This window comes from Streptosporangium sp. NPDC049248 (assembly GCF_040678965.1).
Classification (GTDB): domain Bacteria; phylum Actinomycetota; class Actinomycetes; order Streptosporangiales; family Streptosporangiaceae; genus Streptosporangium; species Streptosporangium fukuiense.
The window spans coordinates 115,344-163,806 of the sequence record NZ_JBFAQY010000022.1; the positions used below are offsets into that span (position 1 = coordinate 115,344).

Below are 48,463 nucleotides of genomic sequence, written 5' to 3' on the forward strand. Positions count from 1 at the left end.
GCGATGGCCGAGGCCCGTCTCATCGAGCTCGGCCCGATCAGCCAGCGGCTCGGTGGCCTGGAGCTGGTGCTGATCAGCCCCAACGACCCCGAGGCGATGCTCAGGCACACCGCCGAGGCGCGCCAGCGCGCGATCCCGTTCGCCGCCGACCCCTCCCAGCAGCTCGCGCGCATGCCCGGCGAGGATATCCGCGAACTGGTCGACGGCGCCGCCTACCTGTTCGGCAACGACTACGAGAAGGGCATGATCGAGCAGAAGACCGGCTGGACCGACGAGGAGATCCTCGGCCGGGTCGGCGTCCGCGTCACCACGCTCGGCCCCAAGGGCGTCGTCATCGACCGCAAGGACGAGCCGCCGCTGCACGTCCCCCCGGCGCCCGAGCTGGGCAAGGCGGACCCCACAGGCGTGGGAGACGCCTTCAGGTCCGGTTTCCTGGCGGCGCTGGCCTGGGGCCTGTCCCTGGAGCGCTGCGGCCAGGTCGGCAACCTCACCGCCACCCACGTTCTGGAGCGCGTCGGCGGCCAGGAGTACGAACTCGGTCAGAAGGTCTTCCTGGAGCGTTTCGCCGACGCCTACGGCACCGACGCCGCGGCCGAGGTGGCCGGCTTCGTGAACTGCCACCACGCCTGAGCCGCCGCTCGAACACCGGCCGGCCGGCACCGGGCGCCGCCCGGGTCACCGGTGGCCGGACCCGCCGCCGGACCGGCGGCTGAGCCACGCCCGGCTGAGATCACCCGACATCGGGCACTCAGCCGGGCGGGATGCCGTCCACGCAGGTGTCAGGTGCTCGCGTAGATACGGTGCACGAACTCGGCGAGCTTGTCGTCGGGCAGGTGCCTGGCCAGGTCGGCCTCGCTGATCATGCCGATGATGCGGCCGTTCTCGATCACCGGCAGCCGCCGTATCTGGTTCTGCTCCATCTTGGCCAGCGTCTCGTCGACGCTGGCGTCCGACGACACCCAGACCAGCCCGGTCGCCAGCTCACCGGCGGTGACCTTGGACGGGTCCATGCCGTGGGCCACGCACTTGACCACGATGTCGCGGTCGGTGATGATCCCCTTCAGCCGGTCGTCGCTGCCGCAGATGGGTAGCGCGCCCACGTTCATGTCGCGCATCATCTGTGCGGCCCGGTCGAGCGTCTCGTGCGCCTCCACGCAACGGACCCCGGCATGCATCAGACTCCTGGCGGTCTCGCCGCTCATAACTGTCCCCCCGAACCGTTTGATGGATTTTCGGGGAGAGTCATACCCAGTTTCAGGACAAGTCAGTAGTTGCGGCGCACGTGGATGGACCAGCCGCGCTCGGGAAGCTCGTAGCTGGCCACGTGGTGGTGCGACTTCAGCCGGCACCAGGCCGGGATGTCGGTGAAGGCGGCGGGATCGTCGGCCAGGACCGCGACGATCGCGTTGAGCGGCACGTGGTTGATCTGCTCGGCCAGCATGATGATGGGAATCGGGCACTTCTTGCCCAGCGCGTCGATGGTCAGTGCCGGGCTCTGGGCCGATCCCGCCGGGTTGGCCTGGCTGGACGTCATGGAGTCTTCACTTCCCAAATGTTGATCACAGTTTAACCCCCGCCTCCTCGCGGATCCTGCGTACCGTGCCGGGCAGGACGGTGAGGAAACGGTCGACATCCGCCGCCGAGGTGCCTCTGGGCAGCGACACCCGCACGTTCCCGTGGGTGAGCACGCCCATGGCCTCCAGAACATGCGATGGACGAAGCGTACTCGCCGTGCAGGAACTGCCGGACGATACCGAGAATCCGGCCTTGTCGAGTTCGGTGAGCAGTGCCTCACCTTCCACGTAAAGACACGAAAAGGTGACGATGTGCGGCGCCCGCACGACCGGATCACCGATGACCTCGACGTCGGGGACCAGCCGGGGCACCTCGGTCCTGACCCGGTCCACGAGCGTGGAGAGCCTGGCCGACTCCACGGCCGACTCGGCCACCGTGGCACGCAGCGCGGCGGCCGCCGCGACGATCGCCGGCACGTTCTCGAAACCGGGGACCCGGCGGCGCTCGCGGTCGTCCTCGGGCAGCGGGCTGCGCCACCGGGTGCCCTTGCGGACCACCAGCACGCCGACCCCCGCGGGGCCGCCCCACTTGTGCGCGCTCGCGGCCAGCACCGACCAGCCGCCGGGCAGCGGCATCCGGCCCGCGGTCTGGGCGGCGTCCACCAGCAGCGGCACCCCCGCCTCGGCGCACGCCGCCGCCGCCTCGGCGACCGGCTGGACGGTCCCGACCTCGTGGTTGGCGCTCTGCAGGCAGGCCAGGGCGGTGCCCTCGGCGAGGACCGCCTCGCGGAAGGCACCGGCCTCGACGGCGCCGGTGATCCCGACGCCGACCGTCTCGACCGAGCCGCCGTCGCGCTCGTGGATGCCGGCCGCGTGCAGCACGCTGGAGTGCTCCACGGCCGAGGTGACCAGGCGGCGGCCGCTCCTGCGGCGTCCGTGCAGGGTGCCGAGCACGCCCAGGTGCACCGCCTGGGTGCCCGAGGAGGTGAACGAGACCTCGTCGGGCCTGGCGCCCAGGGCCTCGGCGACCTCGGTCCTCGCCTGTTCCAGTAACATCCTTGCCCGGCGAGCGGAACCGTACAGCCTCGCGGGGTCGGCCCAGCCGACGTCGAGGGCCGCGATGAGAGCCTCCCGAGCCTGGGGGTGCAGCGGCTCCGTGGAGGCCGCGTCGAAGTACGCCACGCTCCAATCGTCGCACCACGCGCGGTGCGGGCGGGGGCTGCGCGGGGGGGCGACGGTTGTCCGCGCTAATGTGTCCCCCAGCGTGAAGCTGTGAACTACAAATCTTGAACGTGAACAAACGACCGCCCAGGAGCGACTCCTGGGCTTCATCTGTGGGGTAGGCGATCCGTGAGTCCGACCCGCCGTTCCGCACGGCGTCCGTTGGCCCGCCGCCGGGTGCCACGCGCTGCCGCTCTGGCGCTGCTGCTGGTTTCCCTGACGGCGTGCAGTGCCGAAGAATGGTCCCGAGGCGGCCTGCCCGAGGGCGTCACCAAGCAGTCCGAATCCGTCCAGAGCCTGTGGAACGGATCGTGGATCGCCGCCCTCGCCACCGGTGTGGTCGTGTGGGGTCTGATCCTCTGGTCCGTCGCCTTCCACCGTAAGAAGAAGAACTCCTCCGAGGAGTTGCCGCCTCAGGTGCGGTACAACCTGCCGATCGAGATCCTCTACACGGTGGTGCCGATCATCATGGTCGGCGTGTTCTTCTTCTTCACCGCGCGGGACCAGAACTACATCAACACCCTGTCCGGCAAGCCCGACGTGAAGGTCAAGGTCGAGGGCTTCCAGTGGAGCTGGCGCTTCACGACGGAGTACAACGGCAAGACCGTCCAGGTCGTGGGCCTGCCCGCGGCCGACTACACCAAGGGTCCCGAGCTGATGCTGCCGGTGGGGAAGAACGTCGAGTTCGACCTCCACTCGCCGGACGTCATCCACTCCTTCTGGGTACCGGCGTTCCACTTCAAGCGCGACGTGATCCCGGGCGTGAACAACAAGTTCGAGGTCCAGACGCTGAACAAGACAGGTGTCTACGCCGGTCGCTGCGCCGAGCTCTGCGGTGTGGACCACAGCCGGATGCTCTTCTCGGTGAAGCTCGTGCCCCAGGCCGAGTTCGACCAGTACATCGCTAGCCAGGCGGGTGCCCAGTGACCGCGCATAACCCAGCACTTCCCCTTCCCCCGACCCGCAAGGGCTCGGTCGTCGTCAAGTGGATGACGTCCACCGATCACAAGATCATCGGACACCTCTACCTGATCACCTCGTTCGTCTTCTTCCTGATCGGCGGCGTCATGGCGCTGATCATGCGGGCGGAGCTGGCCCAGCCGGGCCTCCAGCTGACCACGAACGAGCAGTTCAACCAGCTGTTCACCATGCACGGCACCGTCATGCTGCTGATGTTCGCGACCCCGCTGTTCGCCGGGTTCGCCAACGAGCTCATGCCGCTGCAGATCGGCGCCCCCGACGTCGCCTTCCCGCGGCTGAACATGGTCAGCTACTGGCTCTTCACCTTCGGCAGCACCATCGCCCTGTCGGGCTTCCTCACCCCGGGCGGCGCGGCCAGCTTCGGCTGGTTCGCCTACACCCCGCTGTCGAACGCGATCAGCTCCCCGGGCATCGGCGGCGACCTGTGGATCGTCGGCCTGACCATCAGCGGTCTGGGCACGATCCTCGGCTCTGTGAACTTCATCACCACGATCGTGTGCATGCGCGCGCCCGGCATGACGATGTTCCGCCTGCCGATGTTCACCTGGAACATCCTGCTCACCTCGATCCTGGTGCTGATGGCCTTCCCGGTGCTGGCCGCCGCGCTGCTGGCGCTGGAGTCCGACCGCAAGCTCGGCACGCACATCTTCGACTCCAGCACCGGCGGGGCGTTGCTCTGGCAGCACCTGTTCTGGTTCTTCGGCCATCCCGAGGTCTACATCATCGCGCTGCCGTTCTTCGGCATCGTGACCGAGATCCTGCCCGTCTTCAGCCGCAAGCCGCTGTTCGGCTACATCGGCCTGGTGGCCGCGACCATCGCCATCGCGGGTCTGTCGATCACGGTGTGGGCGCACCACATGTTCGCCACCGGGCAGGTGTTGCTGCCGTTCTTCTCCTTCATGACGTTCCTCATCGCGGTGCCCACCGGGGTGAAGTTCTTCAACTGGATCGGCACCATGTGGCGCGGCCACCTGTCGTTCGAGTCGCCGATGCTGTTCTCGATCGGCTTCCTGGTGACGTTCCTGTTCGGCGGTCTGACCGGTGTCATCCTGGCCTCCCCGCCGCTGGACTTCCAGGTGTCCGACTCCTACTTCGTGGTGGCGCACTTCCACTACGTGGTGTTCGGCACCGTGGTGTTCGCGATGTTCGCCGGCTTCTACTTCTGGTGGCCCAAGTTCACCGGCAAGATGCTGAACGACAGGCTGGGCAAGATCCACTTCTGGACGCTGTTCGTCGGCTTCCACGCGACCTTCCTGGTCCAGCACTGGCTGGGCGCGCAGGGCTTCCCGCGCCGCTACGCCGACTACAGCCCGATCGACGGGTTCACCGACCTCAACATGGTCTCCTCGGTGGGCGCGTTCCTGCTGGGTGCCTCCACGCTGCCGTTCCTCTACAACGTGTGGAAGACCCACAAGACCGCGCCGCAGGTCACCGTGGACGACCCGTGGGGCTACGGCAACTCCCTCGAATGGGCGACGTCCTGCCCGCCGCCGAGGCACAACTTCATCTCGCTGCCCCGCATCCGGTCCGAGCGCCCGGCGTTCGACCTCAAGTACCCGCACACCCCGGCCCCCCGTGAGCTGGAGGAGGTCCGATGAAGGTCCAGGGCTGGTTGTTCATCCTCTGCGGCATTTTCTTCGCCGCCGTGGACGTCGTCTACTGGTACTGGTCGAAGGAGCCGGTCGGCACGACGGCGATGGCCATCTCGGTGGGCTTCGCGCTCATGATCGGCTACTACCTGATGTACACGGCCCGCCGGATCGGCGACCAGCCGGAGGACGACAAGCAGGGCGAGATCAGCGACGGCGCCGGGGAACTGGGCTTCTTCAGCCCGCACAGCTGGTGGCCGCTCTTCGTCTGCCTGGCCGTCTCGCTCGCCGCCGTCGGCCTGGTCATCGGCTGGTGGCTGTTCCTGATCGGCGTTTTCGCGATCATCATGAGCATGATCGGTTTCGTTTTCGAGTACTACCGGGGCAACTTCTCGCACTGACCCCGCGTCCCACCGCGAAAGCGGGTCACGGAAAAACTTCCGTGGCCCGCTTTTTGGCGTTTATTTGGGGCTCAGGGTGGATGTCTTATGTGGTGAACCGCTTACTCCGGGTAATAACTGAATCAGTGGTTCAGTCCGGGACAGGGGAGTTCATGTGGGGCACGCGATCCGTGGTTCGAGCCAGGGAGCGGGACTGCTGGCCCTCGTGCTGGTGACGACCTCCTGCTCGACAAGCACCGCCGTACGCCAGGAGCAGACGCCGCAGGCGTCCCAACAGGCGGAGTCCGCCGCCGCCGTGGTCACCGTGGCACCGCTCAAGGGGGCCAGGGGAGTGCCCACGGACACCCCCGTCCTGGTCGCGGCGCAGGGCGGCACCCTGAAGTCGGTCACCGTCAGGGCCGTGAAGGGCGCCAAAGGCTCTCTGCAGGGCGTTCTCAGCGCCGACGGTACACAGTGGCGCAGCCGCGGTACGGCGGCTCCAGGGGCCTCCTACGAGGTCTCGGTGACGGCGGTCAATCCGGAGGGCGCCCTCACCCGGACGACCTCGTCCTTCTCCACGGTGAAGGGCCGCGAGACCTTCGCGATCGAGAGCTTCATGCCGGACCGGGACATGACCGGTCTGACCGTCGGCGTCGGCATGCCGGTGATGATCACCTTTGACCACCCCGTCACCGACCGCGTCTCCGTCGAGCGCAACCTGTTCGTCCGCACCTCCAGGCCGGTGGTGGGGGCGTGGCACTGGTTCGACGACCGCAACGTGCACTTCCGCCCGAAGAACTTCTGGCCCTCGGGCACCAAGGTCAGGGTCGAGGCCCGGCTGGCCGGGGTGCGCGGCGGCGCCGGCCTGTACGGCGCGGCGAACCGGACGGTCAACTTCAAGGTCGGCCGCGCGCAGATCACCCGGGGCAGCGTGCTCTCCCACCACCTCACGGTGCGGCGCAACGGCAGGGTCGTCAGGGAGATCCCGATGAGCGCGGGCCAGGGCGGCGACTGGAAGTACCACACGACCAGCGGCGTGCACCTGGCCATGTCCAGGGAGAACGTCACGGTGATGACCTCTCCGGGCATCGGGCCCGGCTCGCCCGGCTACTACCAGCTGACCGTCTACGACACGGTCCGCATCTCCAACAGCGGCGAGTACATCCACAGCGCCCCGTGGTCGGTCGGCTCCCAGGGCTACTCCAACGTCAGCCACGGCTGCGTCAACGTCAGCCCGAGCAACGCCAAGTGGTTCCTCGACAACACCCTGATCGGGGATCCGATCATCATCACCGGCTCGCCCCGCGTCCTGGAGCCCACCAACGGCTGGGGTCACTGGCAGGAGAGCTGGCGGGAATGGCTCAAGTGGAGCAGCCTCAAGCACTTCACCACCGACGACGTCTGAAACCGACGACGTCTGAAACCGACGACGTCTGAGACCGGTGGTGTCTGAGACCGGGCCCCGCCGGCCGTGGGTGCCCGCGGAGCCCTCTGAGGGGGCGTCAGCCGTCGCGGAGAGGCTTCGGGGTCCCATGGGACCGGGCTCGGGGATTCGGGGGCTCAGGGGCGGCCCTCCGGCGGGGCGTCGGGAAAAGGGTGTGGAAAGACGTCGAGGCCCGGACACCGTGCGGTGTCCGGGCCTCTCGTGTGGCGTCAACCCCGGGGGTCAGTGGGTCAGGGACCTGTCCTCTCCACCCTGACCGACCGCCGTGTGCTCCTCGTGCCCCTCGCCGTGGCCGTGGCCGTCGTCGAGCGGGATCTTCTCGCCGCCGTAGGCCGCGCTCATCTTGTTGCGGAGCTTGCCGAGCGGGCCGCGCATCGCCTTGGACGGGATGCCGTCGTCGTCTCCGCCGCCGCCCCCGGTGAGGACCGGGACCGGCTCCTTGCCCCGCATGTGGGCCTCGATGGCCTCGTTGGGCGGGACGTGGACCTCGATGTACTCGCCGTGCGGCAGTCGCTTGATCACGCCGGACTCCACGCCGTGGCCGATGATGGCCGCGTCGGCGCGCTGCAGACCCAGGCAGATCCGGTAGGTGACGTAGTAGGCGATCGCCGGACCGGCGAAGATCAGGACCCGGCCGACGTAGGTCGTCCAGTTCAGCGACACCTGGAAGAACGCGGCGATCTCGTCGTTGGCGCCGAGCAGCCACAGGACCCCGTAGAAGGTCATCGCCGAGATGCCGATCGAGGTGCGGTGCGGGTTGTTGCGGGGACGGTCCACGACGTGGTGCTCGCGGCGGTCTCCGGTGACCCACTGCTCGATGAACGGGTACAGCGCCAGACCCGTCATGACGATGCCCATCGGCACCAGCGCCGGGATCAGCACGCTCATCGGCAGCGTGAAGCCCAGGACGTTGATCTCCCAGGCGGGCATCAGCCGGAGCGAACCCTCCAGGAAGCCCATGTAGAAGTCGGGCTGAGAGCCCGCCGAGATGTCGGCCGGGGTGTAGGGACCGTACAGCCAGATCGGGTTGATCTGGGCGAAGGTGCCCAGCAGCGCGATGACGCCGAAGGTGAACATGAAGTAGGCGCCGGCCTTGACCATGAAGGCCGGGTAGAACGGCGCGCCCACCACGTTCTCGTTGGTGCGGCCCTTGCCCGGCATCTGCGTGTGCTTCTGGACCCACATCAGGATCATGTGAGCCGAGATGAGCGCCAGCAGGATGCCCGGGATGAGCAGGATGTGCAGCGAGTAGAACCGGGAGACGACGTCCACGCCCGGGTACTCGCCGCCGAAGAGGAAGAACGTGATCCAGGTGCCGACCAGCGGCAGCGAGATCGCCACACCCTCGGTGATCCGCAGACCGGCGCCCGACAGCAGGTCGTCGGGGAGGGAGTAGCCGGTGAGTCCCGCGGCCAGCGCCAGGGTCAGCAGCAGCACGCCGATCAGCCAGTTCAGCTCGCGCGGCTTGCGGTAGGCGCCGGTGAAGAACACCCGCAGCGCGTGCACCATCATGCCGCCGATGAACAGCAGGGCGGCCCAGTGGTGCATCTGGCGCATCAGCAGGCCGCCGCGCACGTCGAAGCTGATCTCCAGCGACGACGCGTACGCCTCGGACATCCCGACGCCGTACAGCGGGCCGTAGGAGCCGGTGTACTCCACGTGGGCCATGCTGGGCTTGAAGAAGAACGTCAGGAACGTGCCGGTCAGCAGCAGGACGATGAACGAGTAGAGCGCGATCTCACCGAGCAGGAACGACCAGTGGTCGGGGAAGATCTTCCGCAGGTTCCGCCGCAGGAAGTTCCCCGCCCCGATGCGGTCGTCGACGAAGCCGCTCGCGCCCGCGATGGGCTTGGGAACGGTCTGGGTGCTCATGATTGGCCTCCCTTCTTGGCCTCGGCCTCACGGGCCTCGGCCTCGGCGTCGCCGCGCTCCCAGAAGCTGGGCCCGACGGGGACGGGGAAGTCCGCCGTCGCCACGAGGTATCCCTCTTCGTCCACGGCGATCGGCAGCTGCGGAAGAGGCCGGGCCGCCGGGCCGAAGACGACCTTGGCGCCGTCGGCGGCGTCGAAGGTCGACTGGTGACACGGGCACAGGATGTGGTGCGTGCTCTGCTCGTACAGGGCCGCGGGGCAGCCGACGTGCGTGCAGATCTTGGAGTACGCCACGATCCCGTCGTGGGTCCAGTTCAGGTTCGTCCCGGACTTGAGCTCCTCCGGGCGGAACTTGATCAGGATCAGGGTGGCCTTGGCCAGTGCGTTCAGGTCGTGCTCGTATCCCTCGGGCACCACGGAGAGGATGCCGCCGGGGGAGTTGAAGTCGGCCGCCCGGATGGGTGATCCGCTTCCCTCGACGAGGAGCTTGCGGTTCTTGCCGTCCTTGGTCTTCTCTCCCCAGACGGTGTGCCGCAGTTTGGCGGGGAAGTCCTTGTAGCTCGGGCCGAGGTCGCGCAGCAGGACCAGCGGGGCCAGGCCGAGCGGGGCGGCGGCGAGCAGCAGGGTGCGGCGCAGCAGCGGGCGCTTGGTGATGCCGCTCTCGGCCGCGCCCTGCAGGAAGGTCTCGCCGACGTAGGACCGGGTCTCGGTGTCGGAGGCCATCGGGTGGCGCTCCTGGACCAGGTTGTACTTGGGCATGACCAGGCGGACCCAGGTCACCATGCCCGCGGCCAGCCCGAGCAGGGCCAGCGTGAGCGTGCCGCCCAGCGCGAGGTTGGAGACCTGCGTCTTCTCGATGTCGCCGACCTGGAAGACGACGTACGACACCACGAAGCCGATGCCGGCCAGGAAGGCGACGAGGAAGCAGAGGGCGGCGTACTTCTCGCCCTTCTTCGCGGTCGCCTCGTCCTGCGGGGTCACTCCGGGAACCTGGGCGACCTCGGTCGACGGGCGCTCCTCGGTGCCGAGCAGGGAGGTGCTCGCCGCGGGTGGGGGGGTGCCGATGACGCGCCTTGGCGCGCGTTCCTCCGGCTGTTCGATGCCGTGATTGTTCTCAGTCATTTGGCCTGTCGCCTCTTCGCGGTGATCCAGATGGCGGCCAGGGAGAGGAGGCTGAGTCCGACGACCCAGGCCACCAGGCCCTCGGTGACCGGGCCGATGCGGCCCAGACCGGCGCCGCCCGGGTTGGGCTCGTTCCGCACGCCCACGATGTAGGCGATCATGTCCTTCTTCTGCTGAGGGGTGATGATGCTGTCGTTGAACACCGGCATCGCCTGGGGGCCGGTGACCATGGCCTCATAGATCTGCGTCGGGGTGGCCTCGTGGAGCGGCGGAGCGTACTTGCCCTGGGTCAGGGCGCCGCCCGAGCCGACGAAGTTGTGGCACTGGATGCAGTTGGCGCGGAAAAGCTCGCCGCCCTTGGCCTTGTCTCCCATGGCGGGGTCGACCTGATCCTTGTCCGGGATGGCCGGGCCGCCGCCGAGCGACTGGATGTAGGCGGCGAGCTGGTCGACGGCCTCGTAGGTGCCGTCGGGGCGCTTGGTCTTGGCGACCCACGGCGGCGGGGGCTTGCGCGGTGCCTGCGCGCCGGGGTTGGCCAGGGGCATGCGGCCGCTGCTGACCTGGAAGTCCACCGAGGCGGCGCCGACGCCGATCAGGGTCGGACCCTGGGCGGTGCCCTCGGCGTTGAGCCCGTGGCAGCTGGAGCAGCTCTGCTCGAAGAGTTTCTTGCCCTCGGCCACGTCGTCGGCCCTGCCGGACGCGATGGCGGCGTCGGCCTGACTGCTGGAGGAGACCGTCAGGGCAACGGTGTAGACCCCGCCGATCAGGGCCAGGGCCAGGAGCAGGACGGCGTATCTCGCGAGGGGATGCCGCCGCCCAGCGGTGATCCTATTCACAGAGATCCCCGATTCCTTATTGAATTCCATAGATGGTCACGAAAAGGCCGATCCAGACCACGTCGACGAAGTGCCAGTAGTAGGACACGACGATCGCGCTGGTCGCCTGCTCACGGGTGAAGCGCTTCGCGGCGTACGTGCGTCCCAGCATGAAGAGGAACGCGATCAGTCCACCGGTCACGTGGAGGCCGTGAAAGCCCGTGGTCAGGTAGAACACCGAGTCGTACGCGGTGTGCGACAGGGTGTGTCCTTCGTGGACCAGCTCGTTGTACTCGTACAGCTGGCCGGCCACGAACACGGAGCCCATCAGGAAGCTGACGATGTACCAGAAACGCAGCTTGGCGACCTGGCCCTTCTCAGCCGCCCACACGCCCAGCTGGCAGGTCACACTCGACAGGACCAGGATGATCGTGTTGCCCAGGGCGAAGGGGACGTTCAGGTGGGCCTCCGGCCAGGGCAGTCCCTGGCTGAGGCTCACAGACCGGATGGTGAAGTACATCGCGAACAGCGCCGCGAAGAACATGAGCTCGGAGGACAGCCAGACAATCGTCCCGACGCTGACCAGATCGGGTCTGCGGGACGAGTGTGCTGTCGTCGTCGTTGAAATTGCGGATGCTGTCGCCACGGGCAGCATTATTGCGGCTCTCCTGCTCGGGTCGCCGCACGACCCCCCGATAGGGGGGGCATACGCCCATAAAAAGGGGACGTATGGGGCATTTTGTTCAGCTGTGGCTCCGGCCTGGGTCTCCAGGCCGGCTGACCGGTAGCATCCCAGGTGACCATACATCGACGAGGGATAGTGAGCGCGACCGTGAGCACCGACGACAAGATGAGGGTCCTCGTCTACAGCGACGACGCGAGCACCCGCGAGAAGGTGCGGCAGGCACTCGGCCGCCGCCCCGCCGCCGACGTGCCCCTCGTGGAGATCGTGGAGTGCGCCACCCACGCCAAGGTCGTCCAGCACTTCGACTCCGGTGAGATCGACGTCGCCGTGCTCGACGCCGAGGCCCAGCCCGCGGGCGGCATGGGGGTGGCCCGTCAGGCCAAGGACGAGGTCCACGACTGCCCGCCGATCTGCCTGCTGATCGCCCGCCGTGACGACCGCTGGCTGGCCGAGTGGTCGCGCGCCGAGGCCGTGGTGCCACAGCCGATCGACCCGGTCGGCCTCGCGGAGACCGTCGCCGACCTGATGCGCCGCCGCCTGTCCACTCGTCTGACCGCCCGGTAAAACCCCCCTGGAGAACCGCATGGACGCGCGCACCACCTGGCCGGCGCTGTTGTCCGCCCTGCTCGCGGGCGAGCACCTGACGGCGGACGAGACCGCCTGGGCGATGAACCAGATCATGTCCGGCTCCGCCACGCCCGCCCAGATCGCGGGCTTCGCGGTGGCGCTGCGGGCGAAGGGCGAGACCGTCGCGGAGGTGACCGGCCTGGCGCGCACGATGCTGGAGCTGGCCACTCCGCTGACGGTCGAGGGCCCCGTGGTCGACGTCGTCGGCACCGGTGGTGACCGGGCGCACACCGTCAACGTCTCCACCATGGCCGCGATCGTGGCCGCCGCGGCGGGAGCCAGGGTCGTCAAGCACGGCAACCGGGCCGCCTCGTCCTCGTGCGGCGCCGCCGACGTCCTGGAGCACCTGGGGATCGTGCTCGACCTGTCCCCGGCGGACACCGCCAGGGTCGCGGTGGAGGCCGGCATCGCCTTCTGCTTCGCGCCGGCCTACCACCCGGCGCTACGCTTCGCGGGCCCGCCGCGCAAGGAGATCGGCATCCCCACGGTCTTCAACTTCCTGGGACCGCTGACCAACCCGGCCAGGCCCGCCGCCCAGGCGATCGGCATCTTCGACGCGGGCATGCTCCCCGTCGTCGCCGGCGTCTTCGCCGAGCGCGGGGTCTCCGCCCTGGTCTTCCGGGGCGACGACGGGCTGGACGAGCTCACCATCGCCACCACCTCCACGGTCTGGGTGGTGCGCGAGGGCGGCGCCGAGCAGACCGTCTTCGACCCGGCGGTCCTCGACATCCCCAGGGCGGCGCCCGACGCGCTGCGCGGCGGGGACGTGGCCTTCAACGCCAGGGCCGTGCACGACCTGGTCGGCGGCAAGACCGGCCCGGTCCGCGACGCGGTGCTGCTGAACGCCGCGGCCGCGCTGGTCGCCCTCGACGGTGCCGGCGGTGACCTGAACGCCGCGATGGCCGCGGGCTACGAGCGCGCCGTGCGAGCCGTCGACTCCGGTGCCGCCGGCGAGACCCTCGACCGGTGGGTCGCGGTCAGCCGGGCGTCGAAGCCGTCCTGAACCGTGCTCGTCCCGCGGTGTGGGGCCGGGGGCATGGGCCGTCGTGAACCCTCCCGGCGGTGTCTCCGTGGGAGAGGAGCGTCCCGGCACCGTCCGGACCGTCACTGGAACGTGACCGGGCCGAGACTCTTTCGTTACCGGCCGGAACGTCTCCGCTCCCGGGTGGATGGAAGATCCACCCGGGAGCGGATGTGCCGTCTCGGCGTGCCGTTCTAGGTTGCGACCCATGTGGCATGCTGACCCCCTGACCGAGCAGATGTTCCCCGTCCTGCTGGCGTGCGTGGCGCTCGGACTGTGCGTGGCCGTCGTGAGCCTGGCGTGGGATCGCAGGCTCCTGCTGCTGAGGCTCAAGTCCGCAGAGGACAGGTTCGTCGGTCAGCAGGAGGAACTGGTCCGCGCCCAGTTCGCCGAGAGGCGGGCGCGCATCGCCCGTGAGCTGAACGACGTGGTCGCGCACGGGATCAGCATGATGACGCTCGGCGTGGGCGCCGGACGGATGATCATGGACAAGGATCCCGACCGGGCCAGGCGGACCTTGCGGGTGGCCGAGGAGTCGGGGCGTCAGGCACTGGTCGAGCTCCAGCGCACCCTGTCGCTACTCGATCTCGACGGCCCCTCGGCGGGCAGGACGCCCCAGCCCAGGCTGTCCGACCTGCGGGACCTGTTCACCGAGGTCCGTGCGGCGGGCCTGGGGGTGGACATGGTCGAGGAGGGCAGGCCCGCCGAGGTCGCGCTCACCCTCGAACTGGTGGCCTACCGCATCGTCCAGGAGGCGCTCGCCAACACCCTACGACACGCCGGTGCCCGTTCGGCCCGCGTCACGCTGCGCTGGCGCCCGGGTTTCCTCGACGTGCTGGTACGGGACGACGGCCAGGCCGACCCCTCGGCGACCGCGGGGCACGGCCTGCTCGGCATGCGCGAGCGGGCCGCCCTGTTCGGTGGGACGCTGGCGGCCGGGATCCTGCCCGGAGGGGGGTTCGAGGTGCGGGCGCGGCTACCCGTCTCGGGCGAGGCGGTCCCGGACAGCACCCGTACGGCCATGGGGGACGTCACCGACCTCGAACCGACCCGCCCTCTCCTCCGTCCCGCCGGCGCGGGTCAGTCGGACTCGCCGAGGCCGATCGAGAAGGCGGCGTCCAGATCGTGCCGGGAGTAGGCGCGGAAGGCGATGTTGGTCTCGGTGTGCAGCACCCCCGCCACCTTGTTGATCCGCCCGGGAATGACCTCGGCGATCTCCTCGTAGGCGGTGACGCGGACCATGGCCATCAGGTCGTACTCCCCGGTTATGGAGTAGACCTCGCTCACCCCGTCGATCTCGGCGATCGTCTGGGCGACCTCGGGGATCCGGTCCACCTCGGCGTTGATGTGAACGATCGCGGTGACCACGAGCTTCCTCCTCGTTGAGTGTTGCCTGCCGTCTTCGACGCTATCAGCGCAGCGGACGGCCCTCGCGCGCCCGGCGCGGCTCGGCCGCCTGGTAGGCGCGATCGATGCGGGCCTTGAGCCGGCCGGCACCCGAGACGGGCAGGCTCCAGGTGCCCTCCACCTGCACCAGTCGCACCCCCGGGGACTCCAGCCAGCGCAGCACGCACTCGGTCTCCTCGGCGCTGGCGGCGGGGACCGGCCCGGGGCCGGGCGGCACCGTCTCGGCGGTGGCCGCCAGCGCCTCGACGAACGGGGTGGGGTGGGCGCCCCTCGGCATCACCCCGGCCGAGGCGAGCCGTCCGTACCGGATGACGTGGATCTCCCAACGGCCGTCCGCCACGGGGGCGGCCGCGACCATCTGGGAGATGGCGGTCAGCGACCGCAGCCGCTGCATGCGGGCCGAGGTGCGGATGTAGGAGGCGAGCCGGTCGCGGTCGGCCGCGGCCTCCTCGTAGCGCTGGTCGAGGGCCAGACGCTCCATCCTGGCCTCCATGGCGGAGAAGACCCCGGCCGCGTCCAGTTCCAGCGCCCGGCGCGCCGCCCCGACGTGCACCGCGTACTCGTCGGGGGTCTCACGTCCCTCGCACGGCGCGCCGCACCTGCCGATCTCGGCGAGCGCGCAGGCGGAGCGCCTGGTACGCGGAGTGATCCGTTCGGTGCACTGCCGCAGCGGGATCGTCTCGTGCAGCGCGGTGCGGGCGTCCTCGGCGGCGCGGGTGCTGGTGAACGGGCCCAGGTAGGACGCCTCGTCGTCCTTGACCTCGCGGACCACCGACAGGCGGGGGAAGAGCTCGTCGGTCAGCTTGAGCCAGAACATCTTCTCCGGATGGCGCGACCTGCGGTTGTAGCGGGGCTTGGCCGAGCCGATCAGCCTGAGTTCCCTGACCTCCGCCTCCAGTGGGGTCGCGCAGGCGATGGACCTGACCCGCGCGGCGATGCCGATCATCTCGCGGACGCGGGGCCGGGTCTCGCTCGCGGTGAAGTAACCGCGCACGCGGTTGCGCAGGTTGGTGCTCTTGCCGACGTAGAGCGGGTCGCCGCCGGAGTCCTCGAAGACGTAGACGCCGGGTCCCGTCGGCACCGAGTCGGCCAGGTGCCGCTTGCGGCGCTGCTCGGGGGTGGGCGCGCGGACGAAGCCCTTGAGCTCCTCCAGCGTCTGCACCCCGAAGGAGCCCGCCCGTTCCAGCAGGGCGTGCAGCACGTCGACCGTGGCCCGCGCGTCGGCGAGCGCCCGGTGGCAGGGCTCGGTGCGGCTGAAGATCGCGGCCAGCGTGGACAGCTTGCAGTTGGGCGCCTCGTCGCGGGTCAGCAGCTTGCGGGCCAGGTCGACGGTGTCGACCACCTGGTGGGCGGGCGGTGGATACCCGTGCGCCGCACAGGCCGCCCTGATGAATCCCAGGTCGAACCCGGCGTTGTGTGCCACCAGGGTGGAGCCCGCGGCGAACTCCAGGAAGGACGGCAGTACCGACTCGATCCGCGGCGCCGCCACGACCATGCCGTCGGTGATGCCGGTCAGTACCGAGATGAACGGCGGGATCGGCGAACCGGGGTCGACCAGGGTGCCGAACTCACCGAGCACCTCGCCGCCCCTGACCTTGACCGCGCCGATCTCGGTGATCGCGTGCTCGCCCGCCGAGACGCCGGTGGTCTCCAGGTCGAACACGACGAAGGTGACCTGGCTGAGCGGGGTGCCCAGCTCGTCGAGTGTTCCCTGCACGGCGTAGTTCACGATTCACGACCATAGAAGCCCCGACCGACATTCACCGCACCGGGCTCTCTCGGCGCCGGAGGCCCCGCGCACCCGTGGCCCGCGCGTGGGAAAGGCGTCAGCTCCAGTAGCTCCCGTCCAGCATCCGTTCGAGGGCGGCCCGGTGCAGCACCAGGTCGTCGGGGTCGTCCGGCATGGGCTGCTCGCCGAAATGGATGCGGCGGTGCCAGACGCGGGCCATGATGACGCCGTGCCTGAGCGCGGCGTACATCTCGTAGAACTCCATGTCGCGCGGCTTATATCCCGTTATTTCTTGATACGTCTCGCAGACGTCCTCGCGCCGCATGAAGTCGGGCAGGCCGGGCAGTTCCATGACCTCGGCGATCTCCTGGAAGAACCGGTGCAGAAAGATCATCCAGGCGAGGTCCAGCTCGCGGGGGGCGATCGCGGCCATCTCCCAGTCCAGCACCGCCACCGGGGTGAAGTCGCGGTACATCACGTTCCCGATGCGGGCGTCGCCCCAGCTCAGCACGTCGGGCCCCGGATCGTTCGGCCAGTGCTCGCACAGCCAGTCGAACGCCCGCTCCAGCAGCGGGATGCGCATCGAACCGTGTGCCCACTCGTAGTAGGACCGCTGGTCGTCGACGTGCCTGCGCAGCGCGGACTCGCCCGTGCCCGCGATCTCCAGCGGGCGCAGCTCCTCCACGGTGAACGGGGCGTCGTGCAGTCTGGCCAGGATCTCGACGCTCTGCCGTTGCAGCCGTGTCCGGTCGGCGGGGGAGGCGTCCAGCAGCCAGCCCTCGAAGGTGTAGGGCAGGACGTCCGGCGGCACGTCGCCGGTGAGCCGCTCCATCACGAAGAACGGGGTGCCCATCGGTGCGGGGTCGGGCTCGTACCACAGGGTCCGGGGCGCGAGCACCCCGGCGCGCTCCCTGACCATCCGCATGACCTCGAACTGCCTGCCGAGGTCGTAGCTCGGGAAGACCGGCACGGCCTCGCTCGCCGGGGCCATCCGGGCGACGCAGCCGATCTCCCGCCCGCCCTCCGCCGCCGTCCAGGAGGCGTCGAAGAGCAGGGTCTCGCTGGACATGCCGTTGCCCGAGGGCGCCGACAGCCGGGAGAGCGTGACGGGGGATCCCACCCTGCCGGAGAGCCAGGAGCGCATCCGTTCGTGTAACTCATCGAGGTCGCGGGTGGATGTCCGCATATCCTCGGCCTGCCGGCGCTGCTGATCCATCGCGCTCTCCCGGGTGGCGTACGTCACAAGGTGATCCGCACAGTCGTAACCTAAGAGCAAGCGCTTGTCCATAAAGAGTTCACGGCCGGGTCGGCCGCCGTCCGCCTTACGGTCAGGTCGGGGTCAGGGTGCGGTAGCCGTACCCTTGACGTGAAGACCGATCCGAGTAGGGGCCGTGATGAGTTCAGCCGGAGAGGGCCTGTCTCGTCCGTTACCCGAGCAGGTTCGCTTACACGTCGTGGAACTGGCGTCCCAGATCCTCGGCTCCATGCCCGCCGCCTCGGTGCCGCCGCCGCTGAAGGGGATCGCCAGATTCGACCCTCGCAAGCGCGCCAGGCTGGGGGGCGCGCCCATCGCCGCGCAACTGGAGACCGACAAGAAGTTCCGCGAGCTGGTCGCGGAGACGCTGACCGCGGGCTGGCCGGAACTGATCGCGAGTCTCGCCGAGGGCGCGGTCCCGCCGGCCGCCGAGCCCGTCATGGTGGCCGCGGCCGCCTACCTGACCCGGCCGCCCGGCTGGGCGGACATGGTGGAGGCGGCCCGCGCGGACCTGGAGCGATCGGCCGCCGCCGCCGAGGACTCCGCGCAGGAGCAGACGCTCTCCCGGCTGCGCGAGCAGTTGGCCGGCCAGAAGAGCGCGGCCAAGGAGGAGTCCGAACGGCTGCGCGAGCAGCTCAAGGCCTCGCGCTCGGAGGTCTCCGACCTGCGCCGCAGGCTGCACGAGGCCCGGGAGCGGGCCAGGGCGGCCGAGGCGCGTGCCGCCGAGGCCTGGGAGGCGGCGGAGGAGGCGAAGACCGCCGCGGTCTCGGCGGGGAGCAGCGTGGAGAGCGAGCTGCGCCGCCTGCGCGAGCGGCTGGCCGACGCCGAGCGTCAGCTGGAGTCGACGCGCAGGGCGGCCCGCGAGGGCCGCAGCGTGGAGGACACCAAGGTCCGCATGCTGCTCGACGCCCTGCAGGACGCCGCCGCGGGGCTCCGCAGGGAGCTCGCCCTGCCCTCCGGCATCCACCGTCCCGCCGACTCGGTGGCCTCGGTGGCGCCGGGCAGGCAGGGGGTCCAGGCGGTTCCCGCGCGGGCGCTCGCCGACGACGACCCCGCCCTGCTCGACCAGCTGCTCGCGCTGCCGCAGATCCACCTGATCGTCGACGGCTACAACGTGACCAAGACCGGTTACGGTACGTTCACCCTCGCCGACCAGCGCAATCGCCTCCTCACCGGCCTCGGTGCGCTCTACGCGCAGACCCGAACCGAGCTGACCTGCGTTTTCGACGGCGCCGAGCTGAACGGGCCGGTCCCGGTGTCGGCCCCCAGGGGGGTGCGCGTGATGTTCAGCGCGCCGGGGCAGATCGCCGACGACCTGATCCGCCAGCTGGTCCGCGCCGAGCCCACGGGACGCGCGGTCGCGGTGGTCTCCTCGGATCGGGAGGTGGCCGAGTCGGTCCGCAGGATGGGCGCCCGGCCGGTCCCCTCACTGCTTCTTCTCAGGCGTCTGGGACGGGCGTGAACCTTTTCCGGTGATGGCGCATCGAACTACCGGAAGGTATTTCGATCTCCCCAGGGGCACTCGATGAAGAAGATCATAACGCTCGCCGTCGCCGTGCTGGCCATCGGGGCGACCGTCGCCACCCCCGCCGCGGTCGCGGCGGCCGGCATCCCCAAGGGCTTCTTGCTCTATGAGAAGGACGCGGCGAAGAAGCCCGTTCTCGCCGAGAGCAGCTGGAAGGTCAGCGACTCGGCCAAGGTCCGGCTGGCGATCAACCCGTGCGACCGGGCCACGCTGGCCAGAACCGGCCGGACGGCCGCGCGGACGGTGACCTACACCAGCGTCCCGGACTTCCAGAAGGTCGAGCAGGTGATCCTGTACCGCTCGAAGGCGGCCGCCGCCGGAGCGGTCGCCCAGGTGCGCTCCGCCCTGACCGCCTGCCGCTCCAACACCAACGGGGGCTCCGCCTACCGCTACGTCTCCTCGCGCCTGACCGGGCTCGGAGACGAGGCGCTGAAGGTCTCCGGGCAGGTCTACTACAAGGGGAAGGCGGGCGTGGGGGGTGACCGGAGCGTGCTGGTCAGGAAGGGCAACGCGGTCCTGGTCTACCTCTGGGCCGGGGAGTACTACAAGCCCGCGCGGAGCGACTGGGCCACCCAGTTGCGCGACGCCAGAAAGATGACCGGAAAGATCTGCGGCGTCGCCGACTGCTGAGGGGCGCCCCCGGTGCTCGCCCGGGATATCGGAGCTGCCACCTGCGGCAATAGCGCAAAACATGTGAAAAGGTGATCTAAACCTTACTTGTTCTGTACTATTCGCCGCAGGTCTGTGCAGTCTGGAGGCGTTGACGTGGCCGTGGCGGGTATGCCGGTTGGACTCATTCGGATACCGGTGGCGGCCGGGCTCGCCCTCGCGATGCTGATGACGCCGGTGAGCGGGGCCTCCGCGGAGCCGAAGCCGACGCTCGCCCAGGCCAAGAAGAAGCTGGAGAAGCTCAACGAGCAGGCCGACCAGATCGTCGAGAAGTACAACCAGGCCTCGGAGAAGTGGAAGCGGGCCAGGAAGAAGTACGCGACGCTGAACAGCGAGCTCGCCCGGCAGAGCGAGCAGGTCGCCGGGCTGCGTAAGGAGCTCGTCGCGATGGCGGTCAGCACCTACCAGTTCGGCGCGGTCAACAGCTGGGAGGGCATGGTCTACCAGACCGACCCCGGCGCGCTGCTGAGCGGCCTGGCCTCGGTCGACCAGATGTCGGCCTCCCGGGCCCAGTCGCTGAGCGCCTTCGACGAGGCCACCAAGGCGCTGCGGCTCAACAGGAACCTGGCCAAGGGCGCGCTGAGCGAGGCCGACGAGACGCGCGACGAGCTGGCCAAGGAGAAGGCCAAGGCCGACAAGATGGTCAAGGCTCAGACGAAGCTCCTGCGCGAACTCAACGTCTTCAAGGCGGGTAACCCCGAGAGCGGCGGAATCCAGTACACCGGCTCCGCCTCGGGAAACGCCCGCGCCGCCCTGCAGTTCGCCTTCGCACAGGTCGGCAAGCCCTATCAGTACGGCGGCACGGGCCCCGGCGGCTGGGACTGCTCGGGCCTGCTCCAGGCCGCCTGGCGCAACGGGGGAGTCAGCCTGCCGCGTACCACCTGGGAGCAGTGGAGTTGGGGCGCGAACCGCAAGGTCTCGCTGAACGACCTCCAGCCGGGCGACCTCATCTTCAGTGAGGGCCTGGGCCACGTCAGCATGTACGCGGGCAACGGCCAGATCGTGCACGCCCCGCAGACCGGCGACGTGGTCAAGGTCGTCCCGCTCTCGGCCTACGGCCGTCGCCTCGTCGGAGCCGTCCGCCCCTGACGCACGGCGCGCGGGTCCCAGTGGCCGGAAAACCGGGTGCGCCGCCCGCGGCGGCGCTGTCAGCATCGGAAAATGATCACTTCATGGATGCTCGACGAACTCGCCCATGCCGGTCCCGAGCACCTCGACGCCGCGTTCGTCGCCGGGTTCGACCGCAAACAGGGCAGGCCCGATCCGGGGGAGGATCTCGCCGCGCTCGCCGGGCGCGGCGTGGGGGAGACGGCGACGGTCGTGGAACTCGGCGCGGGGACGGGGCAGTTCGCCCTGGCCGCGGCGCGGCGGTTCCGGCGGGTGGTGGCGGTTGACGTCTCCCCGGCGATGCACGACTTCCTGACCGTCCGGGCCGCCGAGGACGGCCTGGCCAACATCGAGTGCGTGCGGGCGGGTTTTCTCTCCTACGAGCACGCGGGGCCACCCGCGGACGCGGTCTACACCCGTCACGCCCTTCATCAGCTCCCCGACTTCTGGAAGGCGGTCGCGCTCGACCGCATCGCGCGGATCGTACGGCCCGGGGGCGTCCTGCGCCTGCGCGACCTGATCTTCGATTTCCGGCCGGCCGAGGCCGGCGCCGTGCTCGGCCGCTGGCTCGACGGCGCGGCCGACGATCCCGCGCTGGGCTACACCCGCGAGGACTACGCCGAGCATCTGCGCACCGAGTACAGCACCTTCCGATGGCTTCTCGAACCGATGCTCGACGCAGCCGGGTTCGAGATCGTCCAGGCGGACTTCAGGGAATCGATCTACGGCGCCTACACGTGCGTCCGGCGCTGACGCGTGCTCGGCGGCGGGGGAGGGCCCCTCACGGCTTCAACCGTGAATGATGGTAAATGTGATGAACATTACAGAAATCGTGATTTGTCGGGTGTGATTCCAGAGGTGTGACGAGGGTCATATCTCAATAGCATAAATGGCCATTAAGCAGGGGTAACGGGAAGATCACGAACGCTTGTCGATCTTCTTGTTTGGCGAATGCTTTGCCGAAAGTTGGAGATCGGGGTAACTTCTGGCCTCGCGACGTGCAAGCCATGCCGTCGCGGTGAATGTCGGTCTTCGGGCCGGTGTCCCTATAGAAATCCAACCGGCCGCCGCTCCCCCGCCGGGGGCGGACCTCATCGCGGCGGCCCGCCGAATCCACGCAGCCAGGAGGCATGGAACCGGGGACCCAAAAGGCCCGAGACAACGTGGCCAGGGGTGAATCAGCGCATTTGCGCCGTAGGGCATCTTCCCAGCCCGAACCCGTCAGCTAACCCGGTAGGCATCAGTGGAAGCACCAAGGAGAAATCCTGTCTACCACCCCGTGTAACACCCGTCTATCGCGCCTTTTCCGCCTTTCCCTCGGCGGTGTCGCCCTCACCTTGACCGCCTCAGCCGGAGCGGTCACCCTGGGGTCGACGGCGGCCGGAGCGACGACGGACAGCACCCCTGAGATCCTGGTCAACACCGCGGCCGGAGTCTCCGAGCAGACCGATCGGGCTGCGCACAAGGCCAAGGCCGGTACCAAGGTCAAGACCAAGATGAGCAGGGCGGCCCTGCAGAAGGTTCGGGCCCGCAAGGCCGTTTCGACGGCCAAGAAGCAGATCGGCGATCCGTACCGGTGGGGTGCCTCCGGTCCCGGCGCGTTCGACTGCTCGGGGCTCGTCAAATACGCCTGGCGCAAGGCGGGCGTGTCCATCCCCCGGATCACGCACAGCCAGTACCGGGCGATCAGGAAGAAGGTCTCGTGGAGCCACCTGCGCCCCGGTGACCTGATGTTCTTCAGTGGAAAGGGCCACGTCGGCATGTATGTCGGCAAGGGCAGGATGGTCCACTCGCCGAGCAGCGGCAAGACGGTCCGGATCGTGAAGCTGGAGGGGTACTACAGGTCCTCCTTCGCCGGAGCGGTCCGGCCCGGAGCCTGACCCGGGCAAGGGGCGCCGGCCCCGTTCCTCACATGTGGAGGGGCGGGGCCGCTCCGTTTCCGGTAGGGGCCGCGAGCGTGCCGCCCGGGCGGATCCGCGCCTCCGGCAAGGAGCGTCGCGATGCCGGTCGATCGACGGCCCCTGGCCCGGAGGCCGGAGCACCGGCCGGCATTCCGATAACATCGACTCGTTATGTCCGTCCCGAAGGGGCGCCGCACCGTGCTCGCCGGGATGCTGGCGCTGATGAGCGTGGGCCCGTCGGCCGGGACGGGACCTCTCCTGGCCGGAGCCGGCCCGCTTCCTCACGATCCTCTCCAGCGCGCCGGAGAACTCCCCGTCGGCCTTCGAGACCTGTGGCCCGGCGCCGCCGTCGTCGTCCGGGGTGAGTACTCCCTCGTGATCGGCCACGACCTCGCGCCCGCCGTCCTGCGGGACCTGGCCGCCAGGGCCGACCGGGCCCGTCGCGCGGTCGCGGCGATCTGGGGGCCGGTCCGAGCGGTGATCCTGTTCCCCGCCACCGATGCCGAGGCCGCGGCACTCGCCGGAGCGGAGAGCACCCGGGGCCTGGCCGCGATGGCGACCGCGGACCGGGTGATCGTCCTGCCTTCGGGCTACGCGAGGCTCACCATGACCGGCAGGGACGTGGTGATCACGCACGAGCTGGTGCACGTGGCCACCGGCGCGACCCGCGGCGGCCGGGTGCCGATGTGGCTGTCGGAGGGCTTCGCCGACTACGTCGGCTACCGCGATGCCGGAATCCCGGTACGGACGGCCGCCGCCGAGCTGGCCGCCGAGGTGCGCGCCGGAGTCCTGCCCGCCCGTCTCCCGGGCCCCGCCGACTTCGCCCCCGGCGCTCCGCGGCTCGCACAGGCGTACGAGGAGGCCTGGCTCGCCTGCCGGTTCATCGCGGAGCGCTTCGGTGAGAAGGCCCTGGTGAGGCTCTACGGTGGCGATGTCACCGACACGCTCGGCCTGTCGCCCGCCCAACTCACCGTGGCGTGGCGTGACTATCTCGGAGAGGAACTCGCCTGACATCCTTGTGTCCTTCCCGGTCCAGGCCCCACCTGGCGGATCTCGCCGTGGCGAGGAGCGGTCGGCGGGTGCCTCGCAGGGCGCGGGAGGGAGCCGCGGCGTGCCGCGGTGACCGGTGACGACACGGCGAGGCGCCGTCCGGCCGACCGCGGCAGGCGGAGGATCCAAAGGACGGGGCCCAGGGTTCGGGCTCCACGCTGGAGGTGTTTGATGACGCTGAGCACGACGGACGCGCCCTCGGGTGTGCGGTCGGCGGGGTGGGCGCTGGCCGCGCTGGGGGTGGTCACCCTGGCGGTCGTGGCGGTCGCCACGCCCTGGCGGGCGCTGCCCGCGGGAACCCCGGCGGTCGTCCCCGATCCGGGCCGCGACTTCACGGCCGAGCAGATCGCCAGGTCCGAGGCGTTCGACAGACTGGTCAGCGTACCGGGTTACCTCTCCCTCGGCCTGACGCTGGTGGTGGCGGGGGTGCTGGTGGGCACCCCGCTGGGCGCCCGGCTCGTCGGCCGGCTGCGGGGGCCGTGGTGGCTGCGGGTGCTGCTCGGCGTGCTGGTGTTTTCGGTGGCCGTCGCGATGCTGCGCTGGCCGCTGGGGATGTGGTCGGAGACCTACCTGCGCGACTTCGGGTTGTCCACCCAGACCTGGCCGACCTGGACCGTCGACCGGATCAAGAGCCTGGGCGTCGGCACCGCGCTGACCGCGATCATGGTTCTGGCGGTGGTCGCGCTGGCGCGGCGCTACCGGCGCTGGTGGATCCCGGCGGCGGCCGGCGCGTTCGCACTGACGGTGGCGGCCTCCTTCGCCTACCCGGTGCTCATCGAGCCGATCTTCAACGACTTCAGGCCGATGGAGGCCGGACGACTCCGCGACGACCTGCTCGCCATGGCCGCCAGGGACGGCGTGCCGGTGGAGGACGTGCTCGTCGCCGACGCCTCCCGGCGGACCACCGCGCTCAACGCCTACGTCTCCGGATTCGGCGCGACCCGCAGGATCGTCGTCTACGACACGCTGCTCCGGGCGCCCGCCGACGAGGTCGAGCTGGTGGTCGCGCACGAGCTCGGTCACGCCAAGGCGGGCGACGTGCTCTCCGGTACGCTCGTCGGAGCCCTGGGCGCGGCGTTCGGGGCGTGCCTGCTCTACGTGGTGACCTCGGCGGGGGTCGTGCGGCGTCGCGCGGGGATCTCCTCCATCGGTGACCCGAGGGCGGTGGGTTTGGTCATGGGGTTGCTCAGCCTGGCCGCGGTGCTGTCAGGACCGGCGCAGAACCTGGTGAGCCGGCACATCGAGGCCCGTGCGGACGTCCACGCGCTGGACCTGACCAGGGATCCGGCGACGTTCGCCGCCATGCAGAAACGGCTGGCGGTCACCAACATCTCGGATCTGTCGCCCGACCTCGTGGAGTACGTGCTCTACGCCTCGCATCCCACCGCGCCGCAGCGCATCGCGCTGGCGCGCTCCTGGGCCCGGCTGAACGGTCTCTCCGAGCCATGAGGCGCACGCTGGTGGTCACGAACGACTTCCCGCCTCGCGCCGGGGGGATCCAGTCCTTCGTGTACGGTCTCATCGCCCGCCGCCCGCCCGGCTCCGTCGTCGTCTACGCCCCCCGATGGCCCGACAGCGAGGACTTCGACCTGCGGCAGCCCTACCCCGTGGTGCGGCACCCCACCTCGTTGATGCTGCCCACCCCCGCCGTCGCCCGCCGGGCGGCCGCACTGGTCGCCGAGTTCGGGTGCGAGACCGTGGTCTTCGGGGCGGCGGCGCCGCTCGGGCTGCTCGCGCCCAGGATGCGCGAGGCCGGGGTCCGCCGCGTCGTCATGGTCACCCACGGCCACGAGGCGGGCTGGACGGCGCTCCCGGTCGGCCGCCGGGTGCTCGCCAGAATCGGCGCGCACGCCGACGTGGTCACCTACCTGGGGGAGTACACCCGGCGGCGGCTGGTCAGGGTGATACCCGGGGACAAGCTGGTGCGGCTCGCGCCCGGCGTCGACACCGAGGTGTTCGCGCCCGGGGCCGGGAGAGAGCGGGTGCGCGCGGCGCTCGGACTGGGAGAGCGGCCGGTGGTGCTCTGCCTGTCCAGGCTGGTGCCGCGCAAGGGCCAGGACACGCTGCTGCGGGCCTGGCCCGGTGTGCTGCGGGACGTTCCCGACGCGATGCTCCTGATCGTCGGCGGTGGCCCGTACCGCAGGACCCTGGAACGGCTGGCCAGGCCGATGAACGGCTCGGTCCAGATCACCGGCCCCGTGCCGGAGGCCGCGCTGCCCGGCTATCTGGCAGCGGGAGACGTGTTCGCCATGCCGTGCCGTACCCGCCTGGGCGGTATCGACGTGGAGGGGCTCGGCATCGTCTATCTGGAGGCGTCCGCCAGCGGACTGCCCGTGGTGGCGGGCTCCTCGGGCGGTGCCCCCGACGCCGTGCTACGCGGGCAGACCGGCCTGGTCGTCGACGGCACCCGCCCGGACGAGGTCACGGCGGCCCTGGTCGACCTGCTCAAGGACCGGGCCGGGGCGCGTGCCATGGGTGAACGCGGGCGCGAGTGGGTCGCGCGCGAGTGGAGCTGGGATCTCGCCGCCTCCCGCTTCGCCCGCGTTCTGGAGTCCGTGGAGACCCCCTGACTAGCCGTAGAGGGACTCGACCTGCTTGGCGAAGTCGCGCATCACGACGGCGCGCTTGACCTTGAGGGTCGGGGTGAGGTGCCCGCTCTCCTCGCTGATGTCGACGTCGAGCACCGTGAACTTCTTGATCTGCTCGGCCCTGGAGACGAACTTGTTGGCGTTGTCCACGGCCTTCTGCACCTCGGCGACGATGGCCGGGTCGGAGCTGAGGGCGGCGAGGTCCGCGTCCGTCCTGCCGTTGGCGGCCTTCCACTGCTCCAGGGCCTCGGTGTCGAGCGTGATGAGGGCCGCGACGAACGGCCTGTCGTCGCCGACCACCATCGCCTGGCTGATCAGCGGGTGGGCGCGGATGTGGTCCTCCATCGGGGCCGGGGCGACGTTCTTGCCCGCGGCGGTGACGAGGATCTCCTTCTGGCGGCCGGTGATGCGCAGGTAGCCGTCCCCGTCCAGCTCGCCGACGTCGCCGGTGTGGAACCAGCCGTCCTTGTCGATCGCCACGGCGGTGGCCTCGTCGTTGTTCCAGTAGCCCTCGAAGACGTGGCGGCCCTTGACGAGCACCTCGCCGTGCTCGCCGATGCCGATGGTGACGCCGGGGAACGGCTTGCCGACGGTGCCGATCTTGTTGGCCCCCGGCAGGTTGACCGAGGAGGGCGCCGAGGTCTCGGTCAGGCCCCAGCCCTCAAGCACCTCGATGCCCACGCCGCGGAAGAAGTGGCCGAGCCGCTCGCCCAGGGCGGAGCCGCCGGACACGGCCGCCGTCAGCCTGCCGCCGGTCGCGGCGCGCAGCTTGCCGTAGACGAGCCTGTCGAACAGGGCGTGCTTCAGCCTCAGGCCCAGCCCCGCGCCGCCGGTGGACTCCGCCCTGCTCCAGGCGATGGCGGTCTCCGCCGCGGCGTGGAAGATCTTCCCCTTGCCGTCGGCGGTGGCCTTCTGCTCGGCGGCGTTGTAGACCTTCTCGAACACGCGGGGCACGCCCAGCAGGAACGTGGGCTTGAAGGCCTGCAGGTCGGGGCCGACGTTCTTCATGTTGGGAGTGTGCGCGAGGACCGTGCCCGTCTCGATCAGCACAATCTCGATGATGCGGGCGAAGACGTGCGCGAGCGGCAGGAAGAGCAGGGCCGCCCTGTCGTCCACGGTGAAGAGGCGCTCCAGCGGGCCGTGCGCGACGTTCCTGGCGGTGAACAGCAGGTTGTCATGGGTCAGCCGGCAGCCCTTGGGCCGGCCGGTGGTGCCCGAGGTGTAGACGATGGTGGCCAGGTCGGCGATGCCGCGGCCGGCCCTGCGCTCGGCGAGCGTGTCGTCGCCGACCTCGGCGCCGAGCGCGGTCAGCTCGTCCAGGGCACCGCCCTCGATGCGCCAGACGTCCTTGAGGCCGGGCAGCTCCGAGATGCCCTCGCGGACCGTCTCCTCGTTCGAGTCCAGCTCGACGAAGACGGCCTTCGCGCCGCTGTCGGAGATGATCCAGGAGACCTGGTCGGCCGAGGAGGACTCGTAGATCGGCACGCTGACCGCGCCCGCGGCCCAGATCGCGTAGTCGATCACGGTCCACTCGTAGCGGGTGCGCGACATCAGCGCCACCCGGTCGCCGGGTTCGACGCCGGCCGCGATCAGGCCCTTGGCCACTTCCGCGACCTGGTCGCGGAACTCGCGGGCGGTGACGGCGGCCCAGTCGTCGCCGACCTTGCGGCGCAGGGCGACGGCGCCCGGCTCCTCTTCGGCGCGCCGGAACACCGTGTCGGTCAGGTTGGCGGAGGCGGGGACATCCACCAGCACGGGGACGCTGTACTCACGCACGGATCACTCCTGGAGACGCACGGATCGATGGGCTGCCTGGAAGCTATCGCGATAAGTTACGCATGAGTAAATTCGTCACCCAGGCGTTATCAACGGGAATTTCACCGTACCAACTGCTCTCGTCTGGAGTGGTTGGCCGCGCCGTCGTGTGAGGTTTGTTACTTATGCCGGTATTTGCGGGTGGTTAGGATGTCCGGCATGCGGGTTCATGTCGTCAGCGATGTACACGGGAGAGCTGACGCGCTGGCCCGCGCGGGAGAGGGCGCCGACGCCCTGATCTGCCTGGGGGACCTGATCCTGTTCGTCGACTACGACGACCACTCCCAGGGCATCTTCGCCGAGCTCTTCGGGGCGGAGCGGGCGGCGGAGTTCATCGCGCTGCGGACGGCCAAGCGGTTCGAGGAGGCGCGGGCGATGTCCTCGGCGCTCTGGGCGTCGCTGGAGGGTGGCCCGCGCGAGCACATCGAGCGCTCCGTCAGGCGGCAGTACGGTGAGATCTTCGCCGCGATGCCGACCCCCGCCTACCTCACCTACGGCAACGTGGACCTGCCGCGCTACTGGCCCGAGTACGTGCGCGAGGGCCACCGGGTGCTCGACGGCGAGACCGTGGAGATCGGCGGCCTGCGCTTCGGCTTCGTCGGGGGCGGGCTGCGCACCCCGTACCGGACCCCGTACGAGATCGACGAGGAGGAGTTCGCCCGCAAGGTGGAGGCCGTCGGCGAGGTCGACGTGCTCTGCTGCCACATTCCGCCGGCCATCCCCGAACTGCTCTACGACGTGGTGGCCCGGCGGTTCGAGCGGGGCAGCGAGGCCACCCTGGAGGCGATCCGGCGGACCCAGCCGCGCTACGCCCTCTTCGGTCACGTACACCAGCCCCTCGCCGCCCGCACCCGGGTCGGCAGGACCGAGTGCCTCAACGTGGGGCACTTCAGGAACCGGGGTGTTCCCTTCGCGCTGGAGTGGTAGCCGGCCGCGGCCCCGCCAGGCGTACGCGGACGATCGTGAAGCAGTACGGTTGGCCCATGGCTGATCGCACCACCTCCAGCATCACGATCGGCGCGGACCGGTCGAACATCATGGCGGTCATCGCCGACTTCCCCTCCTATCCCCGGTGGGCGGGCCAGGTGAAGTCCGCGCGGATCCTCTCCACGGGGGAGGACGGCCGCCCGGCCACGGTCAGGTTCGTCCTCGACGCGGGTGTGATCAGCGACGAGTACACCCTCCGCTACACCTGGTACGGCGACGAGTCGGTCGACTGGCACATCGCCGAGGCGGGGAAGATGGTCTCCGGGCTCACCGGGAGCTACCGTCTCGCCGACGCGGGCGGCGGCACCGAGGTGACGTACGAACTCGCCGTCGACCTCAAGGTTCCGATGATCGGCATGATCAAGCGGAAGGCGGAGAAGGTCATCGTCGACACCGCCCTGAAGGGGCTGAAGAAGCGCGTCGAGACCCGATGAGGGAGCGGGGCGTGATCGCGGAACCGTCCCTCGGGAGGACGACGTGAGCCGGGTCCTGCTCTTCACCGGCAAGGGCGGCGTCGGCAAGACGACCGCCGCCGCGGCCACCGCCACCCTCGCCGCCCGGTCCGGCCTCAAGACCCTGGTGGTCTCCACGGACACCGCCCATTCGCTGGCCGACGCCCTCGGCGTGCACGCCGCGACGGAGCCCACCGAGATCGCCCCCGGCCTCTCCCTGCAGCAGGTCGACACCCAACGGGCGCTGGAGCGCCAGTGGGGTGAGCTGCGCGACTATGCCAGGGGCGTCTTCGCCGAGCTCGGCCTCGACGAGGTGACCGCCGAGGAGATCACGGTGCTGCCCGGCGCCGAGGAGGTCATCGCGCTGCTGGAGCTGCGCGAGCAGGCGAGCACCGGACTGTGGGACGTCATCGTCATCGACTGCGCCCCGACCGCCGAGACGCTCAGGCTGCTGGCCCTGCCCGAGGCCCTCGACTGGCACGTGAACCGGCTGCTGCCCGTCGGCAGGCGGCTGCTGCGCACCCTCTCCCCGCTGATCCGCCGCCTGGCGCAGGTCAGTGTGCCGGAAGACCACGTGGTGGGCGCCGGGGAGCGGCTCCACCGGGGATTGCTGGAGGTGCGAGAGCTGCTCACCGGGCCCGACGCGAGCGTCCGGCTGGTGCTCACCCCGGAGGCCGTCGTGCTGGCCGAGGCCCGCCGCACGCTCACCTCCCTCAGCCTGTACGGCTACCGCGTCGACGCGGTGATCGCCAACCGGGTCTTCCCCTCGGAGGGCGCCGACGAGTGGCGGCAGCGGTGGGTGCGGGCCCAGGCCCTGCACCTGGCCGAGGTCGAGGAGTCCTTCGCGCCGCTGCCCGTGCACACCGTGCCCTACCTCGAGGCCGAACCCGTCGGCCTCGACGCCCTCGCCGGTGTCGCCGAGGCCATGTACCGGGGGAGCGACCCCTTCGCCCCGCCCTCCGTCGACCCGCCGCTGCGGATCACCGCCGAGGGCGAGCTGATCCTGGCCCTGCCGCTCGCGGACAAGAACGAGGTGGATCTGGCGCGCAAGGGCGACGAACTGATCGTCAACGCCGGTTCCTACCGCCGGGTCCTGGCCCTGCCCGCCGCGCTGGCTCGCAGGTCGGTGCGGGAAGCCGCGCTCCGAGACGGGTTTCTCCGGGTACGGTTCGAAGCGGGAGGGCCTGATGACTGATAACACGAATGACGCAGAGAAGACCCCGAAGCCGCGTGCGCCCAGAAAGCCGGGTAAGGCGGCTGACGCCGTGACACCGGAGGTCGCCGCCGAGACCGCCGGCACCGGAGCCGCCGAGAAGACCTCGAAGTCGCGTGCGCCCAGGAAGCCGGGTAAGGCGGCTGACGCCGTGACACCGGAGGTCGCCGCCGAGACCGCCGGCACCGGAGCCGCCGAGAAGACTCCGAAGAGCCGTCGTGCGAAGCCCGCCGGGGGAGCCGCGCGGTCCGGGCGTGCCCGGCGTACCGGATCGGCCGAGTCCGTCGAGTCGGTCGAGGCGGCTGAGGCGGGGATCGAGCCCGTCGAGCGGATCGAGGTCGCGCCCGGGGCTTCGGATCCCGGGCGGGCCCCGGCCTCGGAGCAGGCCGAGCGCGACGCGCGCGCCGAGTGGTTCGAGCGCGCCGATCGGGCCCGGCGCGAGGAGCGGACCGGCTGGACCCCGTGGGGCCGCCCCGGCGAGCGCGAGGAGCCGGGCGGGACCGAGGAGCGCGGGCGAGACGAGCGGGCCCGTGAGGAATGGGCCGAAGCAGGTAGGGACCCACTGGGCAGCGCCGCCGAGGAGGCGTTCAAACTCTTCGACACGCTGCAGCAGAAGGCGACCAGGGAACTGCGCAAGAATCTGATCAAGGGCACGATGACCGGTTTCGGCAGCGCGTTCTCCGGTGGCGGCCGAGGAAGAGAGCGGGACGTGTGGGAGGAGGCGGTCTCCGAGCCCGAGGAGTACATCTGCCGGGCCTGCCCCGTCTGCCGCGCGATGGCCGCGCAGCGTGAGTCGGGAGCCGCCGTCACCGATCACCTCATGCAGGCCGGCACCGAGTTGTTCGCCGCCTTCAAGTCGGCGGTCGAGGGGCTCGGCAAGCCCGCGCCAGGCCAGCGGGCACGGGAGCGCGAGCGCGAGGACACCCCCGTGGAGCACATCGACCTGGGGTGAGCCCCAGGGGGAGAGGAAGAAACGGACAATGGCGCTGACCATCGGCGTGGACATCGGCGGTACGAAGGTCGCGGCGGGAGTCGTCGACGAGGACGGCCGGATCGTCGCGCACCTGCTGCGGCCCACCCCGGCCGAGAACCCCGAGCGGGTCGCCCACACGATCGGTGACGTGATCCTGGAACTCGCCAGGGACCGCGAGATCGAGGCCGTCGGTCTCGGCGCCGCCGGGTTCGTCGACGAGACCCGGTCCATCGTCCGGTTCGCCCCCAACCTCGCCTGGCGCGAGGAGCCCCTGCAGAAGAAGGTCTCCGACCTGGTCGGCCTGCCCGTCGTGGTGGAGAACGACGCCAACGCGATGGCATGGGGTGAGGCCAGGTTCGGCGCCGGTCGGGGGGAGAGCCACCTGGTGTGCGTGACCGTCGGCACCGGCATCGGCGGCGGCATCGTGTTCGACGGTTCCCTCTACCGGGGGCGCTGGGGCATGGGCGCCGAGTTCGGCCACATGCAGGCGGTCCCCCAGGGACGCCTGTGCGGGTGCGGCAACCTCGGCTGCTGGGAGCAGTACGCCAGTGGCAGCGCCCTGGTCAACGAGGCCAGGAAGATCGCCGAGGCCGAGCCGGACAGGGCCGTCACGCTCCTGAAGATCGCCGGCGGAACGCCGGAACAGATCGAGGGCCACGAGGTCACCGAGGCGGCCAGGCAGGGCGACCCGGCCGCGCTGGCCGCGTTCTCCTCGATGGCCCGCTGGATCGGTCAGGGGCTGGCCGACCTCGTGGCCGTCCTCGACCCCGGCTGCTTCGTGCTCGGCGGCGGTGTCTCGCGCGCCGCGGATCTGTGGATCGACGAGACCCGCGAGTTCTTCGCCACGCACCTGAGTGGCCGGGGGCACCGCCCGCTGGCCGACATCCGGCTGGCCGAACTCGGTGCCTCGGCGGGCCTGGTGGGCGCCGCGGATCTCGCCCGCCGGCGCTGACCGGGGTCTTCCTCCCGAAAGCCGCTCAGGGGAGCCTTTCTCCGGTCCGCCGGGCGGGGCACCACCGGGCCGCGTCGGCCGGAGACCCCGCTCGGGGCACATCGCCGCCCGCCGACGGCCCGCATACCGATCAGGGGCGGATGGCTGGTATATCCGGCGGTGCCCGGTTACCCTCGCGTCACGCGTCGCGAAGTGAGGTAGCCGTGGTGCTCAGGATCGCCAGCTACAACGTGCGTTCCATGAGGGACGACATCCCGGCGCTGGAGCGAGTGGTCGCCGCGCTCCGCGCGGACGTGCTCTGTGTGCAGGAGGCACCCCGGTTCCTCTGCTGGCGCCGCAGACGCAGACGGCTGGCCGCCTTCGGCGGACTGTCCGTGGCGGCCGGCCGCCGCAGGGGCGGCGTCGCCGTGCTGACCGGTCCCGGCGTGCGGCTGCTGCACGGGGAGGGGCGTCTGCTGGAGTCCTTCTTTCCCCTGGAGCGGCGGGCCATCGCGATCGCCGTGGTGGAGGCGGAGGGACGGCGGATCGCCGTCGGCTCCATCCACCTCGACCTCGACGAGACGGCCAGGCGCCGGCACGCGGGCGAGGCGGTGAGGCTCCTGGGAGAGGTGGCCGACCGGTTCGGCGCGCTGCCGGTGCTGGCCGGAGACATCAACGAGCAGTCCGGCCAGCCGAGCTGGCAGCACCTCGCCGAACGGCTGACCGACTGCTACCCGGTCTCACCGCGCGGTGACGGCTTCACCTTCCCGGCCAGGGGGCCGCACAAGCGGATCGACGCGATCTTCGCGATGGCCGGCCTCTCCGTGGCCTCCTGCGGGGGTGTCGAGGCCGATCCGGCGGACCTGGTGGCCGCCACCGACCACCTGCCGGTGATCGTTGAACTGGATCTTCGGCACCCCGGGCCCCACCTCTGAGGAGCCCGCCTTCCGGGGAGCCGGGAAGACCGGCGGGATCAGGGTTTTCGTGACGAACGGCAGGGAGTCTTCCCGGATCACGCCCGTCAACTGGAGAGACCGGGACACGGGGAGGGGAGGAGCCCCGTACCATTTGAAACATGACCCGTCGCCTTCCGCGGCGTGCGCTGGCTCTCTGCGCGGGAGGCCTGCTCCTGCTGTCCTCGCACACCTCTCCAGCACATGCCGATCCCGTCAGCCCGCCCGTGGCCGATGCCTGGCAGGCTCCGGCCAGCGCGGGCCTGAGCAGTGACGGATCGCTCTCCGACGTGGTGGGCGTCTCGGCCACGAGTGTGTGGGCGGTGGGTCAGCAGAGCGTCTGGGACGTCTGGCAGAGCCGTGGCGCGATCACCCACTGGAACGGTTCCTCCTGGAACGAGGTCGGCATCCGCAACGACCCGACGGGCGCGGGGCCCCTGCGTTCCGTCGCGGCGGCCTCGGCGTCGGAGCTGTGGGCCGTCGGCGAGGGACATGACGGTCTTCCCTACCTGGCGAAGGGAGACGGGGCGGCCTTCGACAGGGTCGTCGTCGACAAACTGCACGCGGGTGACTGGCTGGGCGGGGTGGCGGCCGTCCCCGGTCGGGTGGTCGCCGTCGGCCGCCGCGGCAGGCTGCCCCTGATCGTGTCCGGCGCCGGTTCGAAGTGGAAGCTCACCCAGCTTCCCGGCAGGGGCACGCTGTACGGCGTGGCGCTGTCGGGCAGGAGCGACGGGTGGGCGGTGGGCGACGCCGCGGGCAAGCCGTTGATCATGAGGCAGTCCGGCGGGCGCTGGAAGCCTTTCAAGACCCCCGAGATCCCCGGCGGCTACCTGCGTGACGTCCACCTCGACGGGCCGAAGCGGGCGATCGCCGTCGGCGGCCTCTACCGGGGGGCCGGCGAGACCGTCCCGTTGATTCTGTCGTGGAACGGTAAGAAGTGGTCCCGGGTGTCCCCGCCCGCCGGTGACATCCGCCTGTACGGGGTGACCGGCGACCGCAGGGGCCACTTCTGGATCTCCGGGGTCGACCTGGACCGGCCAGGCGAGGCGTTCCTGCTCCGCTACGACGGGCACAAGGTCAAGGCGTTGCGCGGTCCCGAGACCACCGACTCCCGGACGGTGCGGCTCCAGGCCGTGACCTATCTGCCGGGCACCGGCACCGTGTGGTCGGTCGGCCACGTGGTCGACGCCTCCGGCAAGTACACGGACGTGATCGAGCGCTTCGGCACCCCGATGCGCGCCAAGCCGTAAGGCGAGGCCTCCCGCTCAGATGACCGCGCCGTCGTCCCAGCCGGAGTCGTTGGGCGGACCGTCGCCCATGCGGACCACCAGCGCCACGAAACCACCGATGAACGCGGCGACCGCGGTGAACAGCATCCAGCCCTGCAGGTTCCAGCTGAGCGCGGCGCTGAGCAGCAGGTAGGCGGGCCCGCCGAACAGGGCCAACCATGCGATCTTGGTGGCGGCGTCGGTCTTGGGCAGCGGGGGTGGTGGCGGAGGCACGTAGTGCTCCTCCTCTTCGCCGTCACTCCGTTCGGTGTCGGTGTCTGCGTCGTCGTCGACCAGGTCGTCCTCACGCAGGAGGTCTTCCTCGTCCGACTGCTTGATCACTCGTCGCGGAGGTTCGGCCGGCAGGTTCTCGCTGTCCGGCCACGGCTGATGTGCCGAGTCATGCTCGGCGGGGTCGTTGAAGGATGCGATGATCTGACGCCAGACCTCGTCCTCGTCACTTTGAGGTGTCACTTAGCTGGGCCCGTTGTTCATCGGCCGATCACTTTCTCCCGGAGACCGCGCATCCTCCGCTCGGGATCAGTCTCTCTGCAAGGGTACAGACGCGTTCGTCTTGATGAACTCCAGGCTCCCCGCAAAGATCTGATCCGCATCATTGTCAAGAGTCGCGACGTGGTAGCTGTCGGCGAGCTCCACCACATTCAGATTCCCCCCGGTCAGCTTCTCACGCAGAATACGCACACTCGCCGGTTTCACAACATGATCCTGTGGGCTATGAAAAACCAGTACGGGTTGGGTGATCTTGCTCAGCTCCGACTGCGTCAGCGCCCAGAGCCGGGGGAGGGTGGCCGCGGCCTTGACCGGTGTGCGCGGATAGCCGAGCTCGGTCGCCCCCTCCTTCTTGATGTCTCCCGCCACACCGGGCACCGACGCGATCACGAACCTGAGCAGGGGGGCCAGCCTGAGCAGCGGCACGTCGTTGGTCACCGACGGGTTGACGATCACCAGCCCGCTGATCCGGTCGCCGTGCACCTCGGCCAGCCGCAGCGCCATGCAGCCGCCGAGCGACAGGCCCATGACGAAGACCTCGGCGCAGGCGCCGCGCAGGTCCGCCAGGGACTTGTCCAGCTCGGCGTACCAGTCCTCCCAGCGGGTGTGGCTCATCTCCTGCCAGGTGGTGCCGTGGCCGGGCAGCCGTGGCAGCGAAACGGTGATGCCCGCCGCCGCCAGGTACTCGCCCCACGGACGCAGGGACTGCGGTGATCCGGTAAATCCATGACAGAGCAGGACGCCGATCTGTCCTCCCGCATGGTGGTACGCCTCCGCACCGGGCATGACTGGCATCGCGGCTCCTTGTAAGGTTCGCCCGATCGTCGCACGACTGGGGCGTGTTTTGCGAGAGGTCGATTTGGGTGGTTCGGTGGTGTAGGTGACCGAGGCCGGAAGTGGGAGGATAACTCCAGGTCCTCGCCTGTCAACTGAAGGAGCATGGAGTGTTCTACTGGGTGGTGAAGGCGATCCTCGGACCCCTACTCCACGTGATTTTCCGCCCGTGGGTGGAGGGCGTGGACAATGTGCCGAGGCAGGGGCCGGTGATCCTGGCCGGAAACCACCTGTCATTCGCCGACCATTTCTTCGGTGCGCTCTTCCTGCGGCGCAAGGTGATCTCTCTCGGCAAGTCCGACTACTTCACCGGCCGCGGCCTCAAGGGCATGGTGAGCAGGGCCTTCTTCAGTGGCGTCGGCACCGTCCCGATCGACCGCTCGGGGGGCAAGGCCAGCGAGGCGGCGCTCCGCACCGGCAGGCGCATCCTTGACGAGGGCCATGTGCTCGCCATCTATCCCGAGGGCACCCGCTCCCACGACGGACGTCTCTACAAGGGCAAGACCGGGGTGGCCCGCCTGGCGCTGGAGTCACGCGTGCCGGTCATCCCGTGGGCGATGGTCAACACCTTCGAGATGATGCCTCCCGGCCGCATCCTGCCCAAGCTGGGCATCCGTCCCGGTGTGAAGTTCGGCAAGCCGCTGGACTTCACCCGCTACTACGGAATGGAGGAGGACCGCCTCGTGCTGCGCGCCGTCACCGACGAGATCATGTACGCGCTGATGGAGCTCTCCGGCCAGGAGTACGTCGACAGGTATGCCGCGAGTGCCAAGGCCGAGGCCGCCCGCGCCGCCAAGGAGGCCGTCGTTCGGGCACGCGAGCGCACCTGAACGTCCCGGGTCTCCGCACGGGCGGCCGGCGGAGATCAGCGGGTCGACTCGCGGACGACCAGTTCGGGCTGGAACATGACCTGCCGGTGGGCGTGGGACTCCGGGTTGTCGCACTCGTCGAGCAGCAGTTCGGTGGCCACCCTGCCGAGCCGGTGGGTCGGCTGCCGGATCGAGCTGAGCGAGACCGCGGACGCCGAGGCGAAGTCGATGTCGTCGTAACCGATGAGCAGGACGTCCTGGGGGACCCGCACGCCCGCGTGGAGCAGCCCCCGCAGCACGCCGAGGGCCAGCAGGTCGTTCGCGCAGAACACGGCGTCCGGCAGCCGCCCCTCGGCGACGAGCTTCTCCGCGGCCTGCTGACCGGACCTGGCGTTCATCGCGCTCATCGCGACCTCCTCCAGCACCTGCCCGGGGTCGCGGCCCGCCGCGGACAGCGCCCGCTCGGCCCCGGTCAGGCGGTCGGCGCACTGGCGGATGGTGAGGGGGCCGGTGACGTAGGCGATCCGGCCGGCCCCGGCGGCCAGCAGGTGGGAGACCGCGAGGGAGCCGCCGGTGATGTCGTTGACCGCCACCGAGCACTGGTCGGCGCGCTCGGCGGGGTGATCCACCAGGACCACGTTGATGCCGCGCCCCCTGAGCTGGTCGAGCTTGGCCAGGTCCCCCCCGGCGGGGGTGATGAGCACTCCGCGGACCCGCTGCTCGGCGAAGACCAGGAGATTGCGCTCCTCCTTGAGCCTGTCGCCCGAGGAGTTGCCCAGGATCACCGCGTACCCGCGCTCGCTGGCCACCTCCTCGACCCCGGCGGCCACATCCGTGAAGAAGGGGTTGCCGATGTCGATGACCGAGAGGCCGACGGTGCGGCTGTGCCCGGCCCGCAGGCTGGAGGCGGAGCCGTGCCGGACGAACCCCAGCTCGCGAATGGCCTTCTCGACCCGGGAGCGGGTGGACTCGGCGACCTTCTCCGGGCGGTTGAGCACGTTGGAGACCGTTCCCGGGGAGACTCCGGCCCGCGCGGCCACTTCCTTGATGCTCACCGAACTCATGTGCACTGATTAAAACGTAACAACCGTACGAGCGCCAGCGAAGTCACCGTTTACAGCTCACCTCTGGCTTTTAACTAAAACGTTTCGACAAGCATATCCGGCCGGTCAGCCTGTCAGCAGTTTCCTGGCGACGCTGAGCTGCTCGGCGATCTGGTCGGACTCGCCCCCCTCGTGGCCGTTGAAGGCCCACACCCGGATGTCCTTGTCACCGGCGTAGTGGTTGTAGGCGGCGAAGACCGTGGAGGCGGGGGTGATGCCGTCGCGCAGGCCGACGGAGAAGAGCGCGGGCGTGGTGTTGCGGGCGGCGAAGTTCATGCCGTCGAAGTGGTCGAGGGTGGCGAAGACCTGGTCGACCCGGCGGCGGTTGGACTTGAGGAACCGGCCGAGCTCGGCGTAGGGGTCCTCGTCGGTGATCTCGGCGGCGCGGCGGATGTGCGACATGAACGGCACGTCGATGAAGGCGAACAGCAGGCCGGGTACCAGCGCGCTCACCGCCATCGCGAGGCCGCCGCCCTGGCTGCCGCCGGAGACGACGATGCGCGAGGCGTCCACCAGCGGGTGCGCGCGGGCGGCCTCGACCGCCCTGACCCCGTCGGTGTAGAGGCGCCGGAAGTAGTAGTCGTCGGGGTCGGACACGCCCTGGGTGAGCTTGCCGCTGCTCTGCGCTCCGGTGCCTCCCACCGGATCGGGCGTGTCACCGGGCCGCCAGCCGCCGCCCTGCCCGCGGGAGTCCATGACGAGGACCGCCCATCCGGCCGCAGGCCAGGTGAGCCAGTCGTGCGGCAGCCCCCGGCCGCCGTTGTAGCCGATGTACTGCACCACACACGGCAGCGGCTCCTCGGCCGCGGCGGGCAGCAGCAGCCAGCCCTTGATCTCCTGGCCGCCGAAGCCCGCGTAACCGACGTCGAAGCAGCGGACCAGGGCCAGGTCCGTCTCCACCTCGGTGAAGACGGCGTTCAGGTCGTGCTCGCGGGTCTCGGCAAGCGTCCTCGCCCAGAAGGCGTCGAACCCGTCGGGTTCCCGGCGCTCGGGCCGGTACTCCCTGAGCTGGTCGAGGGGCATGTCGACGAACAAGAGACCTCCTGGGGGCGGAACGCGCTCCGGCGTCCTGGGCGCCGGCCGATCACTACCGTAGGCCGTCGCGGTGCCCGGGGGTAGTGCGGGGTTCCGGCCGGCGAGAACGTATCAATCCGGCGATCCCGCCTGGGGCGTTGAGGCGGCATCGATGGTGCCCGACCTGCCGCTCGGCCTGTTCGTCACTGCTGAAACGTTTTTAAGCCTGGTCGCGACCCGGCACCTGGAGCGCTGCGGCGGCGCTGCGGCCCCGACCCGGTCGCCGAGGTCCCGCCGGCGAGGTGACGGCGGGACCTCGCCTGATCAGGCCAGGTGGGCGCGGATCTGGCGGATGTGTTCCGGCGTGGTGCGGCAGCAGCCGCCGACGAAGGCGGAGCCCGCCGCGTTCCACCCGGCCGCCGCCTCGCCGAACTCCACCGGGTCGGCCAGCCCGAGCCAGCGGTGGTTCGCCGAGTCCCAGACCTCGCCGGAGTTGGGGTAGGCCATGGTGGGCTTGCCCTTGATCTGGGAGATCAGGTTGAGCACGTGGCGCGGTGCCGTGCAGTTGACGCCGATCGCGATCACCTGGGGGTTGCCGGCGAACAGGCGGGCCGCGGTCCGCAGCGGGGTGCCGTCGTTGATGTGCTCGCCGTCGCGGCAGGAGAAGCTCACCCACGCCCGCATCCCCGGCGTCTCGGCCAGCAGCCGCCGGAGCGCCCTCGCCTCGGGGTAGGAGGGGATGGTCTCGCAGGCCAGCAGGTCGGCCTCGCTGTCGGCCAGGATGTGCCAGCGGTCGCGGTGCCAGTCGGTCAGGCCGTCCTCGTCGAGGTCGTACTTTCCGGTGTACTCGGCGCCGTTGGCCAGGTAGGCGCCGTACGGTCCGACGCTGGCGGCCACGGTGCCCGAGCCGTGGGTGTCCCTGGCCTGGGCGGCGAGGTGCACGGAGAGCAGGATCAGGTCCTCGGCCTCGGCGGCGCTCAGTCCCCGCCGCAGAAACGCCGGTATGCTCGCCTGATAACTCGCCGTTATCGCCACCTCGGCACCGGCGGTGAAGTAGTCGAGATGCGCCTGCCGGATCACGGAGGGGTTCTCCAGCAGGAGCTTCGCCGACCACAGGTCGTCTCGCAGGTCCGCGCCCAGCTCCTCCAAATGGGTGGCCAGGCCGCCGTCCAGAATCACCATTCCGCTACTTTATGTGGAGCCGCGAGGCCGGGAAGCCCGCTGTCCCGTACCGGCCCCGCCGAACCATGCCCGTGGTGCCGGGAATCGCGGACCTCCGGTGTCCTGCGCCGGAGAACGCCACGGGCGACGGAGTTCAGCGGACACCTTCTCCGGGCCCGGCCCGTCCGGTGGTCCGTCCGGGCCCGGAAGAGGTCATCGCTTCCAGAACGGACGGCGTCCGCCGGTGCCCACCAGGGCCTCCAGAACCTCCACGGCCCGCTGCCACAGGGCGTCCACGTCCCCGCCGGCCCGCAGCTCCTCGGCCAGGGCCGCCAGCTCCGCGTGGCCGCCGAGGTAGATCACCAGGGCCGCGAGGCGGCTGCCCAGGTCCTCCAGCACGCACAGCCGTTCGGCGGCGGGCAGGGACGCCGCGGCGCGCAGCCGCTTCAGCTCCTCGGCGAGCAGCTCCCGCGGCGGCTCCTGCGGCCTGCCCTGCGGCTCGGGGGCCGGCACCGGACGGGGCAGCATCCGGGCGCGGTCGTCGAAGCCGCCGGCCGCCGCCTCCTGCGGCAGGCCGCCGCCGATCGCGCTCGCCGCGAACTTCGGCATGGAACCGGGAGCGGCCATCCCGGGCGGCCCCATGGGCGGTTTCGGCATCGCGCTCGGGGCGGCCATCGAGGTCAGCATCATCGGCGCGGCGGCGACGGGGTTCTCCCAGCCGCTGGGCGGCTCCACCGGCTGGATCACCCGGTGCCCGGGACCGCCTTCGGCGACCACCTGCGTGTCGACCGCGACGAAGGCGGTGAAGCGGCAGAGCACCCCGTACCTGAGCGAGGTCTCCACGATCTCGGCCTCCAGCGACCGGTCGCCGATCGCGTAGCGGTCCTCCAGGGTCCGCAGCCGCCCCCGAGCCCAGATCGCCCGTACCGCCGGGTTGTCCACCGTCGCCGAGGCGACCCGCCGCTCCCACGGCAGGCCCGCGGCGTCCCGGCCCCGTACGGTCAGCGCCCCGGTGGCGGCGCCACGGTAGCGGCCGAGGACGGTGAGCGGGACGCCGGAGTAGATCGAGCCGACGTGGCCGACCGTCTCGGTGATCAGGTCGAGCCCGTCGGAGTGCAGGGCCAGGTCGGTGACCAGGGGAGCGCCGATCCTGCGGTGGATGTGCTCCATCGCCTCGTCAAGCCGGTCCTCGGACTCGACCAGCTCGCACCGGCCCCCGCCCAGCCCGGCGAGCCTGCCCAGGAACCCGGCGTTGACCGCCCTGTCGATGCCGACCGTGTGCACCCGCACACCGGCCAGCCGGGATCCGGTCCGCTTCAGGATCTGGTCCTCGTTGCCCACCTGCCCGTCGGTGACCAGCACCAGCACCCGGTCCCTGGCGGAGTCGGCGAGCAGCGCGGCGGCCTGCTCAAGCGGGGCCAGCATCTCGGTGCCGCCGCGCGCCTCCAGCCTGGCCAGATGTTCCACGGCCCGGTAGCGGTTGCGGTCGGACGCCGCACAGAGCCCCTCGCCGAGCCCGTCCGGCCGCTCCACGACGGTGTCGAAGGAGAGCACCGCGAACCGGTCGCGCGAGGTGAGCGTGTCGACGATGCGGGCGGCGGCGCGCCGGGCGGCCACCATCTTCCAGCCGGTCATGCTGCCCGAGCGGTCGAGCACCAGCACCACGTCCTTGGCCCTCGCTCCGGCGGGTGCCGCCTCGGGGACGACGGTCAGCGTGAACGTGCCCTCGCCGTTCTCGTCGTCGGGGACCACCGCCAGGGAGGTGGAGGCGTTGAAGGCCAGACGCAGGATGAAGTCGCGGTCCAGCCGCTCGCCCGGCTGGAGGCGGATCGTGCCGCCCTCCTGGAGAACCGCGTGCAGGCTGGAGCGGATCTCGCGCAACTCCAGCCCCGCCGGGTCGACGGAGACGGCCAGCGAGAGCCGTACCGGGTTGGGGAAGCCGGGCAGCAGCACCGGCGGGGTGATCCGGGAGGCGTCGGGGACCGCGTCGGTGTCCGGGGTCCACCCGTCGCCCGCCCGCTCGCCGTCCAGCGGCGTGCCGGGGATGTAGCGGGGGGCGACGACCAGCGGGAAGCGGAAGGTGGCCGCGCCGTCCTCGTACGGGAGCGGCTGGTTCAGCGTGAGATGGACGGTGACCCGCTCGCCGGGCACGATGTTGCCGACCCTGATGGTGAAGACGTCGGGGCGGTCCTCCTCGGCGATCGCGGCCCGCCTGCCCTGGGCGATCGCCTGGTCGTAGTCGGCCCTGGCCTGGCCGCGCTCCTTGAGCACGCCCTCGATGACCCGCCCGTCGGCCTCCATCCTGAAGGCGGTCACGGCGGCGCGGTCGGGCAGCGGGAAGACGTACGTCGCCTCCAGTGCCACGTCGTGCGGGTTGTGGAAGCCCTGGACCACCTCGAGGTCGGCCATCAGGCCGGACACGGCGGCGGTCACCTCCACGCTCTCCAGCGGCAGGTTGCCGCGTTCGGTGGTGAGCGTCCCCAGCCCGGCGTCCGGGACGGGCGAGCACTCCTCCGGTGACAGTGTTGCGATCGAGGTAATCATGGTTGCGTTCCTTCCGGAGGTGTGAGGCCGCGTTCGCGCAGGAGCGACAGGAGCTCCCGCGACGCGGCGGCTATCTCGGCGAGGTCGTCGGGCGAGGGGGTGCGTCCGCCGCTGCCGCCGCCGTCGAGCAGCAGCGTCACGCCGTCCGCCAGGCGTACGCCGTGCACGATCACCGCGGGCGGCCGGGTTTCCGCGGCCGGACGGGGGGCCGCCGGAGGGGGCGGGGGCGTTGCGGGTACGCCCGCCCGGGGCACGGGCCGATGGGACGGGGCCGGGCCGTGCGCGGTCTGGCCGGGTGTGGTCTGGCCGGGTGTGGTCTGACCGGACGGGGCGGGGCGGGGCTCTGCCCGGCCGGGTGGAGGCGTGGCCCCGCCGGACGACGCCGGAAGGGGCGGGGTGTCGGCGGGGGCGGGTTTCGGTGGTGGCACGGGTTTCCGCGGTGCGGTGAGGCTGGTCTCCGCCGGAGCCGAGGACGGCTCGGCCCAGAAACGCGGGCGTGCCGCCCTGGGGGAGACCGTCTCGGCGGGGTGCTCCGGCGACCGCTCGGGGATGCGGGCGATCGACTCCAGGGTCTGGTCGGTGGCCCCGGTCAGCTCGGCCTGGATCTCGGCGATGGTCCGGCCGTCGGCCTGGCGCCGCTTGACCGCGATGAGCTGGAGCAGGTGGCGCCTGCCGTACAGGGCCACCCGGCCGCGCCGGGCCAAGGGGGGGTCGAGTAGGCCGATCGTGGCGTACCACCGGATGAGCCGCTCGTTGGGCACGTCCCTGACCCGCCCGTTGAGCCGGGCGGTGGGGGTCAGAGCCGCGGACGCCCGCTCGGCCAGTTCACCGATGGTCCATTCCATGTATCGATAGTGACACTGTCATCATGACACTGTCAATTTAAGAAGCTGGATAGGGATGCGGATAGGTGGGTACGGACATTTCGTAGCAAACGGGAAACCGAGCTCGAAATAGGGGGAAAATTTCATGTCCTCGATCACCAGTCCACTCAAGCCAGAAGACAAGAAGGTCGTCGGCCAGGTGCTCCAGGGTGCGCTCGTCGATCTGCTCGACCTGTCGCTCCTGACCAAGCAGGCCCACTGGAACGTGATCGGCCATAACTTCCGCACACTCCACCTGCAGCTCGACAAGATCGTCTCGTCGGCCAGGAAGCACGCGGACACCGTCGCCGAGCGCGCGGTGGCCGTCGGCTGCAACCCCGACGGCCGGTCCACCACGGTCGCGAACCACACCGAGGTGCCGCAGCTGGAGGCGGGCTACATCAACGACGGCAAGGTCGTCGCCGCCATGACGGACATTCTCGGATCCATCGTCCGCCGGATGCGCGAGCGGATCGCCGCCACCGAGAAGCCCGACCTGGTGACCCAGGACCTCCTGATCGAGATCACTCAGGACCTGGAGAAGCACCACTGGATGATCGAGGCCCAGCGCTAGATCGTCTCACCAAGGCGCCCCGGCCCGCCGGCCGGGGCGCCTTTTTGGTCGGGAGGCTCCCGGGGCTGTTCGCCGGCACCTGTTTCGCGGGGGATCAGAGTGGCGAAGGCGCCTGGAGAACGTGAAAGCCCGTGGCCTCCCTGTCCCGGCAGGGAGGCCACGGGCGAGATGATGCCGATCAGATGCAGTTCACCGGATACGTGGCCTGCTTGGTCGGCTTGTTGTGGTTCAGTACCTCGATGGCGACCGTTCCGCTGGTCTTCGAACTCCGGGTCCAGTGAGCGGACTGGAGGCCGAGGAATCCGCTGGATCCGACCTTGAGCGTGCGGGTGTCATCCGGCTTCCCGTCGATGACCCAGCGGTAGCTGATCTCCGTGTCCGGAGCCGCATGGAGGTTCGCCCACGCGGTCGGGTACGGCGCGGCGTCGCAGTCGCCGTAGTAGGCCACCGAGGTCAACGCGCCGATGCGGACCGTGCCAGGCGTCGGGTCCTTCGGCACACAGGTCCAGGAGTAGGTCTGCTGGGTGAACGGCTTGTTGTGGTTGAGCACCTCAAGCCGTACGGTGCCGCTTCCGCTGCTCTGTGCGGATTTGTTCCAGAAGTCGCCGATCGTTTGGGCGACGCCGGGCTTGAGCACCTCGCTCCTGACCGGACCCGGCTGGCCGTCGGCCACCAGACGGTACCTGACCTCGGTCTCCCGGTCCGTCGTGAACCTCCCGTCCACGCGCATGCTGAAGGAACGGTCGCAGTCGCCCGCGTAGTGCGGCACGAGCACGTAGCGGAAGGTCACATTGGCGTCGTTGGGCCCCTCGTCGCAGGTGAAGGTGTACGAGCGCTCGTCAGGCTGGGCGGGGCCGCCCTCGACCATGAGGCCGACCTTGTGCGGGCCGCCCCCGGCGGCACCGAGGGTCCAGGAGGCGGAGACGTCCTGGGAGCGGGCCTGGGCGGAGGCGGGGAAGTCCAGCACCTGCTTCTGCCAGGCGGCGCCGTCCACGAGCCACCAGTACGTGACCTGCTGCGCGGCCCCGGCGGGGAGCGTGACCCGCCCGGTGGCCCGGTACGCGACAGGCTCCACGCAGGTGCCCGCGTAGTCGCCCGGGGTGAGCTCCACGATCTGCCGTCCCGGCGTCACCGGAGGCTGCGTGGGCGTGGACGTCGGGGTGGAACTCGGCGTGGAACTCGGCGTGGACGTCGGCGTGGACGTCGGAGTGGACGTCGGAGTGGGCGCCGGGCCGCTCTTGCAGGTCACCGCGTAGTCGGCGCGGCCGGAGTCGTGTCCGCCGGGGGTGAGGATGCGGACGGCCTTCCACCCGCGGGCGGAGCTGCCCACGCTCATCGGCAGCGTGACCTGGCGGAGGCGCGGCCCGCCGGCGGCGAAGTACAGCGTCTCCGGCCGTCCCTCGCCGGTGATGCTGTCGATCCACCGGTAGTCGACGGTGGCCGGGGTGCGCGAGACCTGGATGGTCGCGGTGAACCGTACCGTCGCCGGGCAGACGCCGTTGTAGGTGGCCGGGCTGACGTCCACGTCCGCCGCCGACTCCAGCGACCGTCCGGGCTGGGCGGGCAGCGGGTGGGAGACGTCCCACACCTGTGCGGGACCGTCACAGGCGACGCTGAACCGCGCCTTGCCCGACAGACCCTTCTTGCCCAGGATCTCGACGGCCTGCCAGCCGGTGGTGTCGCGGTCGAAGGTCTGCCGGTCCCGCACGACCACCTTGCGCGAGCCGTTGACACGGAGGCTCTTGACGACGCTCTTGCCGCCGTCGCCGCGTACCCACCTGTAACGGACGATGCCCTTGCCCTTGGCCGCCACCACCGCGGAGAATCCCACCGTGGTCGGACACGCGCCCGACCGCTTGGCGGGACTCGCCTTCACCTGGGCCACAGCGGTCTTGAGCGCGGGGGCGGAGGATGTGGCGGCGTACGAGGGGGTGGTGGCCAGCAGCCCGCTGAGCACCACCGTGCTCAGCAGCAACGCTGTCCTCTTCATTATGATCCTTTCTGCTTCGCGAAAAGGATCATGATCGAGCTCCTCACTTGCTGATCACTTGGTCTTTGGTTGTCACCCCGGCCGACCTGGCGGTCGGTGCGAGGTCGATGAGCGGTCCGGTGCCTTTCACCTGCCTTCGCCGCGCTTCCGGCCAGGTGCGATGCCGCGTTCCTCGGCGGTGACCGCCTCCCGGCAGGGCGGCTCGTACCGGGAGGCGGATACTCGTGTGCGCCCGCCGGGTGAGACGCGGAAACGTTCATGGCCGGCCGGTCCCCGGTGGCCGGCCGCCGCTCTCATCTGTCACCGTCGCCTCGCCAACGGAGGGACGGACGTCAGGATCGGGCCTGGCCGCTGAGCCGGGCGTAGGCGGCGGGTGGCATGCCGACCGCGGCGGTGAAGTCGCGGGTCAGATGGGCCTGGTCGGTGTAGCCGAGCTCGGCGGCCAGTGTGGCGAGGTCGAGGCCCCGGTATACCCGCTCCGCGGCCTCGTGCAGCCGGAAGCGGCGGATCACCCACTTGGGGCCGATGCCGACATGGTCCCGGAACAGCCGCTGCAGCGAGCGCACCGACCGCCCCGATCTGGCGGCCAGCTCGTCGACCCTGGTCACGGACACGTCGCTCTCCACCATCGCCACCAGCGCCGCGACCTCCTCCGCCAGCGGATCCTGATCCGGCCCCAGACCCAGCAGGAACGCCTCGGTGAGCGCGATGGCGGCCCGCACGTCGGGCTCGGCCAGGACCTGCTCGACCAGGGTCGCGCCCGCTGCGCCGTACATCTCGTCGATCCCCACGAAACGGCCGGTCAGCCGGGACACCGGGCCGCCGAGGAACGGCCGGAAGCCACCGGGGCGGAAGCGCGCGCCGAGCACGCGGCCGCTGCCCCGCATCGTGTAGGAGAACCCACCCTTGATCACTCCCGCGATCCGGTGGAAGTCCTGGGTGATCGTCATGTTCACGGTGGGATGCGAGACGACGCGCTGTTCGTACGGCTCGGCGAGGTCGGTCCAGCTGACGACCCAGAAGTGATCCACATACGCCGAAATTTCGGGTGATGGCGCCTGGCGGGCGAAATTGAAGGTGCTGAGCCCCGCGTACGGGTCGACCCAGCCGCGCTGTCGCGTTTCTACAAGCCGCGCCTCGGGCAGGCGGGGCACGATGGCTGCCATGGACGACATGATGCCGCTGATGACGCACGCCACCGAACGGACCGCGGGATTGGTACGCGCGGTACGGCAGGAGCAGCTCGGGGCCTCGACGCCCTGCGCGAAGTTCGACGTCAAAGACCTGATCAACCACCTCGAGTGGGTGGCGGAGATGTTCGAGTCGCTGGGTCGCAAGGGGCCGAACGTCGAGCAGGGGCCCTACGCGGGCGACTTCCCCGAGCGGGCGGAGCGCATGCTGGCCGCCTGGTCACGGCCCGAGGCATGGGAGGGGACCAGCCCCGCCATGGGCCTGCCGATGACCATGCTGGCCCACATGTACCTCGTCGACATGGTCGTGCACGGCTGGGACCTGGCCAGGGCCACCGGTCAGGAGTACGAGCCGGACCCCGAGGCCGTCTCGCGGGCGCTGGACTTCACCGGCCGGATGGCGGAGACGGGCAGGCAGCGCGGCGCCTTCGGGCCGCCGGTGGCGGTGCCGGACGACGCCCCGCGGTTCGACCACCTGCTCGGCCTCATCGGCCGGGACCCGGCCTGGACACCGTGATCCGCTCCAGCCCTTCAAAAGGCTCCCGGCACGATGTTCCGCGCTGGGAGCCGATGCCGGTGGCCGTGCCGCTGCTGTCTGTCGCGCACCGACGGGGTGAATACCAGCCGGGCATGGCGAACGGCGGGGCAGGTGGTCGTCACCACCAGTAGGTGGGGTAGCGCGAGGTCACTCCGCTGCGTCCGACGAGCATGCCGACGAGCACCAGGATGACGGTCGCGGCGACGAGTATCGGCAGGAACGGCACCAGGGGCTGCTGCT

The 48,463-nt window shown here is 70.3% G+C and carries 46 protein-coding genes and 1 riboswitch (1 of these 47 running past the window's edge); of the genes, 26 read left to right on the forward strand and 20 right to left on the reverse strand.

The genetic code is table 11. From position 1 onward, the window contains the following. A protein-coding gene (locus AB0K21_RS31690; protein WP_343970180.1) for a carbohydrate kinase family protein crosses the window boundary here: on the forward strand, window positions 1-630 show its 3' portion. The gene continues 357 nt to the left of window position 1, outside the view; only the last 630 of its 987 coding nucleotides appear in the window; the start codon falls outside the window, past its left edge; it ends in the stop codon at window positions 628-630. A 149-nt stretch (window positions 631-779) separates the two neighbouring features. Here the strand turns inward: AB0K21_RS31690 and AB0K21_RS31695 are convergent, their stop codons facing one another. The 3 genes from AB0K21_RS31695 to AB0K21_RS31705 form a co-directional block, all read right to left on the reverse strand. Further along, entirely contained in the window at window positions 780-1,202 is a 423-nt protein-coding gene (locus AB0K21_RS31695) for a CBS domain-containing protein (RefSeq protein WP_343970177.1), read from the reverse strand. Between the two features lie 62 nt (window positions 1,203-1,264). Beyond that, a complete protein-coding gene (locus AB0K21_RS31700) occupies window positions 1,265-1,534 on the reverse strand; it encodes a sulfurtransferase TusA family protein (RefSeq protein ID WP_343970174.1) in 270 nt (89 codons plus the stop codon). A gap of 25 nt (window positions 1,535-1,559) precedes the next feature. After that, window positions 1,560-2,696, reverse strand: coding sequence for an aminotransferase class V-fold PLP-dependent enzyme (locus tag AB0K21_RS31705; RefSeq protein ID WP_364155370.1), 1,137 nt, complete (start codon window positions 2,694-2,696; stop codon window positions 1,560-1,562). Between the two features lie 216 nt (window positions 2,697-2,912). Between AB0K21_RS31705 and coxB the strand changes: the two genes are divergently transcribed. The 4 genes from coxB (at window position 2,913) to AB0K21_RS31725 (ending at window position 7,090) form a co-directional block, all read left to right on the forward strand. Then, window positions 2,913-3,662, forward strand: coding sequence for a cytochrome c oxidase subunit II (gene coxB, locus AB0K21_RS31710; protein WP_343974191.1), 750 nt, complete (start codon window positions 2,913-2,915; stop codon window positions 3,660-3,662). A 62-nt stretch (window positions 3,663-3,724) separates the two neighbouring features. After that, window positions 3,725-5,314 (forward strand): cytochrome c oxidase subunit I, encoded by a 1,590-nt coding sequence (ctaD, locus tag AB0K21_RS31715; RefSeq protein WP_343974194.1) that lies wholly within the window; start codon window positions 3,725-3,727, stop codon window positions 5,312-5,314. After that, window positions 5,311-5,706: a cytochrome c oxidase subunit 4 gene (locus AB0K21_RS31720; RefSeq protein ID WP_343974197.1), complete on the forward strand. Its 396-nt coding sequence runs from the start codon at window positions 5,311-5,313 to the stop codon at window positions 5,704-5,706. The genes ctaD and AB0K21_RS31720 overlap by 4 nt, the downstream gene beginning before the upstream one ends. 154 nt (window positions 5,707-5,860) lie before the next feature. Then, entirely contained in the window at window positions 5,861-7,090 is a 1,230-nt protein-coding gene (locus tag AB0K21_RS31725; RefSeq protein ID WP_364155373.1) for an Ig-like domain-containing protein, read from the forward strand. 261 nt (window positions 7,091-7,351) lie between these two features. On the opposite strand, the gene AB0K21_RS31730 is transcribed toward AB0K21_RS31725, so the two are convergent. From AB0K21_RS31730 to AB0K21_RS31745, 4 genes are read right to left on the reverse strand one after another with little or no spacing between them, the layout of a single operon-like run. After that, window positions 7,352-9,001, reverse strand: a complete 1,650-nt coding sequence (locus tag AB0K21_RS31730) for a cytochrome bc complex cytochrome b subunit (protein ID WP_364155375.1) — start codon at window positions 8,999-9,001, stop codon at window positions 7,352-7,354. After that, the gene (locus AB0K21_RS31735; RefSeq protein WP_364155377.1) at window positions 8,998-10,122 is read right to left on the reverse strand and encodes a Rieske 2Fe-2S domain-containing protein; all 1,125 of its coding nucleotides are present in this window, start codon (window positions 10,120-10,122) and stop codon (window positions 8,998-9,000) included. Before AB0K21_RS31735 ends, AB0K21_RS31730 begins: the two co-directional genes overlap by 4 nt. Further along, window positions 10,119-10,958 (reverse strand): c-type cytochrome, encoded by an 840-nt coding sequence (locus tag AB0K21_RS31740; RefSeq protein ID WP_364155379.1) that lies wholly within the window; start codon window positions 10,956-10,958, stop codon window positions 10,119-10,121. The genes AB0K21_RS31735 and AB0K21_RS31740 overlap by 4 nt, the downstream gene beginning before the upstream one ends. 16 nt (window positions 10,959-10,974) lie before the next feature. Continuing rightward, complete coding sequence (locus tag AB0K21_RS31745) at window positions 10,975-11,592, reverse strand: heme-copper oxidase subunit III (RefSeq protein WP_364155381.1); 618 nt, start codon at window positions 11,590-11,592, stop codon at window positions 10,975-10,977. A 195-nt stretch (window positions 11,593-11,787) separates the two neighbouring features. Here AB0K21_RS31745 and AB0K21_RS31750 point away from each other — a divergent pair, with 195 nt between their 5' ends. The 3 genes from AB0K21_RS31750 (at window position 11,788) to AB0K21_RS31760 (ending at window position 14,408) form a co-directional block, all read left to right on the forward strand. Next, window positions 11,788-12,186, forward strand: coding sequence for a hypothetical protein (locus AB0K21_RS31750; protein WP_343974291.1), 399 nt, complete (start codon window positions 11,788-11,790; stop codon window positions 12,184-12,186). Between the two features lie 19 nt (window positions 12,187-12,205). Beyond that, entirely contained in the window at window positions 12,206-13,252 is a 1,047-nt protein-coding gene (trpD, locus tag AB0K21_RS31755) for an anthranilate phosphoribosyltransferase (protein WP_364155383.1), read from the forward strand. Between the two features lie 226 nt (window positions 13,253-13,478). Then, the gene (locus AB0K21_RS31760) at window positions 13,479-14,408 is read left to right on the forward strand and encodes a histidine kinase (RefSeq protein WP_343974217.1); all 930 of its coding nucleotides are present in this window, start codon (window positions 13,479-13,481) and stop codon (window positions 14,406-14,408) included. Here the strand turns inward: AB0K21_RS31760 and AB0K21_RS31765 are convergent. From AB0K21_RS31765 to AB0K21_RS31775, 3 genes are all read right to left on the reverse strand, one after another. Next, a complete protein-coding gene (locus tag AB0K21_RS31765; protein WP_030910213.1) occupies window positions 14,351-14,638 on the reverse strand; it encodes an Lrp/AsnC ligand binding domain-containing protein in 288 nt (95 codons plus the stop codon). The genes AB0K21_RS31760 and AB0K21_RS31765 overlap by 58 nt on opposite strands. Before the next feature lie 43 nt (window positions 14,639-14,681). Further along, a complete protein-coding gene (locus tag AB0K21_RS31770) occupies window positions 14,682-16,406 on the reverse strand; it encodes a DEDD exonuclease domain-containing protein (protein WP_343974222.1) in 1,725 nt (574 codons plus the stop codon). 97 nt (window positions 16,407-16,503) lie between these two features. After that, on the reverse strand, window positions 16,504-17,622 hold the full coding sequence (locus AB0K21_RS31775) for a phosphotransferase family protein (protein WP_343974224.1): 1,119 nt from the start codon (window positions 17,620-17,622) through the stop codon (window positions 16,504-16,506). Between the two features lie 238 nt (window positions 17,623-17,860). Here AB0K21_RS31775 and AB0K21_RS31780 point away from each other — a divergent pair, with 238 nt between their 5' ends. The 8 genes from AB0K21_RS31780 (at window position 17,861) to AB0K21_RS31815 (ending at window position 26,483) form a co-directional block, all read left to right on the forward strand. Beyond that, window positions 17,861-19,123, forward strand: coding sequence for an NYN domain-containing protein (locus AB0K21_RS31780; protein WP_364155386.1), 1,263 nt, complete (start codon window positions 17,861-17,863; stop codon window positions 19,121-19,123). A 63-nt stretch (window positions 19,124-19,186) separates the two neighbouring features. Beyond that, the gene (locus tag AB0K21_RS31785) at window positions 19,187-19,816 is read left to right on the forward strand and encodes a hypothetical protein (RefSeq protein ID WP_343974230.1); all 630 of its coding nucleotides are present in this window, start codon (window positions 19,187-19,189) and stop codon (window positions 19,814-19,816) included. Between the two features lie 150 nt (window positions 19,817-19,966). Beyond that, window positions 19,967-20,944, forward strand: a complete 978-nt coding sequence (locus AB0K21_RS31790; RefSeq protein ID WP_343974233.1) for an NlpC/P60 family protein — start codon at window positions 19,967-19,969, stop codon at window positions 20,942-20,944. A 72-nt stretch (window positions 20,945-21,016) separates the two neighbouring features. Beyond that, a complete protein-coding gene (locus AB0K21_RS31795; RefSeq protein WP_364155389.1) occupies window positions 21,017-21,715 on the forward strand; it encodes a class I SAM-dependent methyltransferase in 699 nt (232 codons plus the stop codon). A gap of 342 nt (window positions 21,716-22,057) precedes the next feature. Further along, window positions 22,058-22,217: riboswitch (cyclic di-AMP (ydaO/yuaA leader) on the forward strand. A gap of 82 nt (window positions 22,218-22,299) precedes the next feature. After that, window positions 22,300-22,842, forward strand: a complete 543-nt coding sequence (locus AB0K21_RS31800) for a C40 family peptidase (protein WP_364155391.1) — start codon at window positions 22,300-22,302, stop codon at window positions 22,840-22,842. 192 nt (window positions 22,843-23,034) lie between these two features. Further along, window positions 23,035-23,874, forward strand: coding sequence for a hypothetical protein (locus tag AB0K21_RS31805; protein WP_364155393.1), 840 nt, complete (start codon window positions 23,035-23,037; stop codon window positions 23,872-23,874). A gap of 210 nt (window positions 23,875-24,084) precedes the next feature. Next, window positions 24,085-25,362 carry a M48 family metallopeptidase gene (locus AB0K21_RS31810; protein WP_343974244.1) on the forward strand — a complete coding sequence of 426 codons (1,278 nt, stop codon included), beginning with the start codon at window positions 24,085-24,087 and terminating at the stop codon, window positions 25,360-25,362. Continuing rightward, entirely contained in the window at window positions 25,359-26,483 is a 1,125-nt protein-coding gene (locus AB0K21_RS31815) for a glycosyltransferase family 4 protein (protein ID WP_343974247.1), read from the forward strand. Before AB0K21_RS31810 ends, AB0K21_RS31815 begins: the two co-directional genes overlap by 4 nt. On the opposite strand, the gene AB0K21_RS31820 is transcribed toward AB0K21_RS31815, so the two are convergent. Further along, the gene (locus AB0K21_RS31820) at window positions 26,484-28,277 is read right to left on the reverse strand and encodes an AMP-dependent synthetase/ligase (protein ID WP_343974249.1); all 1,794 of its coding nucleotides are present in this window, start codon (window positions 28,275-28,277) and stop codon (window positions 26,484-26,486) included. It lies immediately after the preceding gene. Between the two features lie 198 nt (window positions 28,278-28,475). On the opposite strand from AB0K21_RS31820, the gene AB0K21_RS31825 reads away from it, so the two are divergent. The 7 genes from AB0K21_RS31825 to AB0K21_RS31855 all read left to right on the forward strand — a co-directional run bounded on the left by AB0K21_RS31825 (window position 28,476) and on the right by AB0K21_RS31855 (window position 35,075). Further along, a complete protein-coding gene (locus AB0K21_RS31825) occupies window positions 28,476-29,243 on the forward strand; it encodes a metallophosphoesterase (protein ID WP_343974252.1) in 768 nt (255 codons plus the stop codon). A gap of 56 nt (window positions 29,244-29,299) precedes the next feature. Beyond that, on the forward strand, window positions 29,300-29,737 hold the full coding sequence (locus AB0K21_RS31830) for an SRPBCC family protein (RefSeq protein ID WP_343974255.1): 438 nt from the start codon (window positions 29,300-29,302) through the stop codon (window positions 29,735-29,737). A 43-nt stretch (window positions 29,738-29,780) separates the two neighbouring features. Continuing rightward, window positions 29,781-30,950, forward strand: a complete 1,170-nt coding sequence (locus tag AB0K21_RS31835) for an ArsA family ATPase (protein WP_343974258.1) — start codon at window positions 29,781-29,783, stop codon at window positions 30,948-30,950. Next, a complete protein-coding gene (locus tag AB0K21_RS31840; RefSeq protein WP_343974261.1) occupies window positions 30,943-31,920 on the forward strand; it encodes a hypothetical protein in 978 nt (325 codons plus the stop codon). Before AB0K21_RS31835 ends, AB0K21_RS31840 begins: the two co-directional genes overlap by 8 nt. Window positions 31,921-31,948: 28 nt before the next feature. Next, window positions 31,949-32,893, forward strand: a complete 945-nt coding sequence (locus AB0K21_RS31845; protein ID WP_343974264.1) for an ROK family glucokinase — start codon at window positions 31,949-31,951, stop codon at window positions 32,891-32,893. 203 nt (window positions 32,894-33,096) lie between these two features. Further along, window positions 33,097-33,807: an endonuclease/exonuclease/phosphatase family protein gene (locus AB0K21_RS31850; protein ID WP_364155398.1), complete on the forward strand. Its 711-nt coding sequence runs from the start codon at window positions 33,097-33,099 to the stop codon at window positions 33,805-33,807. Window positions 33,808-33,947: 140 nt separating this feature from the next. Beyond that, window positions 33,948-35,075, forward strand: coding sequence for a hypothetical protein (locus AB0K21_RS31855; RefSeq protein ID WP_343974270.1), 1,128 nt, complete (start codon window positions 33,948-33,950; stop codon window positions 35,073-35,075). A gap of 15 nt (window positions 35,076-35,090) precedes the next feature. Here AB0K21_RS31855 and AB0K21_RS31860 read toward each other — a convergent pair whose 3' ends face one another. Both AB0K21_RS31860 and AB0K21_RS31865 read right to left on the reverse strand, forming a co-directional pair. Beyond that, the gene (locus tag AB0K21_RS31860; protein ID WP_343974273.1) at window positions 35,091-35,567 is read right to left on the reverse strand and encodes a hypothetical protein; all 477 of its coding nucleotides are present in this window, start codon (window positions 35,565-35,567) and stop codon (window positions 35,091-35,093) included. A gap of 66 nt (window positions 35,568-35,633) precedes the next feature. Further along, entirely contained in the window at window positions 35,634-36,398 is a 765-nt protein-coding gene (locus AB0K21_RS31865; RefSeq protein ID WP_343974276.1) for an alpha/beta fold hydrolase, read from the reverse strand. A 149-nt stretch (window positions 36,399-36,547) separates the two neighbouring features. On the opposite strand from AB0K21_RS31865, the gene AB0K21_RS31870 reads away from it, so the two are divergent. Then, a complete protein-coding gene (locus tag AB0K21_RS31870; protein ID WP_343974279.1) occupies window positions 36,548-37,267 on the forward strand; it encodes a lysophospholipid acyltransferase family protein in 720 nt (239 codons plus the stop codon). Between the two features lie 35 nt (window positions 37,268-37,302). Here AB0K21_RS31870 and AB0K21_RS31875 read toward each other — a convergent pair whose 3' ends face one another. From AB0K21_RS31875 to AB0K21_RS31895, 5 genes are all read right to left on the reverse strand, one after another. Then, the gene (locus tag AB0K21_RS31875) at window positions 37,303-38,310 is read right to left on the reverse strand and encodes a substrate-binding domain-containing protein (protein ID WP_343974282.1); all 1,008 of its coding nucleotides are present in this window, start codon (window positions 38,308-38,310) and stop codon (window positions 37,303-37,305) included. Window positions 38,311-38,415: 105 nt separating this feature from the next. Next, complete coding sequence (locus AB0K21_RS31880; protein WP_343974285.1) at window positions 38,416-39,384, reverse strand: acetylxylan esterase; 969 nt, start codon at window positions 39,382-39,384, stop codon at window positions 38,416-38,418. Window positions 39,385-39,687: 303 nt separating this feature from the next. Then, window positions 39,688-40,545: a homocysteine S-methyltransferase gene (gene mmuM / locus AB0K21_RS31885; RefSeq protein WP_343974288.1), complete on the reverse strand. Its 858-nt coding sequence runs from the start codon at window positions 40,543-40,545 to the stop codon at window positions 39,688-39,690. Between the two features lie 192 nt (window positions 40,546-40,737). After that, window positions 40,738-43,068: a VIT domain-containing protein gene (locus AB0K21_RS31890; protein WP_364155402.1), complete on the reverse strand. Its 2,331-nt coding sequence runs from the start codon at window positions 43,066-43,068 to the stop codon at window positions 40,738-40,740. Continuing rightward, the gene (locus AB0K21_RS31895) at window positions 43,065-43,913 is read right to left on the reverse strand and encodes a MerR family transcriptional regulator (RefSeq protein ID WP_364155404.1); all 849 of its coding nucleotides are present in this window, start codon (window positions 43,911-43,913) and stop codon (window positions 43,065-43,067) included. The genes AB0K21_RS31890 and AB0K21_RS31895 overlap by 4 nt, the downstream gene beginning before the upstream one ends. Before the next feature lie 124 nt (window positions 43,914-44,037). Here AB0K21_RS31895 and AB0K21_RS31900 point away from each other — a divergent pair, with 124 nt between their 5' ends. Continuing rightward, a complete protein-coding gene (locus AB0K21_RS31900; protein ID WP_343979769.1) occupies window positions 44,038-44,505 on the forward strand; it encodes a DNA starvation/stationary phase protection protein in 468 nt (155 codons plus the stop codon). Window positions 44,506-44,683: 178 nt separating this feature from the next. Here AB0K21_RS31900 and AB0K21_RS31905 read toward each other — a convergent pair whose 3' ends face one another. Both AB0K21_RS31905 and AB0K21_RS31910 read right to left on the reverse strand, forming a co-directional pair. After that, window positions 44,684-46,495 carry a hypothetical protein gene (locus tag AB0K21_RS31905; protein WP_364155406.1) on the reverse strand — a complete coding sequence of 604 codons (1,812 nt, stop codon included), beginning with the start codon at window positions 46,493-46,495 and terminating at the stop codon, window positions 44,684-44,686. Between the two features lie 332 nt (window positions 46,496-46,827). Continuing rightward, window positions 46,828-47,661 carry a helix-turn-helix domain-containing protein gene (locus tag AB0K21_RS31910; protein ID WP_364155408.1) on the reverse strand — a complete coding sequence of 278 codons (834 nt, stop codon included), beginning with the start codon at window positions 47,659-47,661 and terminating at the stop codon, window positions 46,828-46,830. Between AB0K21_RS31910 and AB0K21_RS31915 the strand changes: the two genes are divergently transcribed. Continuing rightward, window positions 47,660-48,202, forward strand: coding sequence for a TIGR03086 family metal-binding protein (locus AB0K21_RS31915; protein WP_343979761.1), 543 nt, complete (start codon window positions 47,660-47,662; stop codon window positions 48,200-48,202). The two genes, AB0K21_RS31910 and AB0K21_RS31915, sit on opposite strands and share 2 nt — an antisense overlap. The last annotated feature ends 261 nt before the right edge of the window (window positions 48,203-48,463 follow it).

What these genes read in the sequence shown, in the direction of transcription:
- AB0K21_RS31845 (WP_343974264.1), top strand. Translation starts at nt 31,949, where the DNA reads ATGGCGCTGACCATCGGCGTGGACATCGGCGGTACGAAGGTCGCGGCG.
- AB0K21_RS31700 (WP_343970174.1), bottom strand. Translation starts at nt 1,534, where the DNA reads ATGACGTCCAGCCAGGCCAACCCGGCGGGATCGGCCCAGAGCCCGGCA.
- AB0K21_RS31825 (WP_343974252.1), top strand. Translation starts at nt 28,476, where the DNA reads ATGCGGGTTCATGTCGTCAGCGATGTACACGGGAGAGCTGACGCGCTG.
- AB0K21_RS31750 (WP_343974291.1), top strand. Translation starts at nt 11,788, where the DNA reads ATGAGGGTCCTCGTCTACAGCGACGACGCGAGCACCCGCGAGAAGGTG.
- AB0K21_RS31775 (WP_343974224.1), bottom strand. Translation starts at nt 17,622, where the DNA reads ATGGATCAGCAGCGCCGGCAGGCCGAGGATATGCGGACATCCACCCGC.
- AB0K21_RS31805 (WP_364155393.1), top strand. Translation starts at nt 23,035, where the DNA reads ATGTCCGTCCCGAAGGGGCGCCGCACCGTGCTCGCCGGGATGCTGGCG.
- AB0K21_RS31855 (WP_343974270.1), top strand. Translation starts at nt 33,948, where the DNA reads ATGACCCGTCGCCTTCCGCGGCGTGCGCTGGCTCTCTGCGCGGGAGGC.
- AB0K21_RS31790 (WP_343974233.1), top strand. Translation starts at nt 19,967, where the DNA reads ATGCCGGTTGGACTCATTCGGATACCGGTGGCGGCCGGGCTCGCCCTC.
- AB0K21_RS31865 (WP_343974276.1), bottom strand. Translation starts at nt 36,398, where the DNA reads ATGCCAGTCATGCCCGGTGCGGAGGCGTACCACCATGCGGGAGGACAG.
- AB0K21_RS31910 (WP_364155408.1), bottom strand. Translation starts at nt 47,661, where the DNA reads ATGGCAGCCATCGTGCCCCGCCTGCCCGAGGCGCGGCTTGTAGAAACG.
- ctaD (WP_343974194.1), top strand. Translation starts at nt 3,725, where the DNA reads ATGACGTCCACCGATCACAAGATCATCGGACACCTCTACCTGATCACC.
- AB0K21_RS31745 (WP_364155381.1), bottom strand. Translation starts at nt 11,592, where the DNA reads ATGCTGCCCGTGGCGACAGCATCCGCAATTTCAACGACGACGACAGCA.
- AB0K21_RS31815 (WP_343974247.1), top strand. Translation starts at nt 25,359, where the DNA reads ATGAGGCGCACGCTGGTGGTCACGAACGACTTCCCGCCTCGCGCCGGG.
- AB0K21_RS31810 (WP_343974244.1), top strand. Translation starts at nt 24,085, where the DNA reads ATGACGCTGAGCACGACGGACGCGCCCTCGGGTGTGCGGTCGGCGGGG.
- AB0K21_RS31840 (WP_343974261.1), top strand. Translation starts at nt 30,943, where the DNA reads ATGACTGATAACACGAATGACGCAGAGAAGACCCCGAAGCCGCGTGCG.
- AB0K21_RS31695 (WP_343970177.1), bottom strand. Translation starts at nt 1,202, where the DNA reads ATGAGCGGCGAGACCGCCAGGAGTCTGATGCATGCCGGGGTCCGTTGC.
- AB0K21_RS31830 (WP_343974255.1), top strand. Translation starts at nt 29,300, where the DNA reads ATGGCTGATCGCACCACCTCCAGCATCACGATCGGCGCGGACCGGTCG.
- AB0K21_RS31760 (WP_343974217.1), top strand. Translation starts at nt 13,479, where the DNA reads ATGTGGCATGCTGACCCCCTGACCGAGCAGATGTTCCCCGTCCTGCTG.
- AB0K21_RS31785 (WP_343974230.1), top strand. Translation starts at nt 19,187, where the DNA reads ATGAAGAAGATCATAACGCTCGCCGTCGCCGTGCTGGCCATCGGGGCG.
- AB0K21_RS31890 (WP_364155402.1), bottom strand. Translation starts at nt 43,068, where the DNA reads ATGATTACCTCGATCGCAACACTGTCACCGGAGGAGTGCTCGCCCGTC.
- AB0K21_RS31915 (WP_343979761.1), top strand. Translation starts at nt 47,660, where the DNA reads ATGGACGACATGATGCCGCTGATGACGCACGCCACCGAACGGACCGCG.
- AB0K21_RS31735 (WP_364155377.1), bottom strand. Translation starts at nt 10,122, where the DNA reads ATGACTGAGAACAATCACGGCATCGAACAGCCGGAGGAACGCGCGCCA.
- AB0K21_RS31900 (WP_343979769.1), top strand. Translation starts at nt 44,038, where the DNA reads ATGTCCTCGATCACCAGTCCACTCAAGCCAGAAGACAAGAAGGTCGTC.
- AB0K21_RS31795 (WP_364155389.1), top strand. Translation starts at nt 21,017, where the DNA reads ATGATCACTTCATGGATGCTCGACGAACTCGCCCATGCCGGTCCCGAG.
- AB0K21_RS31905 (WP_364155406.1), bottom strand. Translation starts at nt 46,495, where the DNA reads ATGAAGAGGACAGCGTTGCTGCTGAGCACGGTGGTGCTCAGCGGGCTG.
- AB0K21_RS31875 (WP_343974282.1), bottom strand. Translation starts at nt 38,310, where the DNA reads ATGAGTTCGGTGAGCATCAAGGAAGTGGCCGCGCGGGCCGGAGTCTCC.
- trpD (WP_364155383.1), top strand. Translation starts at nt 12,206, where the DNA reads ATGGACGCGCGCACCACCTGGCCGGCGCTGTTGTCCGCCCTGCTCGCG.
- AB0K21_RS31895 (WP_364155404.1), bottom strand. Translation starts at nt 43,913, where the DNA reads ATGGAATGGACCATCGGTGAACTGGCCGAGCGGGCGTCCGCGGCTCTG.
- AB0K21_RS31720 (WP_343974197.1), top strand. Translation starts at nt 5,311, where the DNA reads ATGAAGGTCCAGGGCTGGTTGTTCATCCTCTGCGGCATTTTCTTCGCC.
- AB0K21_RS31730 (WP_364155375.1), bottom strand. Translation starts at nt 9,001, where the DNA reads ATGAGCACCCAGACCGTTCCCAAGCCCATCGCGGGCGCGAGCGGCTTC.
- mmuM (WP_343974288.1), bottom strand. Translation starts at nt 40,545, where the DNA reads ATGGTGATTCTGGACGGCGGCCTGGCCACCCATTTGGAGGAGCTGGGC.